This is a genomic window from Microbulbifer echini (genome assembly GCF_041447225.1).
In the GTDB taxonomy this organism is placed as follows: Bacteria; Pseudomonadota; Gammaproteobacteria; order Pseudomonadales; family Cellvibrionaceae; genus Microbulbifer; species Microbulbifer echini.
The window spans coordinates 57,672-115,342 of sequence record NZ_JBGMEL010000003.1; the positions used below are offsets into that span (position 1 = coordinate 57,672).

The 57,671-nt window shown below is 50.6% G+C and carries 51 protein-coding genes and 1 other RNA gene (2 of these 52 cut by a window edge); 18 read left to right on the top strand and 34 right to left on the bottom strand.

All coding sequences use genetic code 11. The features are described 5' to 3' along the window. The 4 genes from ACCI51_RS04035 to ACCI51_RS04050 form a co-directional block, all read right to left on the bottom strand. Positions 1–203, bottom strand: the 5' portion of a protein-coding gene (locus tag ACCI51_RS04035; RefSeq protein WP_299583604.1) for a hypothetical protein. The gene continues 103 nt to the left of window position 1, outside the view; 203 of the gene's 306 nt are visible here — the first part of the coding sequence; it begins with the start codon at positions 201–203; its stop codon lies beyond the left edge, outside the window. 138 nt (positions 204–341) lie between these two features. Beyond that, entirely contained in the window at positions 342–1,787 is a 1,446-nt protein-coding gene (locus ACCI51_RS04040) for a coniferyl aldehyde dehydrogenase (RefSeq protein WP_371842686.1), read from the bottom strand. 209 nt (positions 1,788–1,996) lie between these two features. After that, positions 1,997–2,263 (bottom strand): PepSY domain-containing protein, encoded by a 267-nt coding sequence (locus ACCI51_RS04045; RefSeq protein WP_299583598.1) that lies wholly within the window; start codon positions 2,261–2,263, stop codon positions 1,997–1,999. Positions 2,264–2,365: 102 nt separating this feature from the next. Continuing rightward, on the bottom strand, positions 2,366–2,809 hold the full coding sequence (locus tag ACCI51_RS04050) for a hypothetical protein (protein ID WP_371842687.1): 444 nt from the start codon (positions 2,807–2,809) through the stop codon (positions 2,366–2,368). 149 nt (positions 2,810–2,958) lie between these two features. Between ACCI51_RS04050 and ACCI51_RS04055 the strand changes: the two genes are divergently transcribed. Both ACCI51_RS04055 and ACCI51_RS04060 read left to right on the top strand, forming a co-directional pair. Next, the gene (locus ACCI51_RS04055) at positions 2,959–3,990 is read left to right on the top strand and encodes a Fe(3+) ABC transporter substrate-binding protein (protein ID WP_371842688.1); all 1,032 of its coding nucleotides are present in this window, start codon (positions 2,959–2,961) and stop codon (positions 3,988–3,990) included. Between the two features lie 200 nt (positions 3,991–4,190). Next, the gene (locus ACCI51_RS04060) at positions 4,191–5,798 is read left to right on the top strand and encodes an ABC transporter permease (protein WP_371842689.1); all 1,608 of its coding nucleotides are present in this window, start codon (positions 4,191–4,193) and stop codon (positions 5,796–5,798) included. A gap of 6 nt (positions 5,799–5,804) precedes the next feature. On the opposite strand, the gene ACCI51_RS04065 is transcribed toward ACCI51_RS04060, so the two are convergent. From ACCI51_RS04065 to ACCI51_RS04105, 9 genes are all read right to left on the bottom strand, one after another. Next, on the bottom strand, positions 5,805–6,911 hold the full coding sequence (locus ACCI51_RS04065; protein WP_371842690.1) for an ABC transporter ATP-binding protein: 1,107 nt from the start codon (positions 6,909–6,911) through the stop codon (positions 5,805–5,807). Positions 6,912–7,223: 312 nt separating this feature from the next. Beyond that, positions 7,224–7,547 carry a hypothetical protein gene (locus ACCI51_RS04070; RefSeq protein WP_371842691.1) on the bottom strand — a complete coding sequence of 108 codons (324 nt, stop codon included), beginning with the start codon at positions 7,545–7,547 and terminating at the stop codon, positions 7,224–7,226. A gap of 186 nt (positions 7,548–7,733) precedes the next feature. Beyond that, positions 7,734–8,414: a DUF6629 family protein gene (locus tag ACCI51_RS04075; protein WP_371842692.1), complete on the bottom strand. Its 681-nt coding sequence runs from the start codon at positions 8,412–8,414 to the stop codon at positions 7,734–7,736. A gap of 1,303 nt (positions 8,415–9,717) precedes the next feature. Further along, a complete protein-coding gene (locus tag ACCI51_RS04080; protein ID WP_371842693.1) occupies positions 9,718–10,074 on the bottom strand; it encodes a hypothetical protein in 357 nt (118 codons plus the stop codon). A 797-nt stretch (positions 10,075–10,871) separates the two neighbouring features. Next, complete coding sequence (locus ACCI51_RS04085) at positions 10,872–11,378, bottom strand: hypothetical protein (RefSeq protein ID WP_371842694.1); 507 nt, start codon at positions 11,376–11,378, stop codon at positions 10,872–10,874. A 588-nt stretch (positions 11,379–11,966) separates the two neighbouring features. Further along, positions 11,967–12,260: a hypothetical protein gene (locus ACCI51_RS04090; RefSeq protein WP_371842695.1), complete on the bottom strand. Its 294-nt coding sequence runs from the start codon at positions 12,258–12,260 to the stop codon at positions 11,967–11,969. A 542-nt stretch (positions 12,261–12,802) separates the two neighbouring features. Continuing rightward, positions 12,803–12,985, bottom strand: coding sequence for a hypothetical protein (locus tag ACCI51_RS04095; protein ID WP_371842696.1), 183 nt, complete (start codon positions 12,983–12,985; stop codon positions 12,803–12,805). 65 nt (positions 12,986–13,050) lie between these two features. Then, positions 13,051–13,515 (bottom strand): Tse2 family ADP-ribosyltransferase toxin, encoded by a 465-nt coding sequence (locus tag ACCI51_RS04100; protein ID WP_371842697.1) that lies wholly within the window; start codon positions 13,513–13,515, stop codon positions 13,051–13,053. A 280-nt stretch (positions 13,516–13,795) separates the two neighbouring features. Further along, complete coding sequence (locus ACCI51_RS04105; RefSeq protein WP_371842698.1) at positions 13,796–14,062, bottom strand: hypothetical protein; 267 nt, start codon at positions 14,060–14,062, stop codon at positions 13,796–13,798. Positions 14,063–14,192: 130 nt separating this feature from the next. Here ACCI51_RS04105 and ACCI51_RS04110 point away from each other — a divergent pair, with 130 nt between their 5' ends. Next, complete coding sequence (locus tag ACCI51_RS04110) at positions 14,193–14,621, top strand: hypothetical protein (RefSeq protein ID WP_371842699.1); 429 nt, start codon at positions 14,193–14,195, stop codon at positions 14,619–14,621. Between the two features lie 406 nt (positions 14,622–15,027). Here ACCI51_RS04110 and ACCI51_RS04115 read toward each other — a convergent pair whose 3' ends face one another. The 4 genes from ACCI51_RS04115 to ACCI51_RS04130 form a co-directional block, all read right to left on the bottom strand. After that, the gene (locus ACCI51_RS04115) at positions 15,028–16,068 is read right to left on the bottom strand and encodes a DUF5677 domain-containing protein (RefSeq protein WP_371842700.1); all 1,041 of its coding nucleotides are present in this window, start codon (positions 16,066–16,068) and stop codon (positions 15,028–15,030) included. 822 nt (positions 16,069–16,890) lie between these two features. Then, positions 16,891–17,745, bottom strand: a complete 855-nt coding sequence (locus ACCI51_RS04120) for an HNH endonuclease (RefSeq protein WP_371842701.1) — start codon at positions 17,743–17,745, stop codon at positions 16,891–16,893. Next, positions 17,742–19,310 carry an AAA family ATPase gene (locus tag ACCI51_RS04125; RefSeq protein WP_371842702.1) on the bottom strand — a complete coding sequence of 523 codons (1,569 nt, stop codon included), beginning with the start codon at positions 19,308–19,310 and terminating at the stop codon, positions 17,742–17,744. The genes ACCI51_RS04120 and ACCI51_RS04125 overlap by 4 nt, the downstream gene beginning before the upstream one ends. Positions 19,311–19,432: 122 nt before the next feature. Further along, positions 19,433–20,077 (bottom strand): hypothetical protein, encoded by a 645-nt coding sequence (locus ACCI51_RS04130; RefSeq protein ID WP_371842703.1) that lies wholly within the window; start codon positions 20,075–20,077, stop codon positions 19,433–19,435. A 1,297-nt stretch (positions 20,078–21,374) separates the two neighbouring features. On the opposite strand from ACCI51_RS04130, the gene csrA reads away from it, so the two are divergent. Then, positions 21,375–21,563, top strand: a complete 189-nt coding sequence (gene csrA / locus ACCI51_RS04135; protein ID WP_299583554.1) for a carbon storage regulator CsrA — start codon at positions 21,375–21,377, stop codon at positions 21,561–21,563. A gap of 137 nt (positions 21,564–21,700) precedes the next feature. On the opposite strand, the gene ACCI51_RS04140 is transcribed toward csrA, so the two are convergent. The 4 genes from ACCI51_RS04140 to ACCI51_RS04155 form a co-directional block, all read right to left on the bottom strand. Then, positions 21,701–22,117: a DUF6746 family protein gene (locus ACCI51_RS04140; protein ID WP_108732203.1), complete on the bottom strand. Its 417-nt coding sequence runs from the start codon at positions 22,115–22,117 to the stop codon at positions 21,701–21,703. Positions 22,118–22,522: 405 nt separating this feature from the next. Further along, positions 22,523–23,827 (bottom strand): adenosylmethionine--8-amino-7-oxononanoate transaminase, encoded by a 1,305-nt coding sequence (gene bioA, locus ACCI51_RS04145; protein ID WP_371842704.1) that lies wholly within the window; start codon positions 23,825–23,827, stop codon positions 22,523–22,525. Between the two features lie 7 nt (positions 23,828–23,834). Next, the gene (locus ACCI51_RS04150; RefSeq protein WP_371842705.1) at positions 23,835–26,285 is read right to left on the bottom strand and encodes an ABC transporter permease; all 2,451 of its coding nucleotides are present in this window, start codon (positions 26,283–26,285) and stop codon (positions 23,835–23,837) included. After that, positions 26,285–27,007 carry an ABC transporter ATP-binding protein gene (locus tag ACCI51_RS04155; protein ID WP_371842707.1) on the bottom strand — a complete coding sequence of 241 codons (723 nt, stop codon included), beginning with the start codon at positions 27,005–27,007 and terminating at the stop codon, positions 26,285–26,287. Before ACCI51_RS04155 ends, ACCI51_RS04150 begins: the two co-directional genes overlap by 1 nt. 45 nt (positions 27,008–27,052) lie before the next feature. On the opposite strand from ACCI51_RS04155, the gene ACCI51_RS04160 reads away from it, so the two are divergent. Next, complete coding sequence (locus ACCI51_RS04160) at positions 27,053–27,721, top strand: arylesterase (protein WP_371842708.1); 669 nt, start codon at positions 27,053–27,055, stop codon at positions 27,719–27,721. Between the two features lie 121 nt (positions 27,722–27,842). Then, entirely contained in the window at positions 27,843–28,760 is a 918-nt protein-coding gene (gene ttcA, locus ACCI51_RS04165) for a tRNA 2-thiocytidine(32) synthetase TtcA (protein WP_371842709.1), read from the top strand. Here ttcA and ACCI51_RS04170 read toward each other — a convergent pair. Then, positions 28,645–29,334, bottom strand: coding sequence for a hypothetical protein (locus tag ACCI51_RS04170; protein ID WP_299583535.1), 690 nt, complete (start codon positions 29,332–29,334; stop codon positions 28,645–28,647). The genes ttcA and ACCI51_RS04170 overlap by 116 nt on opposite strands. Before the next feature lie 121 nt (positions 29,335–29,455). On the opposite strand from ACCI51_RS04170, the gene putP reads away from it, so the two are divergent. From putP to ACCI51_RS04185, 3 genes are all read left to right on the top strand, one after another. Next, the gene (gene putP, locus ACCI51_RS04175) at positions 29,456–30,922 is read left to right on the top strand and encodes a sodium/proline symporter PutP (protein WP_371842710.1); all 1,467 of its coding nucleotides are present in this window, start codon (positions 29,456–29,458) and stop codon (positions 30,920–30,922) included. A 144-nt stretch (positions 30,923–31,066) separates the two neighbouring features. Then, positions 31,067–31,579: a macro domain-containing protein gene (locus ACCI51_RS04180; RefSeq protein ID WP_299583529.1), complete on the top strand. Its 513-nt coding sequence runs from the start codon at positions 31,067–31,069 to the stop codon at positions 31,577–31,579. A 105-nt stretch (positions 31,580–31,684) separates the two neighbouring features. After that, entirely contained in the window at positions 31,685–32,149 is a 465-nt protein-coding gene (locus ACCI51_RS04185) for an Mpo1 family 2-hydroxy fatty acid dioxygenase (protein ID WP_299583526.1), read from the top strand. Between the two features lie 66 nt (positions 32,150–32,215). Here ACCI51_RS04185 and ACCI51_RS04190 read toward each other — a convergent pair whose 3' ends face one another. Beyond that, entirely contained in the window at positions 32,216–32,701 is a 486-nt protein-coding gene (locus ACCI51_RS04190) for an Lrp/AsnC ligand binding domain-containing protein (protein WP_020411656.1), read from the bottom strand. A 199-nt stretch (positions 32,702–32,900) separates the two neighbouring features. On the opposite strand from ACCI51_RS04190, the gene ald reads away from it, so the two are divergent. After that, positions 32,901–34,046: an alanine dehydrogenase gene (gene ald / locus ACCI51_RS04195; RefSeq protein WP_299583523.1), complete on the top strand. Its 1,146-nt coding sequence runs from the start codon at positions 32,901–32,903 to the stop codon at positions 34,044–34,046. A gap of 357 nt (positions 34,047–34,403) precedes the next feature. Here ald and ACCI51_RS04200 read toward each other — a convergent pair whose 3' ends face one another. The 3 genes from ACCI51_RS04200 to ACCI51_RS04210 all read right to left on the bottom strand — a co-directional run bounded on the left by ACCI51_RS04200 (position 34,404) and on the right by ACCI51_RS04210 (position 37,593). Then, complete coding sequence (locus ACCI51_RS04200; RefSeq protein ID WP_299583520.1) at positions 34,404–35,756, bottom strand: phosphate ABC transporter substrate-binding/OmpA family protein; 1,353 nt, start codon at positions 35,754–35,756, stop codon at positions 34,404–34,406. 212 nt (positions 35,757–35,968) lie between these two features. Beyond that, complete coding sequence (locus ACCI51_RS04205) at positions 35,969–36,685, bottom strand: 16S rRNA (uracil(1498)-N(3))-methyltransferase (RefSeq protein ID WP_299583517.1); 717 nt, start codon at positions 36,683–36,685, stop codon at positions 35,969–35,971. 56 nt (positions 36,686–36,741) lie between these two features. Beyond that, positions 36,742–37,593 carry a 6-carboxytetrahydropterin synthase gene (locus ACCI51_RS04210; RefSeq protein WP_299583514.1) on the bottom strand — a complete coding sequence of 284 codons (852 nt, stop codon included), beginning with the start codon at positions 37,591–37,593 and terminating at the stop codon, positions 36,742–36,744. Positions 37,594–37,722: 129 nt separating this feature from the next. Here ACCI51_RS04210 and ffs point away from each other — a divergent pair. Together ffs and ACCI51_RS04220 are read left to right on the top strand one after the other, a co-directional pair. After that, an RNA gene (gene ffs, locus ACCI51_RS04215) (signal recognition particle sRNA small type) lies at positions 37,723–37,819 on the top strand. Between the two features lie 256 nt (positions 37,820–38,075). Beyond that, positions 38,076–39,938 (top strand): M2 family metallopeptidase, encoded by a 1,863-nt coding sequence (locus tag ACCI51_RS04220; protein ID WP_371842711.1) that lies wholly within the window; start codon positions 38,076–38,078, stop codon positions 39,936–39,938. A gap of 87 nt (positions 39,939–40,025) precedes the next feature. Here ACCI51_RS04220 and ACCI51_RS04225 read toward each other — a convergent pair whose 3' ends face one another. The 6 genes from ACCI51_RS04225 to purM all read right to left on the bottom strand — a co-directional run bounded on the left by ACCI51_RS04225 (position 40,026) and on the right by purM (position 46,804). Then, entirely contained in the window at positions 40,026–41,348 is a 1,323-nt protein-coding gene (locus ACCI51_RS04225) for a YlbE family protein (protein WP_371842712.1), read from the bottom strand. Further along, on the bottom strand, positions 41,345–42,124 hold the full coding sequence (locus tag ACCI51_RS04230) for a type IV pili methyl-accepting chemotaxis transducer N-terminal domain-containing protein (protein ID WP_371842713.1): 780 nt from the start codon (positions 42,122–42,124) through the stop codon (positions 41,345–41,347). The genes ACCI51_RS04225 and ACCI51_RS04230 overlap by 4 nt, the downstream gene beginning before the upstream one ends. Before the next feature lie 538 nt (positions 42,125–42,662). Next, on the bottom strand, positions 42,663–44,042 hold the full coding sequence (locus ACCI51_RS04235) for an OmpP1/FadL family transporter (RefSeq protein WP_371842714.1): 1,380 nt from the start codon (positions 44,040–44,042) through the stop codon (positions 42,663–42,665). Between the two features lie 246 nt (positions 44,043–44,288). Further along, a complete protein-coding gene (locus ACCI51_RS04240) occupies positions 44,289–44,993 on the bottom strand; it encodes a DUF3108 domain-containing protein (RefSeq protein ID WP_371842715.1) in 705 nt (234 codons plus the stop codon). Positions 44,994–45,089: 96 nt separating this feature from the next. Further along, positions 45,090–45,743, bottom strand: coding sequence for a phosphoribosylglycinamide formyltransferase (gene purN, locus ACCI51_RS04245; RefSeq protein WP_371842716.1), 654 nt, complete (start codon positions 45,741–45,743; stop codon positions 45,090–45,092). Continuing rightward, complete coding sequence (gene purM / locus ACCI51_RS04250) at positions 45,743–46,804, bottom strand: phosphoribosylformylglycinamidine cyclo-ligase (protein ID WP_299583494.1); 1,062 nt, start codon at positions 46,802–46,804, stop codon at positions 45,743–45,745. Before purM ends, purN begins: the two co-directional genes overlap by 1 nt. A 276-nt stretch (positions 46,805–47,080) precedes the next feature. On the opposite strand from purM, the gene ACCI51_RS04255 reads away from it, so the two are divergent. The 4 genes from ACCI51_RS04255 (at position 47,081) to ACCI51_RS04270 (ending at position 52,147) form a co-directional block, all read left to right on the top strand. Next, a complete protein-coding gene (locus ACCI51_RS04255) occupies positions 47,081–48,178 on the top strand; it encodes a DUF2066 domain-containing protein (protein ID WP_371842717.1) in 1,098 nt (365 codons plus the stop codon). A gap of 1 nt (position 48,179) precedes the next feature. Beyond that, the gene (hda, locus tag ACCI51_RS04260; RefSeq protein ID WP_299583488.1) at positions 48,180–48,893 is read left to right on the top strand and encodes a DnaA regulatory inactivator Hda; all 714 of its coding nucleotides are present in this window, start codon (positions 48,180–48,182) and stop codon (positions 48,891–48,893) included. Positions 48,894–49,262: 369 nt separating this feature from the next. Further along, entirely contained in the window at positions 49,263–50,198 is a 936-nt protein-coding gene (locus tag ACCI51_RS04265; protein ID WP_299583485.1) for a universal stress protein, read from the top strand. Positions 50,199–50,329: 131 nt separating this feature from the next. Next, positions 50,330–52,147: a DUF885 domain-containing protein gene (locus ACCI51_RS04270; protein ID WP_371842718.1), complete on the top strand. Its 1,818-nt coding sequence runs from the start codon at positions 50,330–50,332 to the stop codon at positions 52,145–52,147. Between the two features lie 74 nt (positions 52,148–52,221). Here ACCI51_RS04270 and ACCI51_RS04275 read toward each other — a convergent pair whose 3' ends face one another. Both ACCI51_RS04275 and ACCI51_RS04280 read right to left on the bottom strand, forming a co-directional pair. Next, positions 52,222–54,096, bottom strand: coding sequence for a DUF885 domain-containing protein (locus tag ACCI51_RS04275; RefSeq protein ID WP_371842720.1), 1,875 nt, complete (start codon positions 54,094–54,096; stop codon positions 52,222–52,224). 242 nt (positions 54,097–54,338) lie between these two features. Continuing rightward, positions 54,339–54,920 carry a superoxide dismutase gene (locus ACCI51_RS04280; protein WP_371842721.1) on the bottom strand — a complete coding sequence of 194 codons (582 nt, stop codon included), beginning with the start codon at positions 54,918–54,920 and terminating at the stop codon, positions 54,339–54,341. A 329-nt stretch (positions 54,921–55,249) separates the two neighbouring features. On the opposite strand from ACCI51_RS04280, the gene ACCI51_RS04285 reads away from it, so the two are divergent. Together ACCI51_RS04285 and ACCI51_RS04290 are read left to right on the top strand one after the other, a co-directional pair. After that, positions 55,250–56,005 carry a hypothetical protein gene (locus ACCI51_RS04285; protein WP_371842722.1) on the top strand — a complete coding sequence of 252 codons (756 nt, stop codon included), beginning with the start codon at positions 55,250–55,252 and terminating at the stop codon, positions 56,003–56,005. Between the two features lie 161 nt (positions 56,006–56,166). After that, a protein-coding gene (locus tag ACCI51_RS04290) for a fumarate hydratase (RefSeq protein WP_371842723.1) crosses the window boundary here: on the top strand, positions 56,167–57,671 show its 5' portion. The gene runs 4 nt beyond the window's last position; the window shows 1,505 of its 1,509 coding nt (coding positions 1–1,505); the start codon lies at positions 56,167–56,169; its stop codon lies beyond the right edge, outside the window.

Consider the following 57,671-nt stretch of genomic DNA (forward strand, 5'->3'; position numbering starts at 1 on the left):
ACAAATCGCATACTGGTAATTGGTTTGAATCCCAGGCTATAAAGTTTGGATCGAATAGTAGATGGCTCAAGAGCGATTACAGATGGAGTAGCTCCATACAGGTCAGGGCTATCATAGATGGGTGCTGGTTTATTGGGGTCCAGCCCTGGGGGGATTGGATTTGTCAAATTGCTGACGAGCATGACCGTTACGATAAAACTCATGCGTGGTTCCACACAACAACTAAGCCATAGCTTTAGTGTGGACAGGGGATGATGATTACGCCAGTTTTTTATTCAAATACAGAGAAATTGAATCTCGGATAAAAATAACCCGGCGGAATTGGTCCGCCGGGTTATTTTTTAGCGGGTCATCTTGAGCATATAGTTCAGTAATTTACTGGAGACCTTTCCATAGGGGGGGCGCATTAATTTCAGCAGGTCGATGGGGCCCTGCTGATAAATTGGGCGCAGCTTGGAGAAAGTAATAAACCCTTCATAGCCGTGATAGTGACCCATACCACTCTCACCAACACCGCCAAATGGAATATCGTGCTGGCCAACGTGTAGTACACAGTTATTAATCGAAACACCGCCAGACATTACCTGCTCAATGTAGCGATTTTGCAGGTCTTTATCGTGGGTGTAAGGGTAAATAGCCAGGGGCCGGGGGTGCGCATTGATATAGTCGATTACTTCTTCAGGTTTTGAGTAGGTCTTAATTGGCAGGAGAGGACCAAAAATTTCCCGCTGCATTGCCAACATATCGTTACTGACATTGACGAGTAGATGTGGTGGGAACTTTCGTAGGTTGTCTTCCCGTTTGAGCTCTCCGCCGCTCAGGTCATAGACCTTTGCCCCTTTATTGATCGCGTCTTCCAGTGTATCCCACAGGCGCAGGTAGGAGGCTCGGTCAATAATGGAGGTATAGTCAGAGCTTTGCCAGTTCGGAAAATATTTTTTGGCTAGTCGGCTCGCATGCTCAATAAAACTTTCCAGCTGATCCTCCGGTAAGAAGAGATAATCCACATTGACGCAAATCTGCCCTGCGTTGACCATTTTCCAGTGGATCAGGCGTTCTGCTGCTTTTTCGATCGGAAAATCGGGGGCGACGATAGCTGGTGATTTACCACCCAATTCCAAAGTAACCGGGGTGAGATTTTCCGCGGCTGAGCGCATCACGGCGCGACCGGTGGTACTAGAGCCAGTGAAAATCAGATGGTCTAGCTTGAGGCTGGAAAAGAGTGGGCCTATATCGCCGTAATCGGCAATAAAAGAGAGTTTCTCTTCGGGAAAGTAATTGGGGCTGATCTGCTTTAATAGCTCAGCCAGCCGGCACGAGTTGGTGGACATCTTGACCATCGCGTGGTTGCCCGCGGCGAAGATGTTGGTCAGGGGGGAAATACTCAGATTAATGGGGAAGTTCCAGGGGACTATCACCCCAATCACCCCCAAAGGTTGCGGTATAACCCTATTTTTCGATAACGGGTAGGCTTTGAGATCGATATGACGCCGGTGCGGCTTCATCCATTTTTTGACGTTGCGGATAGCATCCTTGATACCGGCAAGAGCGGGATAGATTTCCAGGAGCAAGGTTTCTTCCCGTGAGCGATTGCCGTAGTCGGAGCATATTGCCTCAACGATCGCCTCCTGTTGCTCGCGCAGCATACGTGCCAGGGTTTTTAGGTCTTGCACTCGTTGCTGATAACTGGGAACGGGATTGGCAAGGTGGGCTCGGCGCTGACGGTCTAGTTGATTCTGAAGTAGCGCCCTGTCTGCATCCTGCCGGGTAAGGGTCTGGATGGTCATTTTATTATCCTCTGGCGTTAGTATTTAACCAGACTACCCCATTCATCCTACTGGTGATTGACCAATTGCGTCAGTAGATAGACATAATCTCCACGGTTACGTGAGTTGCAACCACTCTTGTAAAAACTGTGATGTGTTTGGGCCTGCCCTGGTGTTTCCCTACTCCAGGGCAATAATGGCCACGGGGTAGTAATCGCGAGTTGCGCAATTTAGCTGTTGTCGGGTTTGTTGGAGAGGATTTCAGCTGAGTTTGGGTCTACTTCCAGATCGTACTTCTGGTCGCCTTTGTAGGCCTCTACCTTCCAGCGGCCCCTCTCAAGGTCCACCTCCACAATGGGGGTAAAGCCCTGCTGTTCAAGCTTGGTGAGTACCATAGACAAGGCCATAGCACCGGGAGGGGGTTTTTCAGAGGCGATTGCGGTTTGTAGTGTGGTTGCGGCGATTGCGGCCAGCAACAGGCTGTTGATGGACTTCATGGTGAGCTACCTCAATGAAAGGCCCGATTTCCACATTGATCGGGCAATACATGGTTCATTTCGCGCAAGTGATTTTCAAAGATACCGTTATTCCAGCTGCTGTTATTGACCCTGGCTGTCAGGTTGGCTCAGGCGTTTCTGGATTGCCTGGCACCACTCCGGGCTACCGGGCTTTACATCATTTAAGTTGCCGCCAGTTAGCTTGGTGACGGCGGCAAACCATTCCTCACTACCCACAGGAGGAAGACCGGATGGATACATCTTCTTCAGGTCACCATCTTGTTGAGTAATCACCTGCTGCTGAACCCAGGCAAACCACTCCGGTGTACATAAGGTTGCACTGCCAGCACTGGGGGCCTGGGTTTGATCGGGAGGATTCGCCGTAGGGTTGTCTGGGCCGGGTTCAGTCGGCTGTTTCATGGCATCGCTGGCGACTTGACCGGCGGCGGGCGCGGTTTCTGCACCTGGGGTTTTGGAGGGATCTCCCTGGCGGCCGCAGCCGGAGAGAGCAAGAGCCAGCGTGAGTGATAGAACAAGGTAATACATGGGGCCTCTGTAGGATGACCGGTTTGAGTGTAAGCATAGGTGGGATTTTGCGACTTTGCCGCCTCACCCGAATGTGTCAGGGAAGTTGACATTCCCGCTAACTCTAATGAGAATGCTTCTCAAATCAATTCGCGGGTGATATGACTCCTATGTTTAGCAAGTCCCTATTCCAGAAAATCGCTGTGGCTGTTGGCCTGGCCGGAGCAATTGGTGCCAATGCCGAGGAGCAAGTGAATATTTACTCCTACCGCCAGCCCTTTCTGATTGAGCCGATACTGGAGGAATTTACTGAGAAAACCGGTATTGAGACAAAGGTGGTGTATGCCAGCAAGGGGCTCAACGAGCGCCTGCAGCGCGAGGGGCGTAACAGTCCGGCAGATTTGGTACTCACCTCCAACACCAGCAGCCTGATGGACCTGCTGAACAAGCAGTTGACCCAGCCGGTGAAGAGCGAGGTGTTGGAGCAAAATATCCCGACACAATTCCGTGATGAGGCTGGCAACTGGTTCGGCCTGACAACCCGAGCGCGTTTAATCTACGCCTCCAAAGACCGCGTTAAGCCCGGTGAAATCACTCGCTACGAAGAAATGGTTGATCCCAAGTGGAAGGGCCGAATCTGTACCCGCAGCGGCAAGCATCCTTACACCCTATCCTTGATCGCCTCCATGATCGCCCACCACGGTGAAGCAGAAACCAAAGAGTGGCTGCAGGGCGTGAAAGCGAATCTGGCGCGTAAGCCGCAGGGCAATGACCGCGCCCAGGTTAAAGCCATTAGCGAAGGTGTCTGTGACCTTTCCCTGGGTAACAGCTACTACTTCGGTAAAATGATCACCAATAAGGAGCAGCCGGAGCAGGTGGATTGGGCCAAATCAGTAAATCTGATCTTCCCTAACCAGAAGGATCGCGGTACCCATATGTTTATTTCCGGCGCGGCGCTGACCAAGCATGCCCCCAACCGTGAAAATGCCGTTAAGCTGCTGGAGTTCCTCAGTGGCGCCGATGCTCAGTACTCTTATGCTGAGAAAAACTTTGAATTCCCGGTGCGCCCCGGCACGGCCCGCTCTGAGTTGATTAAGGAATATATGGGGGAATTCAAGGAAGACGATCTGAGTCTCACGGAAATTGGTTCCTACGTTCCGGCGGCTTCCCGTATGGTTGATGAAGTGCGCTTTGACTTTTAGAATGGTTAACTGAGTGGAAATTGCTGCCCAGCATATTGGCAGTACTATCTCAGTCTTATTCGAACGGCCCTGTCGAGAGACCAGGGCCGTTCTTTTATAATGGGCTTTTGATTGCTTAATTCATGCTAAACCGAGCGAATTTATCAGCTTCCCGCTGGCTGCTTCTGGTAGCTACTATTTCCCTTCTAGTAGCTTTGCCAGTGCTCTCTATCTTTTGGTTGGCATTTTTTCCTGAAGAGAATATCTGGCCGCACCTGTTAGACACGGTGCTGTTCCACTATGTGTCCTCCACATTACTTCTGGCTGGTGGTGTCGGTTTAGTAACACTGATAGCAGGCGTGGGCAGCGCTTGGCTGGTGAGCATGTGCCAGTTTCCCGGGCGCCGTTTGTTTGAGTGGGCATTGCTACTGCCGTTTGCCGTTCCCGCCTATGTGATTGCCTACGTCTATACAGATTTGCTGGAGTACGCGGGCCCCGTGCAAAAGTCCTTGCGGGCCTGGTTTGGTTGGCAGACGGCCAGGGATTACTGGTTCCCTGAGATCCGCAGTATGGGGGGGGCTATTGCCATGCTGTCACTGGTGCTCTTCCCCTATGTGTATATGCTCGCGCGCGCAGCGTTTATCGAACAGTGTGGCAGTATACGGGCCGCGAGCCGGTCATTGGGCTGTACGCCCTGGCAGAGCTTCTTGCGCGTATCCCTGCCAATGGCACGCCCGGCAATTGCGGTGGGCTTATCACTGGTGTTGATGGAAACCCTGAATGACTTCGGCACTGTCGACTTCTTTGCGGTGCGCACCTTGAGTGTCGGGATTTACGATACCTGGCTGAGCCGCGGTAATTTAGGGGGGGCGGCACAAATTGCCTGTAGCACCCTGATTTTTGTGGTTCTGCTAATTACGCTGGAGCGAATGGGGCGGGCGAGACAGAAGCACTTTGTACAATCGCCAAATTCCCAGCGTGAACGCTATGTGTTGCGTGGCTGGCGATCCGGTGTAGCCCTGTTGTTCTGCGGGTTACTGTTGGTGGCTGGTTTTATTATCCCCCTACTGGTTCTGGGGGGATACGCACTGAGTAACTTTTCCAGCTATTGGAGTGAGGATTTTATACAGATCGCCAGTAATAGCTTGTTGCTGTCTATCGCAGCGGCATTGGTCTCTGTATTGCTGGGCTTGCTGCTGGCTTACGGTAAGCGACTGCAACCCAAGAGGTCTGTGAAGCTTTTAGTCGGCTTTTCCAAGCTAGGTTATGCAATGCCAGGGGCGGTATTGGCGATTGGTGTCCTGATTCCCTTGGCCGCTTTTGATAATGCCGTCGATGCTTTTTTACGTGAACACTTCGATATCTCCATAGGGCTACTGTTAAGCGGCAGTATTTTTGCCATTATTTTTGCCTATACAGTGCGCTTCCTGGCGGTATCCACGGGGGCCATAGAATCCAGTCTGGAGAAGGTAACCCCATCTATGGATAGGGCTGCCCGCTCTCTGGGGCGTAATAGCTGGCAAACCTTGTGGGCTGTGCATCTCCCCTTGGTGCGTACAGGCCTTCTCACAGGCGGCCTGGTGGTCTTTGTAGACTGTATGAAAGAACTGCCGGCGACTTTGCTACTGCGCCCCTTCGGCTTTGATACCCTAGCGACTTATGTTTACCAGTTTGCTTCTGATGAGATGCTGGAACGCTCGGCCCTGGGGGCTTTATTGATTGTCTTGGTGGGATTAATCCCGGTGATTTTGCTGAGCCGTTCCATTGGGTCACGTAGAGGTGAGGAGCGCACAGCCCTGGCGAGCTCTGAAGCGCCCGCCCTATCTTGATAGTTACTATTGGGCCTGGTCAAACACTAGGGCAGAGGAGAGACGTAAGGGTAGTTTATCACCGGCAGCGGCTTGAATATTTGCCTTCAAAGCGGCCTCGACGGTTTCGCCTGCAGCTAACTGAAAGCGGTAGCTCACCTGATTGCCGAGAAAATTCTTTTCCACCACCTGTGCCATAACCGCGCGGGGATGTTCGCCTGCGGCAATATCCTCACTGCGCACAAACAGTTCAAGCTTATCCCCATTTTCGTATGCAGCTGTCGGTATATTTACTTCCCCTAATGGGGTGCTGATCAGGTCATTGCCCAAGACAGTACCGGAGATGATGTTCCCTTCACTAACGATTCTCGCAACCGCCAAATTCTTTGGTTTCTGATAAGTATTTTGTGGACTGTCCCACTGCTGTAATTGACCTTGGCTGAGCACTCCCAGCTTGTCTCCAGCAATAAAGGCCTCGTGGCGGTCGTGGGTAACAATAATCGCAGGGATCTTCTCTTCGCGCAGTATATGGCGGACTTCGGCGGCGAGACTGCGGCGCAGCTCGGTATCTAGGTTGGAAAAGGGTTCATCCAGCAGCAATAGCTTGGGGCGCGGTGCCAGTGCCCGAGCCAGAGCGACACGCTGCTGCTGACCCCCGGATAGTTGGTGCGGATACTGTTGCTCGAAGCCTTCCAGCCGTACTAGCTGTAGCAACGCCTGGGTGCGGGATTGCCGTTCGCCTTTTGGCGTTGACTGGATACCAAAGGCGATATTCTGCTCAACAGTGAGGTGTGGGAAGAGGGCATAATCCTGAAATACCACCCCAATTTTGCGCTGCTCCGCAGGAATCTTTACTTTGGGAGAAGAGATTACTTCTCCAGACAGTTGGATATTCCCTGCAGCGACTGGCTGAAATCCAGCGATGGCGTGTAGCAACGTTGTTTTGCCGCAGCCGCTGGGGCCCAACAAGCAGGCAATCTCCCCGGCCTGTAAAGCAAAGGAAACTGATTCTATAACCACCTGCTTGCCGTAGCGGCACTGAAGGTTTTCTATGGAGAGTATGGGGTGCACGGGTTTTCCGGTAGTTTGGCTTTTAAACACTTCGGGCAGTGTTCGGGTGTAGTTGCTGATCATAGTTATCACTAAGCTAACCGGCAACCAGTCCCGTCTGAAGCATACTATTAGCAGACCAGTGGGGACTTCTTCTGACTGGAACTGATTTGGGTGTTTTTTGAGCAGGTGGGTTATTTAAACACCCATTCTAAACCTCATATGCCAATGTCTCCTTTCTCGTGGAGAATAAGATCTGGTCTATCACAGAATCACAGTGACCAGCTAAATAGAACCGATATCTCACTGTAAAATAAGCCGGCCCAAATCAGATTATACCATCAGCCTCGGCATAGAGTTCTTGAACCGCCTAATGCTTGTTGGCAAAGGTTTGCTTTAGTGCTTCGCTTTACTGCCAACCATGCTGATCATTTTTAGAGTTTCCCCGAATAACCGTTTAAAAAACTCGGAAAAAAGACCTGCAACGATATCCTCTTTGTCGATAGAGTCCTTTTCTCGTAGCTGCTCTGCCTTCCTATCCAGCTGTGTGGCCATGGAATAATTATTGCTTATTCTGGCGTCTTCAGCCTGTGCTTCTAGTTCATTGGCTTTCGCATTTCTCTCATATATGTTAGCGGTGGAAACATATCCGGAAATAAATATAACTGACAGAGTGAAAAACAATATTTTCATGCTAGGCGAAACAAATTTGAGGTCCATAATATTTTAATGGCTGGTATTGGCTTGTGTAGTGTTGTCAGCACTATACCATAGCCGGATACAGTAACTCATTATGTAATATTGAAAGCAAGCATCAGGTCAAAAGCATTACTTCCTTAGCCTCTCAAAAAGGTCTTTGCTGGTATTTCCCTTTATGCTGTGGCCAAATTAGCTTTATCAGTTCAATCATAAAATCTGTTTTTTCATCTTTGCTTTATAATCATTTATTAATAGAAAATAAATCCATAAGGTCGATATTGCAGCAAAGAAACACCAGGTTGATATCCATGTTTCACGATGAGTAAAGTAGACGATAACACCGAGCAGCATGACAAGTGTCCAAAATTTTCTAAAAATCCGATTGCTTGATAATAAAAATAAAAAGCCAAGTAAAGAATAAATAATATGTCCTGCTGTAATGGCGAATAAGCTGTAGTCGGAAGTGATATAGCATAGGCTATGCCCGCATACGCTCGTTTTTATCAAGTGTCTTGATCCTGTTTCTAATAGGACAGGTATCCAAAGGTATAAACCAAAAACAAAACCTATGATGATTACTATAATAAAAAAAATCCTTTTCCATTTTTTTGTTTCAAGGCTAAAGGCTACGATTGGTATCCAGACAAGCCAAAAAAGCAGAGCAAAGAATAGAAAGAAAATGGAAGATACTGTTGTTAGTGATGTTAAGTTTCCGTTGTATCCAAGCCATACCATGCCTTCACTCGCTTGTTGTAACGCGAAAAGGATAGGGGTAATTGCGAGTAATAAATAGGTTTTATCATTTTTTATAGCGTGTCTTGTACACAAAGCACCGCCAACAAGAAGGACAGCTGCTGATCCGAATGATGCTGTGGCTGAAAAACACATAGTGGTTTTCTCTGTATGTAAAATATTGTCATTTAAGCCAGAGCCTTAAAGCTTAATGTACTATGTAACAATAGCCTTAACCTAAAGAATGTGTTGAAATTCACTAATTTGTACTAAGATTTTGAATTTATCTGGAAGGTCTATGCCGATTTCAACCCTTCATTTCACCTGTGGATAAAATCGAAAACACCATCAAAGAGCATTGAGTTTCCCTATGAAATTCGATGCTTATGCAGGTAAAGTCTATGTTGACTGGGGACAACAAGCCAGTTTGACGCCGCTGAGTCAGTTGCAGTGTTTTATTCACCTATCAACGTTGGCCACTGTTTTGGTCCTTGCGTCGGGGGGTACCTATTGCATGTTAAAGTAATAATGCTCCTACAAACATTAAATGTATTAGGGGTATTATTCTTATCGGTACTATATGGTCATTTTAGCTTGCTGCTGTGAAGCTGTCAGCGTGGCCGCTGACTCATAAGTAGGCCCAACCCGCTAGCCACCATCGTGGGGTAAACAAAAATGGTGGGACACAGCGGTGCCTCGGTCAGTAATGATCAAGGTCATTAAACAGAAGTCAGCCGACGGCATAGTAGCCAAATACCAAGATTAATACCTTGGACAGGGTGAAGGCCTGCACCAAACTCCACGAGTTAAAAGACAAGGCTAGCCTACTGATATGTTTTCAGTTGGATAAAGTTGAGGTGGCGCACTGCCATGATATTCAGCTCAATTGAAGAGCTGCTCGATACTATCGCTGGGTAGAAATTCATTAGGGATAGGGTGCTGCGCATTGCAGGTTCGCATGATGGGTGGTGTGGGGGCCGGTAGCTAAAAACTACCGGCTACCCGATTTAGATTTAGTCGGAGCAAATAGCATGGTTGACTAAACCTAGCTCGACATTTGCCCAGCAGCCACAAGGATTATTGGACTCAGAGCATTGGCCCACGGCAAAAACGTTGTCAGCCTTGCTCTCCGAAACCCTACATTCACCCTGGCACTGTGAGCTACTCAGACACGATTTTCCGGCATCTGAATAGATGACGATGCACATTTCAGTACCAGACATGCAGACAGGACGAAGCTCCCCACCAACCGCGAGGCACTGCTCTGCTGTTTCAATTGCATTGAATCTCGCAAGTTGTTCTTGCTTATATTTAGAAAGCACCCACTGCTTCATAGCAAACAACATCAAGATTACTAAAACAACGACTGATATTGACTTGGCCATAGAAATCTAACGCCTTTGGAAGGGGCAGCTTTGCTGCGAAGCAGCGCTTAAAGCTGTCCCGCTTGTCAAACTTGTTACATGCTCAACCTTGCTATCAGCTCTGAACATTGCATGCCTTTGTAGTTTGCTGAAACACGTATATTTACCCACTTACTAGACATATAAAAATGACTGCCAGTGACCCCACCTTTAGATTTTATTGATAGCGGCATGGATATTTCATTGCTTCCATCACTAGCCGACAATATCAGAAACTCAATTGGAGCCCCCTTGTACTCTCCTGGCACTCGTACGTGATGCATACCTGAACTTACATCTTCATCAGGAACGATACTAACACTACCATCTTCGATGATTTTTGGTACGGCACAGCTATACGCTAAACCGGGAAGAAAGGTAGCCAATATAAGAGCGATAACTTTCAATTTCATAGGTATGTAACGCCGTGATATGCGGCGGACTGCGCGAAGCGTAGGCCGTCCGGTGGAGCCCCATAGGGGCGGAACGAACATCATCACCTTGGTACGCCCAGCATGGGCGTGAACTAATGGGGTGAAAGTCCCCTGTAGGAAGATCACCATTTAATGGGTTCCATTAAATGCTAACTACTAGTGAATGGCAACTGCAACACCGCGAGGTCTTGAGGGGAGGAAGCCGCTAGCAAAACTACGAGCTGGCGAACAGAAACATCCTATTAGGCTTAAGCTGGAGGCGAGGTGGCCAAGGGCACCAAAGCCATGTGATCTAACGGGTAGGGTAAATGATGCAGTTGTGTAGTGAAAGTTCACGTTCTTATCTGGGGAGATCTGTTTGGCTCGCTGCTGTGAAGCTGTCAGCGTGGCCGCTGACTCATAAGTAGGCCCAACCCACTAGCCACCATCGTGGGGTAAACAAAAATGGTGGGACACAGCAGCGCCTCGGTCAGTAATGATCAAGGTGATTAAACAGAAGTAAGCCGATAGCATAGTAGCCTAATGCCAAGATTAATACCTTGGATAAGGTGAAGGCCTGAACCTAAAATCCATGGGTTAAAAGACAGGGTTAGCCTACCGATATGTTTCCAGTAGGATAAGTTGAGGTAGCGCACTGCCATGACGCTCAACTCAAATGAAGATTTGCTCGACACTATCGTTGGGCAGAGATTCATTACGGATAGGGAACCGCCCATTGCGGACCCGCACGATGGGTGGTGTGGGGGCCGGTAGCTAAAAACTACCGGCTACCCGATTTATGCATTTTCAAGTGTTGACTCTCGCCATTCTGCATTTGTGAAATGGACATTCACCCCTTCAAGGTTATTACACACTTTGGTGAAATTATGCAGCGAACAGTTGAATTCACAATGTATGGAAATAGATGAACGGTTATCTTTGTAGTGGCGAGCCATTTGAATTGCCTTAGGTGTCTCTATTTCTCCTTTTACATAGATGCCACCTACTTCACCAGCTTTAAAAATTGACTTCTTAATATATTGCTTAGATACAGAAGTTCCTGCACACAAAAAATCTATCTCAGCTCGATCAAGTTCGATATCAAATGGCGACATGTTGATTATTTGAAAATGTAATGAATATGAGGCGATATCACCAAGATTTGCCCGAACAGCCTCATGCCTAGCTTGAACATCAATCAGAACTAGGTCAGCCAATCGGTCTTTGCTGAATAGCTTGCGCAATATAAATTTTGGTAGCCATTTTAGATACTTCCAAATTTCAATTATGGATAATACTTCCACTTATACTCCTGATGCATAACGCCTGGCGCAACGGCGAAGCACATAGTGCTGAGTCCGGTAGCCTATGACTGCGTATTGCCGCCATTTGGTACGCCCAGCATGGGCGTGAACTAATGGGGTGAAAGTCCCTTGTAGGAGGATCACCATTTAATGGTTTCCATTAAATGCTAACTACTAGCGAATGGCAACTGCAACACTGTGAGGTCTTGTGGGGAGGAAGCCGCTAGCAAAGCTACGAGCTGACGAACAGAAACATCCTATAAGGCTTAGCCTGGAGGCGAGGTGGCCAAGTACACCGAAGCCATGTGATCTAAAGGGTAGGGTAAATGATACAGTTGTGTAGTGAAAGTTCAGGCCCTTATCTGGGGAGGTATGTTTAACTTGCTGCTATGAAGCTTTCAGCGTGGCCGCAGACTCATAAGTAGGCCCAACCCGCTAGCCACTATCGTGGGTTAAAAAATGTGGTTGAACACAGTAGTGATGTTGAGTAGAAATTCATTACAGATAGGGAGCTGACCATTGTGGACCTGCACGATGGGTGCTGTGGGGGCCGGTAGCTAGATACTACAGGCTACCCGATTCAGAGGCTTACTCTTGATCCCACTCTTCTTCATAGCCATTACTCACCAAGTAGCCATTCAGAGAGTGAAAAATATACTCCATCCACTGCTCGATTCCTTCTTTCTCCAGCAACGGGAATCCAGAACCTTGATCATCAGCAGCAACGTCTATCATTCCCCAATAGAGTTGAGAAAGAGCTAATGCCTGCTCTCGATTAGAAACTACACCTTTCTGAAGAATATCTAGTGCAGCTTCATTCTCCATCTTTTCAGCGTAGTGAATAAGAATCTCGCGTTCTTTTGGGTATTTATATTCAATCATAGTGCGTCTTGAGCCTCTTTAATTACTGGCATTCGATCAGCAGCCCAAGTTAACTTACTTACCAAGTCTTCAACCCTCATTCTTTTGGTTGCACAATCAGATAGTGCTTCTTATCTGGAGAGGCCTGTTTAACTCGCTGCTATGAAACTGTGTGTGGCCGCTGACTTTTAAGTAGGCCCAACCCGCGCGGGGATAGAAAAAAGTGGTGGAACATAGCAGCGCTTTTGCCAGTAATGACCAAGGTGACTAAGCGGAAGTCAGCCGATGGTATAGTAACCTAACGCTAGGAGTATTACCTTGGACATGGAGAAGGCCTGGAGCCAAACTCCATGAGTTAAAAGACAGGGCTAGCCTACCAATATGTTTCCAGTCGGGTAAAGTTTCGGTAGCGTACTGCCATAACACTCAGTTCAACTGAAGATCTGCTCAAGACTATCATTGAATAGAAAATCAGTACGGATAGGGAGCTGTCCATTACGGGCCTACACGATGGGTGGTGTAGGGGCCGGTAGCTAGAAATTACCGGCTACCCGATTTAGAGTTCAATTCTCCAGTTGGACTGAAGAAACTAAATCTTCATAACTAGGATAATTACAGTTATCGCTCCACTTATGTTTATACAACTCCGCAAGTGCTGTCGAAAGAGATAATAGTTGCATGGAATGCTCTCCACTGGCATCCACTTCCTCTTCTGTTGAAGAGGGATTATCTATTATCAACTTCATTCGATATATTTCTGACTCAGTTAGCTCGATCATGAGTGACAAGTGTGAAAGACTTAGTTCCATAATTAATTCTCGAATATTATTTCTTTGGTAAGTTCATCTAAGAGTATACAAAACTTAGCGACTGGCATATCCCAATGAGGACGGATTGAGTAATGTGTAGCCTCATAACTTCGATTATATGAATCCTTCGTTATAACTAGGCCATGAGGGATTACAATGTTTGGTGATAGCCTATAATAATCCCAACGAGAAACCGGTACCCCCAGCACATCAAATAATGAAACACCCCCTGAAGTACAGTCTACCCACCACTCACCATTGCTCCAGTATGTGTCTATATCAGGATTTCTAATTTTTCCGTTAGAAAGCCTAAAAGACTTTAGTATAGGATACAAAACGGGCGATCCTCGATCAGCTTTACGCTGCCCTCTCCACAAATTTACGTCTAAATTAAATTCGGAGTCAAAAAGTTCACCAAGTTCCCTCTTTTTAATAAAGAACTCTTCTTCCTTCTTGCTTTTTTTCATAAATTCACTCCATTGAATATTTGAAATTGGTTTATTCTAACGCGGTAAGTATGGGCACGCAGCGTGGGCACAAAGTGCTGAGACGGAGAACCAGCCGAAGCTGAACATGCCTTAACTTGGTACGCCCAGCATGAGTGTGAACTCATGAGGTGAAAGTCTCCTGCAGGAAGATCACCATTTAATGGACCCTATTAAATGCTAACTATTAGCGAATGGCAACTAAGACACCATGAGGTTTTGTGGAGGGCGGTAGCTAGGAGCTACTTGCTATCTGATTTAGCTATACTTCTTCAAACTCGGACTCCCCGCCAGGTGTCGGTTTAAAGTCTATATTCACATTGTCAGCAAAAGGCCATTTAATTAAAATTTGTTGTATAAAGCTGCCGGTGTCACAAAAAGCGATTACATTTCCCTTAATACTCTTTTCCCAAAACACGCCGTTCCAGTTTGCGAAATCATAACATCCCGCTGCCGGTCCCATTTTAACCGCTACAAAATATAAACCTTCTAGTGAAGGGTTTCCGTCCTTCCATTCGATTTCTTGCATGAAACCCTCCTAAAATCTTGATCTAAACCTTTCTGCTAAAAATGTAGCTCGGCGCTTCATTCAGGCCTAACTGGATCGCTGTGAATAGAATAATCTTAAAGAGCTGATCGAGCTATGGCGGGAGCGATTAATGGATATCAGTTGGTTTGTGCGCTGCCTAAATGAATCTATTACTCGCCAAGCGAACGAAGAAAACCGCTGTACTGGCTGCTTCTGGGACGGCTGTTTCAAGTCTCAGGCGCTATTGGATGAAAGAGCCTTGGCTGCCTGCACGGCCTATGTCGATCTCAATCCTATCAGTGCCGATATTGCAAAAACTTCGGAGGGCTCCGATCACACATCCATCCAGCAGCGTCTTCGCGCTACGATCTCAGGTGAGCAGCCTAAAGAGCTACTACCGTTTGTGGGCGGCGAGCGCCTTAATATGCCGAAAGGGTTGCCCTTTCAATTGGATCACTATTTGGCGTTAGTAGACTGGAGTGGCCGGCATTTAGACCCCAAAAAGCGCGGTGCCATTTCTCAAAACGCGCCCCCTATCCTTGAGCGGCTGGGTATCTAAGCAAAACACTGGCTCTATCTCAATCGGAACTTTGAAAGCCGCTTTAAAGGCCTGGTGGGATCAGCAGAGGCTGTACGGCAAGCCTGTATTCAGCTCAATAAACGCTGGGTACATGGGATAGGCGACTGCCAACGTTTCCTATCTGCAATGCCCCACTAACTCCCTCCCAACCTTTCGATACTATTCCTTCCGGTTTGGCCAAAATCACGCAATCTTCAAACCTTAAGCATAATTTTTCAGTATTTCACCTTGCCCTATACCTGATCAGGAGAAATGGCCGTCAAGGTGGAAGGCCTGCACTATTTCCGATGTCATCTTTCAATTTGTGGGTGTCCTAGTATTTGATTGCGGACCCGCACGATGGGTGGTGTGGGGGCCGGTAGCTAAAAACTACCGGCTACCCGATTTATGAGCGCTCTTCGCATTCAGCCTCCCAAAATAGTGTACCGACATCTTGAGATAATTTTCTAATAACATGCTGCATGACTAATGAATCAATGTTGGGGTATATTTCAAGCAAACCTACTGAAATCTGGGTTAGAGATAAAGCTGTTAGGTCAGCAGGATCGGTCATACCAGAATTGCTTGGCCCTGCTAATAACATTTCTTCCTTTGCCTCAACCAAGCCAAGCTTATTTTTAATACCATGTACATTTGCATGTATATTTTGGCTCGCCCACTTATAGTATGGGCGAAGGTGATCAAGCTTGACAGCTTCTTCAAGATTAGAAAAATTAGGCTTTTTATTGTTCAATGCTTCCGCTGCCCACCCATAACTCTCTTTAAATTCATTCCCGTACTTATTGATTGCTTCGTCACGAGCTATTTTACACTCGCTTAACTCTCCTTCAGAAAACCTTTCTACATTTAGTCTTGGCTCATATTTATTGTACTGAACCATGGCTTTATAAGATTCGACTACTTCATGTTCATAGTAGCGAATAGAAAGTTCGTTCCCATGGTCAAGTAAAAACAGAGCCGTAACCACCACTTCATGCAATGCACGCCATCTTGCCTGAGCGGCATCAGCAAAACCTCCTTTTAGGAGCCATAGTATTTCAGATGAAATATGACAAGCCCTGGCATGCAAGCGAACCACTAGATCGAACTGTACATTCTGTTCTTGCACTGCAAGTTCTCTGTTGGTGCTATTGAATTCACTACCGGCTTCAAGACATACAGAAATCAATACTTCAATAGCATCAAAACCGTTTTTCCACCTTTCAATATTTCTATCTACGAAACCATCTGCATCTTCACGGTTTAACTTTAGCGTCTCTTGAGCATTTTCTTTTAATGAAGCAACAATATCGTCAGCAATTTTTGGAATAGTTTCGCAAATCACATTTGAAACGGAAGACTCCAATTCCTCTTCTGACAAATCTTTTTTTGCATCTTTAAGTGCCTCATCCAATATTTTTTCAAAGATACTTTGGAGGCTATCCATACGTCATCCTTCCTCATAACGCCTTTAGCAACGGCAAATTGCGGAGCCGAAGGCGTAGTAATTTGTCCGCTTGCCTAAATTTGGTACGCCCAGCATGGGCGTGAACTAATGGGTTGAAAGTCCCCTGTAGGAGGATCACCATTTAATGGGTTCCATTAAATGCTAACTACTAGCGAATGGCAACTGCAATACCGTGAGGTCTTGTGGGGAGGAAGCCGCTAGCAAAACTACGAACTGACGGACAGAAATATCCTATAAGGCTTAGCCTGGAGGCGAGGTGGCCAAGGACACCGAAGTTATGTGATCTAACGGGTAGAGTAAATGATGCAGTTGCGTAGTGAAAGTTCACGTTCTTATCTGGGGAGATCTGTTTAGCTTGCTGCTGTGAGGCTGTCAGCATGTCGCTGACTCATAAGTAGGCCCAACCCACTAGCCTCCATCGTGGGGTAAACAAAAATGGTGGGGCACAGCGGCGCCTCGGTCAGCAATGGTCAAGGTGATTAAACAGAAGTCAGCCGACGGCATAGTAGCCAAATGCCAAGATTAATACCTTGGACAGGGTGAAGGCCTGAACCTGAAATCCACGAGTTAAAAGACAGGGCTAGCCTACCGATATGTTTCCAGTCGGATAAGTTGAGGTAGCGCACTGCCATGACACTCAACTCAAATGAAGAGCTGCTCGACGCTATCGTTGGGTAGAGATTCATTACGGATAGGGAACCGCCCATTGCGGATCCGCACGATGGGTGGTATGGGGGCCGGTAGCTAAAAACTACCGGCTACCCGATTTAGCCTAAGTTTCATATTTAAGAACAACCTCTTTTAACTACTTTTAAACTCTTTAAACCCACCATCACAGAACCAATCATTATTCATCATTGCCTGGTAAGCAGCTGTGTTCCATGAATTAACATGATTATTTCGCCGCGATTCTTCCTCTTCTTCGAGGTAGGCCTTCACAGAATTTTTTCCACCTTTTTCATGGAGTCTGTTTAATCGGAACTGAATTTCCGTCACGGTTGAATTTGCATTCGACATATACAAACTTCCAAGATCTAGCTCTCTAAAGTGAAATTTTATTCTTTCGTTGAGTGCTTCATCATAAACATCAACATCTGATGAATAGAATCGAATAGATCCAGGGCTTTCTTCTTTCACTTCGGCAAAGAGCCACTGTTCACATGTAACATCATCGTAATAAGGATGGAGTGTTTGTTCGCTTTCGCTGCCAGGAACTTTATCTAATTTTGCTTTGTTACAATCTGAGCAGGCTGGTATCAAATTCAGTGGGACAACGACCAATGAGGGAAAATCAGCTTTTGGTAGAAAATGGTCTAAGGTTGAGACTGCTCGCTGGCCACATAACGGGCAGATTCCATTTGGCGCAGCGTTTTTAAGTTGATCATATAAAGCTCTTCCTGGAGCTTTTTTCCCAACCATTCTTTGCGTATAAATTTTCTCCATCTCGGCCTTACTTACTACGCCGTCAACACCATCACTACTCTCAATCAAGAACCATTGTTGCTCCTCAGACTTTTCTTGATATTCCTTGTCAGCTACCTCTATAGAGCCTGAGATTTGATGAAATCTTTCTTTTAGAACTCTATTTTTAACCTTACTTATGCAAGTTTCATATACGTCTTTTGCAACCAGATCGGGCTTAGCAATTACCTTCATGCTTCACCTCTATCTGCTTCCTTGTCGAGAAATAGCCCCCGCAATACACCTCTAGCCTCTGCGCCAAGCTGGCCATTGAACTTTTTCAGTGCCTGCTTATAGGTGTCTGCAGACTCAGCTTCTTTTTTTAGCATCTGATGGAAACCTGAATCGGTTACTTCCAGCCCAAACACCTCTCGTGTTAATACGCCCACATTTTCACCAAATGTTTCATTTTCAGGCCTTTCAGCAACGGCATCAAATCCACTTCGTCTTAACTTCCATACACAACTTTTAGGTACTTCTTGGAGTATTACAGGGGAATGTGTTGCAATAATCGCCACCGCATTTCTATGAGAGAGCAATTCAGATAAAGTACGTATAAACGCCGAAAGTAGCGGAGGGTGTAGGTGGGATTCAGGCTCATCCAAAAGAACTAGGGTTTTCTCCTCAATTTTTTCAACTAGCTTAGCAGTAGTCAGTAACACAATTGCATGGCCTGAACTTAGCTTGGCAAAAATGTTTTTCGTATTTTTTTCCAAATCATCATTTGAAGACAGTACTACATCGGCAAGTGCAATATCTTTAAAAAGACTATCTGTTTCTAGATCTCGAATTGCCTCAACCAATCGATCTTGGTATCCAAATCGGCGAATATTGTTTAAACAATAGGAAAATTCTCTATTAAGCATTGGGCGGCTCATAGGAGTGTGTTCGCCATCCTTGGTTGTTGATACCTGTTTTAAACCGATATAAGCGTAATTAAGTCCCTCTGTTTTATCTTTCCGCTCAGGTATCGGCTCAAAAGGATCAAATGCGCTAAATGCTACAGACACGACACCAGCAAACATTTCTTGGAGATCTTCTCTTTTAGTTGACTCCTTGCGACCAGTTACAACAGAAAAACACCCATCACTCTCTTGAGTTGTGTCACTATCCACAAGAGCCTTAACCATTTTATGAAGAAGGTGGGTTTTACCAACACCATTTCGACCAATTAAGACATGAATGTTCGAAGGAGGGTTAGATTCTGGATCGACATAAAAATCCAAATCTAATCCAGCAGAATGTTTTCCTTGCGGAAGCGAATAAGAGAAATCAAACTCGGTACGCAGCTTTCCGCCATCAAGTAATCGCTTAAATTGCCCTTTTATTGAAGCAATACTAACTTCTCGCAGTAAAGATTCCTTCATTACCTGTTCATTGAAAGCAAGATCATAAACACTATGATCATGTACTACATCATTTAAGCTTTTTAAAATGCAGCCCCTTAGCTCTTGATCTAAAGCATATAGGTTCTGATAGTATTCATCGCTTTGCCCAAGCGCAAAGAAAGCTTTATCTAGTGCTAAGAATTCTTTGGGGAGTTTTTCTTGAGTCCATCCACTCTCTTGACCGACATAGCCAATTTTTACCCCCCCGATATCATGCTCCTCTCCATTTGCGTCATAGACAACCAGATGAAATGTAGATTTAAAACCAAAATCATCCCAGTTGTTCGCCTCCAGATAGGCAACACTTACAGTACGCTTTCGTTTAGAGTAGTAGCGCGAATAAGGGGGAACGTTGAATATCAACTCAACCATATCATCTGCCCATTATTTATAATTTTAGAAAATTAAGCCAGATTTAAACAGGCTAACGCCGCCAGCAGGGGCCGAAAAACCAGAGCGAAGCGGCGGTTTTTTGGTCCCTCTGGCTGGCTTTGTTAGAAGTTGCTGGTATCAACGTCGAATTTCCGGTTCAGGGCAGAGATAACTATTATGGTGAAATAGCCAATAAAGATCACGGCGACGATGGTGGCAACTACTTTAAAGAATGTTACAAACCCTGAGTCACCAGATTCAGCCTTTGGCTTAAATTGCTCAAATTCAAACAGGGTATTTGAGAACAGGTTTGGGCCACTTAATAAAATAGAATCAAATACAGGGTGGGAAGTTAAGCAGTATATATACAAGCTATCTTTTCGCTGAATATCACCAGCAGAAAAACTAATGATGCTACTAGTAAATGATTCTTGCTCGTTTATTTTGTTTTCTGGCAGGGTTTCGCATTTTGCAACGGAAGACTCCCCAAAGTTGAGCCTAACAACTACGTCTTTAGCGACATTCAAGGAGTTGTTCTGAATTTGAGCGAAAAATGCTGACTCTATAGACGTATTAATCGGAGGAACGTAAACATTTGATATCGTTAGGCTAGCAGTATCTTTAGATTGCTCCGCTGCTTTTTTCGCTTCGGCGATTTTCTTATCTTCAGCCTTTCCGTCGAGATGAATATAAAGTCCTATCACACCAGTAATTGCGGCTGCAATTACTGCTCCCCAGAAACCATATTTAGCAGATTTTGACTCCACTTTGTTTATTTCCCCTTTGACTTCTAACAGCTATATAGTAATTATTCTGACCACTATTATCCTGATTGTTATCTCAGAATCAATTTCTACGCCAAAGCCTATTTTTTTTAAAACCATAGGCTTAAAGCATCCTGATACGTCCGTGCAAACTGGAAAAACGATCACTTTGACTACTATCCCAATTTTAACGCTAGTCCGTAACCCATTGATTTCATGATTGTTTTTGGGTTTGTCTTCTTGTTCTCCAATATCACGGTCAATATGATCGTAAACCCCTAAGCTAGCACTCACCAACTTTTACAGGCTGGTATTGGTTGGGGAGTGGTTAAGGTATCCAGGGTGCCTCTGAATCACTCTGTAATATCTCTGTGGATCTTGAGGGCTAAAGATGTTAGGCGCAGTTCGCCGCGAATGGACGTAGCCCTTTGCAAGCGTTACAACGCAGCAGAGGTGGTCTTCAAGGATCGACCTGAGGGGCTTCCATAACGATTCATTTCTTCTTTGGTCTAGTCATTCCTGTGAAGCTACGCTCTTATTGAAACCACTCTGTAAGTTGAGGCATCACTGGGTTGTTCAGAGGCTCCTAAATCTCGCAGTAATATTCTTCAAGTGACTTTGGTCTATGGAGAGATCTTTTCTGTAGATATGTGGAGTACGTATTAAGTCGAAGCATTGATGAGCTATTGTTGTCTGAACTCCAGCGTGGGAGCGGTGGGTATATTAATCTAAACGGCCATTTTTATATGCAGCTGAAATTTTCAATGCGTGAGCAACAAAAAATATAGGCACAAAAATAATCTTATTAGATTTTATTAGGTTTGTTTTAGTGTCAAAGCCACGTAAGATCGATAGATATTTATTGGTATTTTGTCCGCGATTAAGACGCCATCTAAAGGCAACAATCAAAGCAGCTCGGTTCAAGAGTACCGAGAGAATCAAGAACCCAAGAATTCTCTAAAAACCACCCCTCAAAGGAGAACGGTAGCGTGAAGTAAGAATAAGTAAAAGGCGCTGACCCAAGGTGCTGGAACACCTGGGGCCAGCTAACCAAGTTGATAATCACAGTATCAAAGTGGCTATATGCATAGTACGCTAGAAACCCGCTCGTCTTCAATAAAGTGGAGCACAATCAGCGGCTTGGAGAGATTCCCCAAGCCCTGGGGGCGTTGCGTCTGCCTTTTTTTATTCTATGCCTACCGTTCTCGCGCACCTCCTCGTAGTTACTCAAAACATTTCTATTCAAGCTTTCCCATTGTGGAAGGTCTATCCATGGTTTGAGTATCAGTAGGAAACAAATATGTTGATCTTAAAGCGCCGGACAGGCGAGAACTTACGGATTGGAGCGAATGTCTCAATCACCGTATTGGAAGTTAAGGGCAATCAGGTAAAGGTGGGAATACTTGCTCCCAAATCCCTGCCTGTACACCGCGAGGAGATTTATAGGCGGATCAAAAGGGAAGGAAACATGGGCAGTGGAAATCGTTGAGAATCTGATTGGGATTGTGGCGTGTCGCCATGAACGGGTGGTGTTGCTATGAAAGCGCTAACTGCTGATAGTTAGCGCTTTCAGTCGAGCCTTTCGCTGCAAATACAGCTACAGGTTAAGCTCGGAAGTGATCTGTATTAGTGATGTTTATGCTTAAATCCAGCAGCAAATTTGTCTGCTAATTTAAAGTAGTGATTCAGATCCTTGCGGGTTTTTTCTGGGCGGTTGTTTTCGGAGTTAATGTGGATGTTTTCCACAACAACGGCGATGTCTTTTGCCAGCTTCTGTCTTTCACCCTTCAGGTTCTCAGCGAAATACTCAACACTTTTTTCGAGTCTGTAGGTGATGACATGAATCTCGTGAAGTTCAGCAGGGTTAAGCTTTTTCTTGCCCTTAATTTCTTCTGTTGTTTCAACAAAAATCTTTCTCGCATCCTTCAAAGAAGTAACTTTCGCTACTTTAAAGTGCTGGATGGGCTTTTCGCCTGATGCAGGGCTAGCTTGAGCAGTGGTGGCAAAAGTAACAGCAAAAAGTAATGCAATTAAAGTTCTCATCTTTCCTCTCTAACGCCCAAACTTTAAGGGTTGGTAAGGCATTGATCGGGCGAGGTGAATGCCTAACATTTATCAGTGATCATTTTGACCACTTTGATCGCTATCGTAAATGAGGATAACTATCATTAACATTCATGATACAGGAATTTTTAGGTGCTCAAAACATTTGTCGTAAAAATTGCGATCAAGCTGATCGAAATTTGTAAGGAATAAGAAAATTGAATCTGGAAAGGATGCGCAGGGGAGGGGGCAACAGAGGTTTTTAGCCAGGAAGAGGCGCCCCCGTGTTATGGAATTTGATCTGTTAACCCTCTCTTCGCGGTAACAAAGAGAGAGTTATTTACAGAAAGAGCCGGTTAGTTCGGGATTATTGAGACTGGCTTCACAAATTAATTGGTACGGAGGCTAGGAAATCTCTCCCAGTACATCAACCATCGCCGAAGTTAATTGGCTGAGGTCTTCTTTCGAAATCACATAGGGCGGCATGGCGTAGACCAGCTTGCCGAAGGGGCGCAGCCAAACTCCGCGTTCGATTAGAGCTTCCTGCACTTTGGCCGTATTTACCGGCTCGCGCATTTCCACCACGCCAATCGCTCCAAGGGCTCGAACATCGGCGACACCCGGTGCGGATTTTAATGGGGCTAGCTGTTCGCTCAGCTGTTGCTCGATTGCGGTTACTCGTTCCTGCCAGGGTCCGCTGAGTAGCAGTTGAATACTGGCATCGGCCACGGCACAAGCCAGGGGGTTACCCATAAATGTGGGGCCGTGCATAAAGACACCGGCTTCCCCTTGGCAAATACCTTCGGCCACTTTATCGGTACAAAGGGTGGCGGCCAGGGTCATGGTGCCGCCGGTGAGGGCTTTGCCCAGTGTGAGGATATCCGGGGTGATATCGGCGTGTTCACAGGCAAATAACTTGCCGCTGCGGCCAAAGCCGGTGGCGATTTCATCGGCGATTAATAGCAGGTCGTGCTCGTCACAGAGCTCGCGTACACGGCGCAAATAATCGGCAGAATAAAAACGCATGCCGCCAGCGCCCTGGACGATCGGCTCTAAAATAATCGCGGCCAGTTGATCGCGGTTTGCTTCCACTTGCTGGCGCAGTTCGGCGATATCACTGTCACTACAGGTGTTGCCAAAGGGAACCTGCGGAGCGGGGGCGAACAGATGCTGGCTCAGTTGCCCGGCAAACAGGTGATGCATTCCCGTGACCGGGTCACAGGTGGCCATGGCTCCGAATGTATCGCCGTGGTAACCATTGCGCAGGGCGAGCAGTTTGCTCTTCTGCGGTTTTCCCTGGGAGTGCCAGTATTGAATGGCCATTTTAATGGCCACTTCCACAGACACTGAACCGGAATCAGCGAGAAATACCCGGTGGAGGCCAGGTGGAGTGATTTCCACTAATTTCTTGCACAGCTCGATTGCGGGCTCGTGCGTTAAACCCCCGAACATCACATGGGACATTTTGTCCATCTGATCGCGCATGGCCTGGTTTAGCTCGGGCACATTGTAGCCGTGCAGGGCACTCCACCAGGAGGACATACCGTCGATCAGGCCGCGCCCGTCTTCCAGGTAAAGTCTTACCCCTTCGGCCCGCGCTACCGGATATACCGGGGGCGGGTCGATCAGGGAGGAGTAGGGATGCCAAATATGTTTGCGATCGAAATCCAGGTCCATAAAAACTACATCGTTATTCTCAAGAGCCGACATTCATCCGTTAGGCCAGTTCGCGCAGTACCCTGAGCGGGGGCTGGCTGATAGAGCTGTAACAGGCCAGGGTACCGGCGGTGCCAACCAGTACTGCACCGGTGAGTGGTCCGGTTAGCCAAAGGACTGGGTGCAATATCACCGGCAGTTCAAAGACCCAATAAGACAGCACAGCTAAAGTGGCTTCAGCACCGATAGCCGCGAGCAAACCGGCGGCAAAACCCAGTAGGCCAAATTCCAGTATCAGGCTTCTCAGTAACAAGCGCCTGCGGCCTCCCAGTGTGCGGATAATTGCCGCTTCCTGCAATCGCTCGGCGATACTGGCGCGGACCCCGGCAATTAATACCAGGACCCCGGCAACCAGCATCAGGGCCATAACCGATTCGATGGCAAAGGACACCTGGTTAATGGTGTCGCGGATACGCTGGATGATCTTATCCAGCTCTATCACACTGACGCTGGGGAAGGCGCGAACCAGATCGTTGACCAGTAGCTTGTCCTCCGGTGGGAGGTAAAAACTGGTGATATAGGTAGCCGGGAAATCATCGATAGTGCCCGGTGCAAATATCATATAGAAGTTGGGGCGCATGCTGTTCCAGTCCAGCGAGCGGAAGCTGGCTACCGGGGCTTCTACTTCGAGGCCACCGATGGAAAAGCGCAATTGATCTCCCAGTGACAGTTCCAGCTGGGCTGCCAGCTCCACTTCTACGGAAACACCTTCGCTGGCCTTGTCCCACCACTCGCCTTCCAAGATACGGTTATCCGGTGCCAGGGTATCGGTGTAGCTCAGGTTCAATTCCCGGCGAACGCCACCGGGACGATCTTTTTTCTCTTTAATCGAAACGCCGTTAATCGCTACCAAACGGCCGCGCACCATGGGGTAAAACTCGGTGCTGCTTACCTCGCCCTGCGCCAGCATGTTTTCCATGGTTGGCACATCGTGAGGGGCGATATTCAGGAGGAAGTGATTGGGGGCTTTTTCCGGCAATTGCATCCGCCATTCATCCACCAGGGCGGTGCGGGCAAAGACCATGGCCAGCATGGCCAATAATCCGGTGCCAAAAGCGGCAATCAATAAAGTGTTGAACGCGGCGCGGCGTTGCAGGCTGCCCAGGGCAATACGCCAGGCGCCGCCCAAGGATGCCAGTTTGCCGCGCACCAGGAGCCGGTTAACCAGGGCGCTTCCAGCTACCAGCAGGAGCATGCCGACAAACAAGGCGAGCGTCATGAGCAGACTGCCGGACAGCCACCAGATTAGGAGCAGCATAGCGCTGGGGCCGAGAATCAGCCCAAGCCATTCGCGTCTGTCCGGGTTACTCCAGTCGTGCCGCAGGGTTTGCATCGGGTCTGTACGCGCCAAACGGAAAAGTGGTGGCAGGGCGAAGCCCAGGGCGCAGGCGATGCCGGTGGCGAGTCCAATCAGCAGTGGGCTCCAGCTGGTGGCCGGGGGTTGTACCGGGAAGAACCCTTCCATCAGGTTGACCGCCTGGCTTTGGATAAAGGTGCCCAGTGCCAGTCCGATAGCAGTGGCAATCAGGGTGAGGGCGGCCAGCTGCCCCAGGTAGATACCGAGGATTTTGTTGCGCCCAGCGCCGAGGCTTTTCATTACGGCTACGTAGGCGCCGTGGCGCAATCCGTAGCGTCTGGCTGCCAGGCCAACGGCGACGCTGGCGAGCAGTACAGCCAGGCTGGCGGCGAGAAACAGGAAGGACTCGGCTCTATCCAAGGCTGAGGCAACGCGGGGCTGGCCTTCGCGCAGGTCCAGTATCCGCTGGTGTTCAGTCAATTGAGGTTTGAGCCAGTCAAAGTAATCCTTCAGGGCTTGGTCATCACCGGCAAACAGGTAGCGGTAGCGCACGCGGCTGCCGGGCTGGATCACACCTGCGGCGGGCAGGTCGGCGGTATTGGCTAGCAGGCGCGCGCCCATATCAAACAGGCTGGTGCCCCGGTCGGGCTCCCGCTCCAGTATGGCGGTCACTTTTAATTGGGTGTCGCCGAGGGCGATAGGATCGCCGAGCTGGAGTCCCATCAACGGCAGAAGGCGGGACTCCACCCAGGCTTCTCCCGGGGGAGGTCCCTGCGGTGCCACTTCTCCCGGGCCTCCTTGGGACTTGCTGATTTCCAGTTGCCCCACCAGCGGATAGCCTTTGTCGACGGCTTTGACCGAGACAAACTGGAACTGGTCGTTGGCGGAGATCATGGATGAAAACTGGACTATCTGGCCCTGTTCCAATCCCTTTTTGTCGGCTTCTTCCAGCCATGCACTATCCACAGGCTTACTGCTGCGCAGCACTCGCTCTGCGGCCAGGAAGGTGAGGGATTGCTGCTCCATGGCACGGGTAAGGCGGTCGGTGAAATGGGCGATCGCAGTGACACAGGTAACAGCCAAAACCAGGGCCGAGGCAATTAGCGCCAACTCGCCACCGCGCCAATCCCTCAACAGCAGTCTGAGTGGCAGCATCAGGCGGACACCTCCGACAGGTTGTCCCCGTCGATAAGCGGGGCGTAGGAATCTACGGCACCAGCCGACATATGCAGGTGGGAGGCACAGCGCTCTGCCAGTCGCTGTTCGTGAGTCACCAGCACCAGGGTGGTGTCAGACTCTTCGTTGAGTTTAAACAGCAGGTCGATAATTTTGGCGCCGTTACCGGCGTCGAGGCTGCCGGTAGGTTCGTCGGCAAAGAGGATGGCATCTTTGCTGCTAAAGCTGGCAAAAGCCCGGGCAATGGCCACCCGCTGTTGCTCACCGCCGGATAGCTGGCGGGGGTAGTGGCGCAGTCGCTGTTCCAGGCCCACCCGGGCGAGGAACTCTTCCGCTCGCTTGGCGGCGCCCCGTTCGCCGCGCAATTCGCTCGGTAGCATCACATTTTCCAGGGCGGTAAGGCCGGGCAGTAGTTGGAATGTCTGGAATACAAAGCCCACGCAGCGGGCTCTTACGGCTGCGCGCTGCTCTTCGTCCATGGCGGTGATCTCGTCTCCCGCCAGCCAGATCCGGCCTTCGCTGGGCCTGTCCAGCCCTGCCAGAAGGCCGAGTAGTGTGGTCTTACCGGAACCTGAGGCCCCTGTCACAGCGAGACTCTCGCCACGGGCGACTTGCAGGGAGATATTGTTTAATAGGATCAGTGGCCCTTCGCTGGTGGAGACCCTGTGATAGAGGTTTTCTGCCGTGAGAATGGCGGACATACTGTATTCCCTTTGCGGATACGCGAGATTTTTGGAGAGTATGACATGACAACAGCCTTTTTTCGGCAGTTACTGACTCGGTTCGGCTTGGTGCTGCTGCTGTCGATCCCAGGCGCAACATTTGCTGCCAGTGGCGCCGGTACACTGTTGGTTCTGGGGGACAGTATTAGTGCCGCCTATGGCATTGATGAGGAATTGGGTTGGGTCAACCTGTTGCAGGAGCGCCTGCAGAAAAAGGGCCGCCCGATAAAGGTGATCAATGCGAGCGTCAGTGGTGAGACTTCGGCGGGCGGGCTGACCCGGCTGCCGCGATTGATGAAAGAGCACAATCCCCAGTGGCTGATTGTTGAATTGGGCGGCAACGATGGCCTGCGTGGTTATCCGCCACAAAGCTTACAGCGCAATTTGCAGCAGATGGTTAAGCTGGCTAAGGATTCCGGCGCTGAGGTTCTGCTGCTGGGTATGCGCATCCCGCCCAACTATGGCCGTGCCTATACCGAGGCTTTTGCCGCTGTTTTCCCTAAAGTGGCTGAGACGGAAGAGGTTTCCCTGGTGCCCTTCCTGTTGGAGACCGTGGCCCTGGAGCAGGGCGCTATGCAATCCGATGGTATCCATCCCACCGCCAAGGCGCAGCCGGCCCTGCTGGAGCATATCTGGCCCTGTGTGAAATCCCTGTTGGGGGACAAGGCGGCTGGTGAGTCGTGTACTCCGTGATCGAAATGCGTACAATCGCGCCCCCAGGAACAGGAAAGCCTGGCTCTGGTCTCACTGGCTAAGGTTTTTGAACTGCTGTAGTGGGGCCGGTTACTGGTTGCGAAAGAGTTAGAGAGACACCATGCCCGAATTGGAAAACCGCCGCGAGCGACTCGAATTTAACAAGCTGCAAAAGCGTCTGCGCCGCCATGTGGGCCGCGCTATCGCCGACTTCAATATGATTGAAGAGGGTGACAAAATTATGGTCTGCCTGTCCGGCGGCAAGGATTCCTATGCCATGCTGGATATCCTGCTGAACTTGCAGAGAACGGCGCCGGTTAACTTTGAACTGGTGGCGGTCAATATGGACCAGAAGCAACCGGGTTTCCCCGAGCATATCCTGCCGGAGTATCTCCAGTCCCTGGGGGTTCCCCACCATATTGTGGAGAAGGATACCTACTCGGTCGTGAAGGAAGTGGTGCCTGAAGGCAAGACTACCTGTGGGCTCTGCTCGCGCCTGCGCCGGGGCACACTGTATGGCTTTGCTGAAGAAATCGGCGCCACCAAGGTGGCACTGGGCCATCACAAAGACGATATCGTAGAGACCCTGTTCCTGAATATGTTCTATGGCGGACGCCTCAAGGCGATGCCGCCCAAGCTGCGCGCCGATGATGGGCGCAATATCGTGATCCGCCCGATGGCCTACTGTCGCGAGGATGACATTGCCCAGTACGCCGAACACAAGCAGTTCCCGATTATTCCCTGCAACCTGTGCGGCAGCCAGGAAAACCTTCAGCGTCAGGCGATAAAGCAGATGTTGCGGGAGTGGGATAAGAAATTTCCAGGGCGCAGCGAAAATATCTTCGCCGCATTAACACGAGTATCCCCGTCGCAACTGGCCGACAGGGATCTGTATGACTTTGAAAGCTTGGAACTGGATCGCTCTACGCCGTCGGCTGCCGAGCGCCCTGACCATTTAATTCAGCGCCAGGTGAATTCGTGGGAGCCGGAAGATGCCCAGGAGGCTGTGCCCCAGTATATCGAGGCGCGGAATTTGTAGGGTCAGCACCGCTCACTAATTGGGCGTAACTGCACTCAAAGTCCTGCGTTGTGGCGCTGGGCCCGTGGTGGAAGTGCTGATGCCACAGTCGTGCCATTTTCGCCACATCATTGGTTTCCGGCTCGGGAATCTTGTGTACCTCCGCGGAGCGGTAGACCAGCCAGGCAATGGCCGTGGCGTAGCGCAGGTTGGTGGTCAGTTCGCTATGGGGGTGATCGAGGAAATCCCGCTGGCTGGCGAGCCCCCGAATTTTGGAGGCCAGTGCGGGGTGGTCAATCAGGTAGTTGTCCCAGATTTCCCGGTGGGTATGGGGCTGGATTTGATAGATCCCCAGCCCGTGGCGCCTTCCCTGCTTGAGGTGGAATCCCAGCTGTGATTCCTGTGCGGCAGTGCCCAGCAATAGGTTTTCCATACCCTGACTCCAGGCTCTCAAGTGCTTGAGGGTGGGACGGATAACCTGGAGGCGCAGTTCGTCCAGACAGATGCCCATAGTGTTGTCTTTTTTCTGTGGTTGTCCTGAATATTTAGTTTGCGGATTGAGTTGGCGCCAGCCGTTAAGTAGATTTACGCGCAATAAACATAACTATTTTTCAAGTGGCTCCGGTTCGGTAGCGCATTTCGCTCAAAAAGCGAGCAAGGTGTCGCAAAAATTATCCTTTCCCGGCACCGCTCCGTTTTGAGCAGAAGGAATTCCCATGCCCGCACAGTGGCTCATTGCCTTAACTTTTGTTGCCTATCTGGCTCTGATACTGGTGATTGGTGTTTACGCGTATATGCGTACTAAGAATGCCAGTGACTACTTCCTCGGCGGGCGCTCGCTGCCGCCAGCTGTTGCAGCATTGTCGGCCGGTGCTTCAGATATGAGCGGCTGGCTGCTGTTGGGCTTGCCCGGCGCCGCGTATGCAGCGGGCCTGTCCGCAGGCTGGATCGCCATAGGGCTTTTCTCCGGTATCGTATTGAGCTGGGTAACGATGGGCCGCCGCTTGCGGATTTATACCTATGAGTTGGATGACTCACTGACGGTGCCGGCCTACCTGGATCGCCGTTTCAAGATGGGGCACCCCTACCTGCGTACTTTGTGCGCGGTGTTTATCCTGCTGTTCTTTCTCTTCTATGTCGCATCGGGCTTGATTGCTGGCGGTAAGTTGTTCGAAACAGTTTTTGGTTGGGATTACCGCTGGGCAGTGATTGTCGGCGCCGTTGCCGTGATTTCTTACACGCTGTTTGGTGGCTTCCTGGCAGTGTCCTGGACCGATGTTTTTCAGGGGTTGCTGATGAGTGCGGCCCTTGTTGCTGTGCCGTTAGTCGTCATCACCGACCAGGGCGGTTTTTCCAACAGTTGGGCCCGGTTGCAGGCAGAAATGCCGCAGTTAACTCACTGGCTGAGGGACAGTAGTGGGCAGGCGCTCGGCCTGGTGGCCATTTTCAGTTCTCTGGCCTGGGGGCTCGGTTATTTTGGCCAGCCCCATATCCTGGCGCGTTTTATGGCGGTGCGCAGCCCGGACGATGTTCCGGCAGCGGCGGCCGTCGCAGCGGTATGGTCCTTGATCGGTTTTCTTGGTGCTATGGCCGTGGGCCTCTTTGCCCATTTGCAAATTCAGCAGGGCCTGGCCGACGGCGAAACCGTCTTTATGGAGCTGGTCCAGGTTCTGTTCCACCCAATTGTTGCCGGTGTGCTTCTGGCTGCGATCCTCTCCGCCATTATGAGTACGGCAGACTCCCAGCTGCTGGTGTCCTCCGCGGCATTGGCGGAAGACATTTATCACGTTTGGTTCGGACGCAAGACCAGCCCGGAGGCCATGGTCAAAGTAGGGCGCTGGGCGGTGGTGGCGCTGTCGCTGATCGCCGTATGGGTCGCTATGGATCAGGATTCTCAAGTACTGGATGTGGTGGGTTACGCCTGGGCGGGGCTGGGCGCGGCCTTCGGGCCGACGCTGCTGATAAGTCTCTACTGGTCCCGAATGACGGGTAGCGGTGCTATCGCAGGCGTGATTGTGGGCGGAGTCACCGTGGTCGTTTGGGAGCAGCTCTCCGGGGGCGTCTTTGATACCTATGAACTGCTGCCAGGCTTTATTTTCTCTGCAGCTGCTATCGTCATAGTTAGTGCGCTGACAAAATGCCCGGAAGCCGTGGCCTCGCAGCATAAAAAACTGCTGGGATGAGCCCGGGGGCAATAGGCTCCTAGATCGATGGGGCTGGTCGTTCGTCGGATGCGCGAAGGGCGCGCCTTACGTGGGTGCGACTGTTGTGAGGTGAAAAGGATTTCCATCCGCAGCGATTATTCCAATAGCGGTTGGAGATACTGAGTGATCAAAGTTCATCTCGGTGATATCACGCGATTAACCGTCGATGTTATCGTCAATGCCGCCAATGCACACCTACTGGGCGGCGGTGGTGTGGACAGAGCCATTCACCGTGCTGCGGGTCCGAGCCTTGAGGAGGTCTGCCGCGGTATTGGCAGTTGCCCTGTGGGCGAGGTCCGCGCAACCAGCGCCTTCTCAATACCGGTTAAACGTATTTACCATACGGTAGGCCCCGTCTGGCGAGGTGGTCGCCTGGGTGAGCCGGAATTGCTATCCAGCTGTTACCGCCAGTGCCTCGCCTTAGCGCGGCGTGAGAGTATGCACTCCATCGCTTTTCCAGCAATCAGCTGTGGCGTCTACGATTACCCGCCCGAATTGGCGGTAGAGATTGCCGTGGAACAGGTGCAGCAGCATCTGGAGAGAGAAGGTGAACCAAAAAGCATTGTATTTTGCTGCTCCGATGCGCATATGGCTGAACTCTATCACTCTCAATTGGGCGCTTATGTACGGCGTTAGCTGAGCACTTTGTGCCCCTGCCTGATACTTTCGGCCATTGATTGCGCGGCGGGTGTTGAGGATGATGAGCGCTCTGGCAATAAAAAATAAGAAAAGGAGATTGTCATGCGCAGTGCCGAGCAGTGGTTTGCTGAATACGGAGAGAGCCACCAAAACCCCGTCAATAAATCCATTCATTGGATTGCGGTGCCGGTGATATACGCCACCGTTGCCGGCCTCTTGTGGGCCATTCCGCAGCCACAGTTTATGGCTGAAATCCCCTGGTTAAATTGGGCCGTGATAATTACGGTGCCGGTGATGTTGTTCTATTTTGCCCTGTCTTTTCCCATTGGCCTTGGAATGACTGCCTTGACGGTGGTCTGCCTGTGGGCCTGGTCTGTGGTGGAGCGACTGGGGCTACCGGTGTGGCAGACTGCACTTGGGTTGTTCGTGGTGATGTGGATCTTCCAGTTTATCGGTCACCATATCGAAGGGAAGAAGCCCTCCTTCTTTAAGGATGTCCAATTCTTATTGATTGGTCCGGCGTGGGTAATAGGCTTTATTTATCGCAAGATGGGGATTCAGTACTGAGTGGGTTTGTTGGCTAGGTCCGCAAAGGGGCGGCAGGCTTGTCGCCCCGGCCTTGCCGGTCTGAGCTCAGCGGTTGTAGTGCACCGGTACCTCCAAGGTCTCCTTGACCTCTTCCATCACCACATAGCTGGTGCACTCCTGCACTTCCGGCAGGGTTAGTAAAGTTTCTCCGTAAAACTTTCTGTAGGCACTCATATCGGCTACCCGGGCTTTGATTAGATAATCGAAGTTACCGGAGACCAAATAGCATTCCTGTACCTCCGGCAGCGCCGCCACGGCATTGCGAAACTCTTCGAAGGCATCTTGGGCGGAGCGGTTCAGGCGGATCTGAACAAATACCACCAGCGCCGCATCGAGGAATTCCGGGTTGATGAGGGCGGTGTAGCCTTGGATAACGCCATCATTCTCCAGCCGCTTCACCCGCTCCACACAGGGCGTGGCCGTTAACCCTACTTGCCGGGCCAGCTCCGCATAGCTGGTGCGGCCATTTTTCTGCAGAACACGCAAGATATTGCGGTCTACCGTATTGAGTTCTTCGGCGCGTTTGCGCATGGCTCTGTTTCCTCCGTAGGCGATCAGCTCAAAAAATACACTTATCACTACAGTTAATAGTCGATTCCACTAGTTTGATAAAAAATCTTATAGAAATCCACTCTATAGCTGGCTCTATACTGGGGAAAACATAGAAATTAGGCGTAGCTTTAGCCGTATGGCAAAGACCGAGCCAGACACAGAGATTAAGGAGCAGAAAATGTTGATTGGCGTCCCGAAAGAGATCAAAAACCACGAGTATCGTATTGGCCTGACGCCGTCGAGTGTTCGCGAACTGGTTGGCTATGGTCATCAGGTGATCGTTCAAAAGGATGGCGGTACTGCTATCGGCTTTACCGATGACATGTACGAGCAGGCCGGGGCCAAGATTATCGATACGCCGGAAGAGATATTTGCCAGCGCTGACATGATCGTCAAGGTAAAAGAGCCGCAGCCCCACGAATGTGAAATGCTGCGTCCTGGCCAAGTGCTTTACACCTACCTGCATTTGGCTCCAGACCCCAAACAAACCGAATTGTTGGTTAAATCTGGGGCTACCTGTATTGCTTACGAAACAGTGACTGACCGTTTTGGCGGTCTGCCGCTGCTGGCGCCGATGTCTGAAGTTGCCGGCCGCATGTCTGTGCAGTGCGGTGCGCACCATCTGGAAAAAGCCCAGGGTGGACTCGGCGTGCTGTTAGGCGGCGTACCCGGAGTGGCGCCTGCCAAAGTGTTGATTATTGGCGGTGGTGTAGTTGGTACCAATGCGGCCAAGATGGCGTTGGGCATGGGAGCTGATGTGACCATCCTGGACCGCTCTCTGCCGCGTCTGCGTCAGCTGGATGATATCTTCGGCGGTGCTGTGCGCACTGAGTACTCCACTAACGATGCCATCGAAAAACACGCGCTGGAAGCCGATCTGGTTGTCGGTGCGGTACTGATTCCTGGTGCTGCAGCTCCGAAGCTGTTGTCGCGCGATATTATCAGCCGCATGAAGAAAGGTGCTGTGGTCGTAGATGTGGCGATTGACCAGGGAGGTTGTTTTGAAACCTCCAAGGCCACTACGCACCAGGAGCCCACTTACGTTGTTGATGGTGTCGTGCACTACTGTGTGGCGAACATGCCAGGCGGTGTTGCGCGCACTTCAACTATGGCACTGAACAATGCGACCTTGCCTTATGCTGTCGCTCTGGCAAACAAAGGCGCCAAGAAGGCGTTGCTGGATGATGCCAATTTGCTGGAAGGTCTGAACGTCCACGCGGGTATGGTGACTTATAAAGCTGTTGCCGATGTGTTGGGTTATGAGTTCATCGACCCCAAACTGGCTCTGCAAAAGATGGCAGAGGCTGAAGGCGCTATAGCGTAAGGATTTGCGGTTGCACGGCAGCCGCAGTTTGCATAAGACAGCGATAATGCGCTTGTTTTAATGGGAATTTTCCCCGGAACGCTCTGTGGCGTTCCTCTCTGTGAGACCTGATGGCTTTTGCCATCATTGTGGCCGCGTTTCTACGCGGCTTTTTTATTGTTGTATTTCCCTCTTTTTTCATTTTACGCACAGCTGAGATTAGCAAGAGGACTAAGAATTATTTTCTAGGTTTCCCTTCCCGTTATTACGAGCTTATCTGATGAAAAAAGAAGACCCCGATGGATCTCCTTGTAAAAGAAAACGTGGCGCCCTGCTAGGAGCGTCTCTACTTTCCTGAATGTGGTTAGTCCTTAAAGATCAAAGTAACCAGACCTCTACCCGGCGATTTCTTATTTTAGCGCTGGAGCTATTTGAGGCAATCGGCAGGTAGGCCCCAAAACCTTGAACGGGTGCGGTGTTAATTTTGTAATCGCGCAGGGCAGAACGCACGGTAGCCGCCCGAAGTTTGGAGAGAACTACCGAGCGCTCTGGGCTAACTTTTTCATCGCCAAATCCGATCAGTAATAATTTCCGCCCTTGCTGCAGGGGCTTTTTCATATAGCTTGCCAGCCGTTGGATATCCTGTTGGGCTTTATTGTCCAGAGAGGCGCTGCCCGCGGAAAAGCGAAAGTTGATGCTCAGGCGCTCGGCATTTCGAGTGAGCTCTAGATATTCACTCGGGCCCTCGCGCGTTCCTTCGGGTTTCGCACTGGTTGGTGTTTGTGCGACAAACCCAGTTGATTTCACCTGTTGTTGTCCTGCTTCGCTTTGTACAAAGCGCAAAAATTCTACTGCTATTGGTTGGTTGGAATACGCCGGGGTATATAAAAATAAGCGGCGGGACAGGGGATAATCTTCCGTTGCGATGGTTAAGTGTTCTGGTGCCTGCGGCAGTGTATTTTCATCGGAAACCGCGATCGCTTTTGCTTGACGAATAGAGGCTAGTCCGACAAAGCCAATACTGTTGGAATCCATGGCAACGATATCGGAGAGTTGATCGTTTGATTCAAAGCGCTTGGCGCTGCTGGTCAGTGAGTAGTGATTGCCAAGTACCAAGCTTTTAAAAGTATCCCAGGTGCCGGATTGGTTGTCACGGGCATAGACGTTTATACGACCATTGCCTTCTCCGAGCTCTGACCAATCGGTTATTTTTCCGGAAAAAACAGCACCGATCTGTTGCAGGGTCAGCTGACTTAAGGGGTTGCTTGGATGCACGATAATTGCCAATCCATCGATGGCGATAACATGCTCGGCATTTCTGCTACGCATATCACCCAGCTTTCCGAGGGCTGTAAATTCCTTGTTTCTAATGGGGCGGGAGGCCATGGCGATCTCTGCCTGTGCCTTTTCGAGCCCCTTAAACCCTGTACTGGAACCGTGTGCGGCAATATCGACAAATACAGCGCGCTTACCAATATTTCCATGTACGCGGATTTCATTGAGCGTGCTGAGTGGCTTAATACGGATGTTGGTGACACCTTTTGCGCTTAGGTAGTCACGAACCAGATTGGGGGCTAGCTGGGCTCCGATAGTATTGGAGCCGTGCAGGCTAAATAATTTACCGTTCGTGCTTGCGGGAAAAGCGGGGAGGCTTGCTAAGGCTACGGGGATCTGTACGCAAGCAAAAAGCAGAATTAGCGGACGGCACAATCGTTGAAAAAACAGGTACATAAAAGCTCGACCCTAGGAAAGTAAAACGAGGCCGCAAAATATGTCTTATTTATGACAGAATGATGAAATCTTGGTGAATAAAGTGTGCAAAAGTCTCATTATTGTGTGCGGCAAGACTTGGCTGTGGTAAAGAAAGCATGATTGCCCGACTTTTATGAAGGGGTGAGGTGATAGGTATTAATAGTTTGTAATACATGGCTCACCTCACTCGTCTAGTGGGCGGGGAAAAGCCGGCTTACCAACACAGGTAATGCTGTTTCGACCCTCAGAATACGAGGTCCCAAGTGTACAGAATTGAAACCGATCTCTTTGAGTTTTTCCACTTCGTAGGGAATAAAGCCGCCCTCGGGGCCGATGACCAGAGTGCAGCTCTCGCCGAGATCGACTGGACAGGCCTCGCCTCCAACTGGATGGGCAACCAATTTGAGTGAATTCTTGGCGAGCTCAGGCAGCTCATCTTCAACAAATGGTTTGAAGCGTTTACGCAAGATAATTTGCGGCATTTTTGTGTCAACGGCCTGTTCGAGCCCCAGTAAACACTGCTCGAGGAGTTTTCCCTCGTCCAGCCACGGCGTTTGCCAATAGGATTTTTCCACACGGTAGCTATTGATCAGTACCAGCCTTTTTACTCCGAGAGCGGTGACATGCTGGATGATGCGCTTGAGCATTTTAGGGCGTGGCAAGGCTAGGATTAAGGTAACCGGCGGGGGCGGGGGTGGGCTTTGGGTGAACTCTACTCGGAGTTCTACATACTGATCGCTAAGATCGGTAATTTCCCCAAGACCGATATCTCCGTCTATTAAGCCTACACGCAAGTGCTGACCGGGCTCGGCCCGGTGCACTTTACTAATATGTTCCAGTCTGCGCCCTGTGAGACGGACGATGCCGGGACGGATAAAGTCCGTTTCATGTAACACAATTAGGTTCACAGTCGGGGCTCTTGTAAAGAAGGAAAATTGTTATTGCGAGGGCAACGAGGCCGAGTTTACAGCTGGGCTGTGGCAATGGCGCCCTTTCCCACACCTTCATAGGCATGCACCCTAATCTCTTTACCCGGATGTCTCTCTGCGAGGGAGTGGGCGATATATTGGGCCAATTGTTCAACGGTGGTATCGCAATCGACAATTTCACAAGCGTTTGCGGGTAACTCCAGGGTGAACGCCCCCTGTTGAGCGCGATAGGCAAAGCGCAAGCGGTGTTCGCTTCCACCGGCGTCTTTGCACAGATCTTCACGGGTGCCCAGATAGATATCTTTCCAGCGTTGCGCCCAGTCTTGCTCTAAGTGTTTATTGCGCTCGCCGGCAACGAAAATTTGGATACGTGAGCGGTGGCCGTGGGCAATACGCTGGCAGTTGCCTTGGTGTTTCTTGAGGCCGTGGCTGTAGTGGTAAAAGGCATCCTCGATGTTCTCGTCTACAAAAGTCAGGCTTAACTGTTCAACACTGGTGGGAAATGAGTTGGCCAGTTGTTGCACGCTCCAGACCGCGACATTTTCGGCGGTAATCGCGTCACTCTCAACCAATGCGAAGGCCTGATCCGGGCCGGATACGGAAATTTGTTCTCCGCTGGAAAGCGTCCAGCTGAGAGAAATTTTTCCATCTTGGTGGGTTAATGTCAGCCCTGGTGCGAGGGTAGGCACCAATAGGCGGTGATCGAGCTGATCATCCAGCCAGTGGCGCAATGTTTTTTTAACGATGCCAAAGTCGCACACCATGCCCTGGCTATCGAGCGCGCCATCGAGTACGGCATTCGCCAGCCAGGTTTCGCCTACCAAGCCGCGTTGGTGGTCCAGGTAGCTGAAATCAACATTGGTCAAATTATCGACAAACAGGTGCATGGGTAACTCTTTAGATGGGGGTAAAGTAGTAGTCGTCTATTATAACCTGTTAATAGGGCTGGAACTCGCGCCTTTAACCCTCTATAATCGCGCCCTCTTCGGATGCACCGAAGATCGTTGTGGCGGCCCTTCCGGTCCCCTCGCAATGAGCAGCTGTGAACTCCGCCAGGCCCGGAAGGGAGCAACGGTAGCAGTGGTATCATGTGCCGAGGGTGTGCTGGTTGGGCTGCCTCCATTTACGCCTTTCCTCGACTACTTTTCCCTCTTTTTTACACTGTGTATTGCGCAGCGTCGGCTCGGCTTTAGTTGCCCCCGCTGAGTTGTATCTCCCGAGCACACCGTACTTTTCCCCATAAAAGTCCCAATACAGGGGATTTTGTGTCGATCTACGCTTAACTTCTTTGTCTGCCGTCGCTGGTAGCCGCTGGCTTATGCTATAAACGGCGACAGTTGAAGATCTAATAATGAAATCTGAGGGGAAGATGAAGAAAGTTGCTCTTGCCATTGCGGCTACGGTAGCCCTGTCTGCCTGTGACAGCGATCAGCAGTCGTCAAAATCTATCGGTGTGGCGCAGGCCAGCGCAGAAAGTGCTGCGGCCAAGCAGGGTCCGCTGACTGCTGAGGATGCTCAGGCATTTCTCGATAATGCTCAGATCCGCCTGGAAAAGATGGCTCAGGAAATGAGCCACGCAGCCTGGTTGGCATCCACCTATATCAATCTTGACTCACAGTATGTAGAGGCGCTGGCCTCTGAGCGCTATACGACTATGGCTGTGGAGCTCGCTTCGGAAGCCGCCAAGTTTAATGGCCTGGAATTGGACCCGGATACCCGCCGCAAGCTGACCCTGTTAAAACAGGGCTTGGTATTCCCCGCGCCGAAAGATCCCGCACTGACCACAGAGTTGGCACAGATCGGTTCGAAGATGCAGGGTATGTATGGGGCCGGCAAATACTGCCGTGAGGAAGAGGGTGCAGAGAAGTGCTACACCCTGACCGAAATGGGTCGGATGATGGCGACCAATCGCAACCCGGAACTGCTGAAGGATTTATGGGTGGGCTGGCGCAAAATCTCCCCCCCTATGAAGCCACTGTATGAGCGTCAGGTCGAGATCGGTAATGCGGGTACAGAAGAGCTGGGTTACGACAATCTAAGCGTTTTTTGGCGCTCTAAGTACGATATGGAGCCGGATGCCTTTGCTGCCGATATGGATGCTCAGTGGGGCAAGGTAAAGCCTCTGTATGAGGCTCTGCACTGCCATGTACGGGCTAAATTGAATGAGCACTACGGCGATGAAGTGGCACCCGCCCAGGGCAAAATCCCTGCGCACCTGCTCGGCAACATGTGGGCACAGGAATGGGGAAATGTGTATGACCTGGTTAAAGATAAGGATATGCAGGCGCCCTATGACCTGACTCAGCTGGTGGTTGATTCCGGCATGAGTGAGCAGGATATGGTCAAAGTGGGGGAAAAATTCTTTACCTCCCTGGGTTTTGAGTCACTGCCAAAAACCTTCTGGGAACGCTCCCAGTTTACCCAGCCTCGCGATCGCGATGTGGTCTGTCACGCCAGCGCATGGAATATGGATGGTCAGGATGACATTCGCATCAAGATGTGTATTAACAAAACGGGCGAAGACCTAGTCACCATTCACCATGAGTTGGGGCACAATTTTTACCAGCGCATCTACAAGGATCAGCCCTTCCTTTATAAGGAGGGTGCCAATGATGGCTTCCATGAAGCGGTAGGCGATACTATTGCGCTGTCTATTACGCCGAAATACCTCAAGGAAATCGGTTTGATGGATGAGGTACCCGATGAAAGTAAGGATATTGGCTATCTGATGCAGCAGGCGCTGGATAAGATCGCCTTCCTTCCTTTTGGTTTGTTGGTGGATAAGTGGCGCTGGCAGGTATTTAACGGTGAGGTACAGCCTGCCGATTACAACAAAGCCTGGTGGAAGTTGCGCGAGGAGTACCAGGGCATCGCGGCTCCAGTAGAGCGTACCGAGGCGGACTTTGATCCGGGCGCCAAGTACCATATTCCTGGCAATACTCCCTATGCCCGTTACTTCCTGGCGCGTATTCAGCAGTTCCAGTTCCACCGAGCGCTTTGCGAGGCCGCCGGTGAGACTGGACCCCTGCATCGCTGCTCTATCTACCAAAATGCTGAGGCGGGCAAGAAGCTGCGCACCATGTTAGCGATGGGGGCCAGCAAGCCCTGGCCGGATGCGATGAAAGCCTTGACGGGGCAGCGTGATCTGGATGCTTCGGCGATTATCGATTACTTCCAGCCTCTGATGGCCTATCTGGAAGAGCAAAACCAGGGGCGCCAGTGTGGCTGGTAGCCGGGTAAATTTTGGGCTCTGATTTAAGCTTGATTTAAAAAGGGGGGATTCATTTAATTCCCCTTTTTTATTGCCCATCAAAAGTCCTCAAGGTTGCTTTGACGGGGGTTGGTTCTTTTCTACTTCGAGGAAATGAACAGCCGCTTTTAGGAAGGCCTCCATGGGCGGATGCAGAGATCCAATGCCAGCTTGATAGCGGTTCATATGCTTTTGCGCTAGGCCGGAATTAATGGTTGGGGTTGTGTCTGCTTTAATAATTTTTAACAGATCATATCCTAGGGGTGATCCTCGATCATCGATTCCTGGAATGAGAAATAAATCGCTCTCCGAGTGAGTGATATTATAAGTCTTCAAGATATTGTTAATGGAGTCTTGGTAGGACCCTGAGATAGATTTGATGGTGCCACCAAGTCCCATTGTCTCGGTGATCGCACTGTCCCCCATATCCCGATTAACATCCGCCGGAGTAATTCCCGGCATTAAAATACCGCGGGCCACGCCAGCCAGGCCGGTGAACCAAGTATCACCCAGCCCCGATACCTTAATGCCGAATTCTGTGCCGTTGCGGGCCATTGCAGTAATAATACTGCTGTGGGGAATTCCGCTACCTGCATCGGCTACGGCTTTGCAGGTAGCCATAATAGGGTTTAATGGAAAGGATTCATCCTGATAGATTTGAGTCGCGATCTGTACGGTTTCTTTCTTTTGTTTGCTGTTCCTAATGATTCCCGGGAGTAAAATTCTGGAAAATATAAGGGTGGCCGCATTATTCATGACATGGCAGTCGTCCCCCATAAGTAAGCTTCTACCAATAATTGGCAGAAAATCAATTCCATTTTCATCGCGAATTGCTTGGTCAAGTGCTGGGGCGATAACATCCTCAATCCAGTGGAGGTAGTCGATCGCTTCTTGGTCATAGACGCCAAAGCGAATGGAGCTACCCCTGTAGTCGCCGCGATCATCGCTGAGGTTGGAGTAAGATCGGTGGCCTGAAAACTGGTCTTCAACAATGTAAACCGACATTGAAGAGGTGATAATGCCTGCCATTGGTCCTACCGCATTGTGGTCATGGCAGGGCGCTAAGACCACTTCCCCTTTTGCCATGACTTCTTCGGCTTCGCTCTTATTTTTTGCCAGGCCTTCATAAATCAGGCCGGCAATAATGGCGCCTTTTAAAGGACCCGATGCCCGCTGCCAAGTGATTGGTGGACCGGCGTGGAGAATCAGGTTTTTATGCATGCCGGGTATATGATCTTGTGCCTTGCCAATTCCGATCAATATCGGAACAGCTTGCTTCATACGCTTGATGGTTTCGTTGTTTGCTTGTTGGTTTAGTGCCTTAAAGTCAGGTGTTGACAGTCCTTCCAAAATGTCTTCTGTGCTGGGCCCAAATTCAACATCTGTTTTCATAAGTGTTCCCGTGAATTCAACAGGTCTGTGTACTGCTCGGTAATGATATGCATATTGCGTAGCATCAGATCAGTAGTGCCGGTGGTTACTTGTATCTGGCGTTTTTCGGATATATTCATCTTTCCTTCAAGGCCTCGGCGGGCGTATTTCAGATGATCTTTTGCCTTGCGTAGGTTGCGGGTGATTTCGACAGTGTTGAGTGGGCTGTCCAGTAGTTGGTTTAGGCGGCTGGAGTACTCGGAGAGATCTAGCTGCAGTTGGTTTTCAGCATCTTCGGGAGAAATCTTCCAGAGTTTAGCAGCGTAGTTCTTGGCGATGCGTTGAGAGAGCATACGCTGCCGGCCCGCGATATTGATTAACTCGGCAGAGCTATGTTTGGCAAGTTGCTGCAACTGAATGACGTAAGTGTGTGCCTCTAAGAGGAGTGTGTTACTGCGCTCAAATAGCTTGGTGGCATTTTCTTTGCTGGCAGGTTGCAGGCTTATCTCCCTAAATGGCCGCCATTCAGCTTGTGCTTTTTTTAGTTGGTGGCGGATTTTTTTTGCTTGGTGAAATGCACTCAGTTTTTTATTGTTTGACTCGAACTCTTGTACTGACCGCGTCAACACTCTCTTGTGTCGCGGTGCTTCGGGCTGCATGCCATTGAGAATATAGGCCTGTGTGATTCGTTGGGACAGCATACGTTGGCGCCCCGCGATATTGATCGCTTCTCCCATGGTTAATGCTATTGCATCCAGGCTTACTATAAGTAGGAGGAGTACTACTGATAATTTCATGGCGGTGCTCATGTGGCTGGGCTTGTTGTTAATTGGAACTGTTGTTTTGGGGTGTTGGCCGATTTTATCGTATGGCTTAATTGATATTACCAATTACCAACAAAGATCGGAGCTTGATTATTTGGGTTACCCCTCTGTTTTTTGGGGGTAGGTTTCTCAGGGCGAAGCTTGTCTGGTTTATCTTAATCGTGTTGGTGTGGTGTGGTGTGGTGTAGCGAGGGGTAATTAATGATCCAGTCTCTCCTCTATTGTTTCTTAAGGTCGGCTCGGTTTTTAATTTTAAATTGCAGCCCAGTTAAATAATGAGAATATTGATAATAAATCGATTTTATAAGCGCTAGTTTTATTGGTCCTTACTAAGCGGGCCTAAGGGTGGGGTTCGCTTGATATATTGTTTGTTTTTTATGGTTAACACTCTGGAGATGGTGTGCGGAAGGAGATGGTGTGACTAGGTTGGCATATTGGGGGGGGTAGGGAGGGCAAATAAAAAAGGCTCTACTATAGTAGAGCCTTTCGTTCCCAGGAAATGCGAATGCTATTAGAAGCTGTAGTTTACGCCAGCACTGAATAGCCAAGCAGTGGTCTTGGTGGTGCCGCCATCATAGAAGGCAACAAGTGTACCAAGGTTAGAGACTTCCTGGATAAGCTCATCATCACCCCAGATATAGGCGAGTCCGGCATCAACACTCAGTCGGTCATCGTGCTTATAGGTGCCGCCCAGGGTTAGCCACTGGCGATCGGTGTCGGGAATGGAGAGAGTGCGCCAGGTGACAGGCAGATCCAGGCCGGTCTCTTCTTTAATTGTCTCTTCCTCGTGGAGGTTAAAGCCGTCACGGGCCGCACCTTCGTCATAGGCATAGCCGAATCGTACGGTAACTCTATCGTTATAGAAGTATTCGCCGGCTAAGCTATAGCGTGAACCGTCCTGAAAGTTCTCCTCTTTAATTGGAAGGGGGTTGAACCCTTCCCCACCAGAAGGAATAAAGGCTTCGAGACGCTCAAAGCGGCTCCAGTGAGTCCACATATAGCCGAAGGCGATGGCCCAGTTATTTTCGAAGCGGTGGTAGAGGCCCAGCTCAAGGGTATCGGGCAAATTCAGAGTCAGGTTGCCGCTGGCATCGTCAAATGGAGCTCCAGTAGGGATGACATCCGAATTTATGTCACCCTTCAGCTTGGGGTCGTAGATGGCATGATAGGAAATGCCTGCGCGGGTATTGTCATCAATCTCCCATATGGCACCAACGCTCCAACTCACATCCCAGCCATCCCCTTTTACGTCAAGTATGGTGGCATCTGCCAAGGCTGGATTTAAGGTGAAGTCATTTGGAAAGCTTGTTTTTAGTGTGGCGTCTGCATACAAGAAGTTAATAGACGCGCCAATGCTAAAGGCGTCATTGATGCTGTAGGCGACGGACGGCTGGATATTTAGAGTTAACAAGTCCGTTTGGTTGGCAATAACGCTGCCGGGGAAACTGTCGGGGAAATCGGTTTCCAGGCCAAAGTCGGTGTACATGGCCAGGCCCAAGGACCAATCATCATTGATCGGGGCGGCCAAATAACCGTTAGGGATAAAGGCGCTAGTGGCGTAATCGTCCGCATTGGCAGGTACTGTGCCCGCGGGAAAGTAAGTGCCAGTAGCTGGGTTTAGGGCGAAATAGGTAACTTCACCAGATACATCAATGCCTGGGTCAACGTAAGTAATACCACCGGTCAAAGTGTAGGTATCGAACAGTGCAGAGCCCGCCGGATTGCGGGCGAGGATGGAGGCGTTGTCACCGATGGTATTTTCGGCAGCGAAGGCGCGGCCGAGGCCGGATGCGCTGGTTTCCTGTAGGTAAAAACCCGCGGCCATGGCGCCTTGGGAAACGGAGCCGATTGCTGCGGCTAAAACTGCGTGTCGCAGGTATTTTTTATTCATGAGAGCCCATCTCTAAGTCTGCTGATTACTGAAAACCATAAGTAGCATTGAAAATGCTGAGATATGGAACGAAGGCCATTAGATTTATATAGATGCCTTCGATTTCCGTAGCACATCCCTTACTTTAAACAGGGTAGGCAATAAGGAATTGCCCGTGCAAGGGAAAGGAATCACTTTATAAAGAGAAAAAAGGCAAAAATCCATCAAATGTGGATATTTTTTTTTGCCTTCCTTGAATAGGGTAGGTTATTGGCCTGCACCGACACTTTTCCCGCTGATAGACAGCTTTTTCAAAGTGATTTGATATCTTTTGCCATTTTCCTCACGTTGAACCAGCTTGACTAAGGCGTAGTTCCACTGGGGAGCAATCCAGACGGTTGTCTCTCTTTCGGAGTTCGCATCTCTTACCCTGCGCACCTTTATTGTCTCTACCTTTCCCATTGGCGTTTGCAGGATTTCGCTTCCTTCCCGGGCAAAGGTGTACTTGCGTATCTTCTTGCCATCAGCAATTTCGTATTGGAGATTTTCTTTGCCTGCGGCGACATCGAGCGCCAGTTGCATTTGGTAACTGAGTTTATCCAGGATATGGGGTGGTACATCCTGCATGTCGCGCTCGGGCTTGGATATATTGAGCACCATACCCTTGTCGGGCTCGAAGTTGAGGACGGTGCCGCGATCGCGGCCGAGCCCTTTCCTGCGATACTCATAGTGGTAGGGGGTAATGTTGCCATCCCGATCGGTAAAGCGAGAGTATTCTTTAATGCTGGCAAAGAGGGCGTGGGTGCTGAAATCCAGACGCCAATTACCTTCCTGCCCAGTGAGCTGTCGGGTGGCTGTCACACTAATGCCGTTAAAGCGTGCAGTATAGGTTGCCTTGAAGGGTTCCAGTTGGCTGGCCAGGGATTGGCCGGAAAGAAGGAGGATAAAAAGGGAGGAAATAAAAATGCGCACAACAGAGCCTCGCAAAATCTGAACCTTATTGAATACTAGCTGGCGAGACTCGCAAAGTACATTGCAGGTGCTTTGTCCCGCCAGCTGGTTTCGGGGCTAGTTGCTTACTTGGGCGCCACAGGAGGGGAGTAGTTCACCGTCCAGTTGGGTGCGATCCTCCAGCATCTTTAGGCGCTTTTGTGCGAACCAGGTAACAGCCATGGGATAAATTACATGCTCTTGTACCTGAACCCGCTTTGCCAGGGACTCGGGTGTATCGCCTTCCTTTATAGGGACTATGGCCTGAACGATGGCTGGCCCACCATCCAGTTCTTCGGTGACAAAATGAACCGTTACGCCGTGCTTATTATCGCCAGCCTCTAGGGCTCGCTGGTGAGTATGTAGGCCCTGATATTTTGGCAGGAGAGAGGGGTGAATGTTGAGTAAGCGCCCGCGGTAGTGCCGTACAAATTCGGGAGTGAGGATGCGCATAAATCCAGCCAGGACAACCAAGTCCGGCTGCTGCTGATCGATTTCAGCGATTAACGCCTGATCAAAACTTTCCCTGCTGGAGAAGTTGCGGTGATTCACTACGGAAGTGGGCACGCCGGCTTCGGCAGCACGGATGAGGCCGAAAGCCTCGGGCTTGTTGCTTATTACTGTGCAGACTGAGAAGGATGCCCCAGCTTCCGCCGAAGCATCCAGGAGTGCCTGCAAGTTGCTGCCACTACCGGAAATCAGTACGACAACTTTGCATACACCTTGTGACATTACAGGCCCGCCAGTTCTACAGCTTCTGCGCCTTCGGCGGCGTCTTCGATACTGCCCACTACGAAGGCGTCTTCACCCAGCTGCTTGAGAGTTTCCAGAGCCTGCTCGGCCTGTGTTGCCGGTACACAAATAACCATACCGACCCCGCAGTTAAAGGTGCGGTACATTTCTCGCGCGTCGATGTTGCCCGCCTGTTGAAGCCAGTGGAATACCGGTGGCATTTTCCAGCTGCTGACGTCTACTCGCGCGCGGCAGCCCTCGGGTAATACCCGCGGTAAGTTCTCCAGTAGGCCGCCGCCAGTAATGTGGCTGAGGGCGTTCACCTGTGAACTCTTCATCAGTTTCAGCAGATTTTTTACATAGATGCGGGTAGGCGACATCAATGCTTTAGCCAGGGTTTCACCGCCCAGGTCTTGCTGCAGATCGGCACCACTAACTTCGAGTACTTTCCGAATTAGGGAGTAGCCGTTGGAGTGTGGGCCGCTGGAAGCGAGTCCGATCAAAACGTCGCCGCTTTTTACCTTTTGACCGTCGATGATTTCTGACTTTTCCACCACGCCAGTGCAGAAGCCGGCCAGATCGTAGTCGTCGCCCTCATACATCCCAGGCATTTCGGCAGTTTCGCCACCAACCAGGGCGCAGCCTGCGAGTTCGCAGCCTTTGCCAATGCCGGAGACAACTTCAGCGGCGATATCTACGTTGAGTTTGCCGGTGGCATAGTAGTCGAGGAAAAACAGGGGTTCCGCGCCCGCTACGACTAGGTCATTGACACACATGGCGACCAGATCGATACCGATGGTGTCGTGAATGCCCAGGTCCATGGCGAGGCGCAATTTGGTGCCCACGCCGTCGGTGCCAGAAACCAATACTGGCTCCTTGTAGCCGCTGGGGAGTTGGCAAAGGGCGCCAAATCCGCCCAGGCCGCCCATAACTTCCGGGCGAGAAGTTCGCTTGGCTACGTGCTTGATGCGCTCTACCAGGGCGTTACCCGCGTCGATATCGACACCGGCGTCCTTATAGGAGAGTGATGTTTCAGTGGATTGCGGCTTGGAATCGCTCATGATTCTTCCTGCGGTGGGTCTTCGAAGGGCGCGTATTCTAGCCGGGTCTTGGTCCGGTAGCCACGCCCAGGGAGCATCTGAGTGTAGGAATCTGCTATTTATCTTCAAGTTAATGGCTAGAAACCCTCGAATAGTGAGAACTCGGGGCTGAGAGAAGTCGCTGACGCTGATACAATAGCTGCAATTTTTAGCCTGTCCGTGGATTTTAGCGTCTTGCGCAACAACAATGATTTCGTGCAAGCTCACGGGCTGGAATGAGGTTTGGAGAGAAATCCTATGCACAAGCTGCTCCGGCAGGGATTGGTGTTGCAGTTTTTGGTCCTGTTGTTCGGCGCCCTGATTCTGCCAGTCCAGGCTCGAGTTATCTCGGATCTGTACGAAGTGGTCGAGGCCGTACCGAGTCGCGGGGCAACTGACCGTGCGAGTGCCGGCAGTCGGGGGCTCGAGCGAGTGTTTGTGCGTGTTACCGGGGACGCCGCAATTGGCAGCAACCCGAACCTACAACCCATCTTGCAGAAAGCTCGGCATTTCCTACAGGGCTATCGCTATACTAGCGAAGATAACCAGCTCTACCTCCATCTCTCTTTTGATCCCCAAGCCATTTCCAGGCAAATACACCAGCTGGGTTTGCCCATGTGGCCCAACAATCGCCCCGGCACTTTGGTGTGGTTGGCGGTGGATACCCTCAAAGGGGGGCGCAATATTCTCCGGGAGGACGATTCCCCCGAACTGTTCTCGGTGCTTGACGCTATGGCAATAGAGCGCGGGGTACCTTTGGATTTCCCAGTGATGGATCTCAATGACCAGCGCAATATGCCACTCGGCGCTCTTTGGGCTCAGGATGAGCAAGCCGCGGAGCGTGCCGGTCTGCGCTATCGCCCCGATGCCACCTTAATGGGGCGTCTGCTTCAAGCCTCGGGGCGTCGCTGGCAGGCGGACTGGCTATTGATACACGGCGGTCGCAGCTACGCTTTTGACAGTGCTGGTGGTTCATTGGAGGAGGTTGCGCTGCGCGGTGTCAATCAGATGGCTAACCTGCTCGCACAGCGCTATGCGGTGCGCCCAGGTGTTGAGGATACTCAACAGGGTGCGATTGTTGTGGAGTTATCGGGCGTGGATAGTTTTGCCGACTACGCGGAGGCTTCAGCCTATCTGCAGGGGCTGGCGCAGGTGAGCAGTGCCAATCTCCTCTCTGTGGAGGGGGATCGGATGCGTCTTGCGCTAGCAACCACAGCTGGGCTCCGCAGCTTGCGCGATGCCCTGGCGTTAAACCATAAATTGCGGGCGCATGGGGACGCGGATGCCATTGAGTTGAATGGACACCGTGCACCTCTGGGCGGCGCTGATAATCCGTTGCGCTATCGCTGGGACTGAAATGAGTATTCCGCAACAGCTGCCCCTGGGAGTATCCCTGAGGGATGATGCCACTTTCGATAACTTTTATCTGTCTGACTCGGACCCCAACCGTCAGGTTGTGGCTCTGCTGCAGGCTTTCGCCAGTGGGCAGAATCCTGAAGCGGTGATGTATGTCTGGGGCGATGCGGGCAGTGGAGTGAGCCATCTCCTGCAGTCCGCTTGCCAAGCGGCTGAGGCCAGTGGCCGCAGTTTCCAGTACATTCCCGTGGCCGAATTGATGACCATGGATCCGGTTGTACTCCTTGATGGCCTCGAGCAACTGGACCTGGTGTGTATCGACGACCTTCACTTGCTGGAGGGGCAGCCGGAATGGCAGACAGCCATGTTCCACTTGTATAACCGGGTCAGAGACAGTGGCAGACAGCTCCTATTAGGCGCACGTAAATCCCCACGAGGGATGGATATCTCTCTCGCGGATCTGTTGTCGCGTCTGCAGTGGTCCCTGGTGTTCCAGTTACAGCCGATGAATGATCGTGACAAGGTAGCGGCCCTGCGCAGGCGCAGTCGCCTGCGCGGTTTCGACCTGCCGGAAGATGTTGCGCAATATATTTTGCACCGCGTGCCCAGGGATACCCGTGCCTTGTTCCTGTTACTGGAGCAGCTGGACAGGGCCTCTCTGATGGCCCAGCGCAAAATCACTATCCCCTTTGTGAAGCAGGTACTGGATATCTAAGGAGTCCCTGAAGAGTCCCGTATTGTTTTTGCGGGACTTTCACCGGGGTTCACGCTTTGCGCGACAACTTTTCGAAAGGTCTAGGCATTCGTACTAGCCCGCGCCTTGATTGTGAGCCGCCCTGAAAGCCAAAATTATCACGCGATTTTCAGTACTTCTCGAGCTCTTGAGTACCTAGCCATTGCCCAGGAGTCGGCGGTCTTATCTTTGGCTCCTAACAGCCCCCTCTCTCGATTATCTGCCCGGCACTTCTATCCTTTAACTTTGAATTGACCATCCTACACAGTATCAAATGGTGGTGGTCAGAGGGTTCGCAAGGAAGTTTTCGCCTACCTTTATTTCCAAAGCTCGCAGTTCTAGGAAAGTGTTATGCCGAATATTCATAAAGTCCTTTATGTGAGCCATGCGGCTGAAGATGAATCCAGCGGTTTGTTGCAGGCATTTGCTCTCGCTCGTAATAACAGGGCAGAAATTAAGGTGCTTTTAGTCTGTCCGGCGGTGCCTGCAGGGTTTGAGGATTTTAGTAACCTCTGCGTTGAGGCAATGCTGAAGCGGGTAAAAAGTGAGATTGCCGCTACCCAGGAGCGGATGAAGGTGCCCAAAGAGCAAGTGAAAATGGAAATTGAATGGGACTGTGGCCCACGTCCAGCGGAGAGGGTTATCCGACGTGTACTCGAAGAGGGCTATGACCTAGTAATCAAGAATGTTGAAGGATTGAGCCAGCTCAAGGGTTTTAAAGCCATTGATATGGAGTTGTTGCGCAAGAGCCCCTGTCCAGTGTGGTTGTGCCGGCCTATAGAGCGCACTCATACAGAGATACGGGTAGCGGTGGCGATCGACCCAGAGTGTGATGAGGGTAGTACCTACGATCTGGCGATCCGCTTATTGCGCTGGGCACGCGTATTGGCAGACAACTGCAACGGTATCCTGCATGTGATTTCCTGCTGGGATTTCGATGTGGACGAGTACTTGCGCCGCCATTTTCCCTTAAGTGCCTCCGAAGAAGAATTGGATCAGGCCACAGAGGCCGCTCGGGCACAGCATCGCTCAAAGCTGGATGTGCTGATACGGGCTTCCGGTATCGGTGGCGATATGCAGGTACACCACGTAATTGCTCACCCCGATAACTTTATTCCGCTCTTAATTGATGATGAACAGCTCGATCTCCTGGTGATGGGTACCGTGGGCAGAGCGGGAATCCCCGGATTTATTATGGGGAATACAGCTGAAAATATTCTGCAGAAGGTGAGTTGTTCTCTACTTGCGTTAAAGCCCAGTGATTTTATTTCTCCCATTAAGTTGTAACGCTTAAGATGGGTGTGCGGTTTGCCTGCATTTTGGCTTATGTTGTTCAGAGCCTATCTAGGTTCACTTGGGGTCGGTGATATAGATAGGACGGCGGATACAAATCGCAGCATCAAAAAAAGGAGAAAATAATGATTAGGAAGTTAGCCAAATGGTTTGGTGGGATTTTGTTATTGGGGGTCGCGGCGGTCTCGGTATTTGCTGTTAATGCGGTCTATTTTAAACCCTGGTCTATTGATGTGTATTTTGAGCGAGCCTTTATCAAGCTCGGCAGCACCAGCCCAGAAATTCTTTCGCAGTTACGTATTCTTGAGCAGTTTGGTATTGATGGACACAATGCGCACCTCGATGACGTATCCGAGGCGGAGCAGCATCGCCAGATGCAAATAATTAAAGATGAGCTAGCGGTGCTTCATCAGTACAATCGTGCTGGTTTAGGGGGGCAGAAAGCGATTTCCTATGATGTCTTTTCGTACTTTCTAGGCAATATGGTGGAGGGTGAGCGGTGGAAATATCACGATTACCCGCTCAATCAAATGTTTGGTGTGCAAAATAGTCTGCCGGAGTTTCTCGCAGAAGTGCATCAAATAAACAATATTAAAGAAGCGGATTACTATCTTTCCCGTCTGGATGAAGTCGATCGCAAGTTTTCTCAGGTGCTCGATGGCCTGAAGATTCGTGAGGAAAGAAATATCTTGCCGCCACGATTTGTGATCGACAGTGTGCTGAAGGAAATGCAAAATTTCATTGCCCAGCCGGCGCACGAAAATATTCTCTATACCTCTCTAGAAGAGCGCCTGAACAAGATTGAAGGATTGGCCAATGAGGAGCGTGTGCGAATTCTTGGCCGGGGGGAATCCCTCATCGATGCAGAGATCTATCCCGCCTATAAGCATCTGATTGCCTACTATCGCCAATTACAGCAAGAAGTTTTTGAAAACAACGGGGTTTGGGCGCTACCTGACGGGGATGAATTTTATGCCTATCAGGTGCGCAGCCACACTACGACGAATTTGTCTCCCGAAGAGTTACATCGGACTGGTGTAGAGGAGGTGGCAAGAATAGAAGGGGAAATGAATCGTATTTTCTCTTCCATTGGGCAGGATAGCGGCAGTATCAGTGCGCGATTTGCCGCTATCAATAACGATCCCCAGTTTTTATACGAGGACTCGGATAAGGGCCGCGAGCAGATTATTGCAGATTATCAGGTCATGATTGATGCGATAAATACCGGGTTGGGAGAGTACTTCGATGTACAGCCGGCAATGGGAGTTGAGGTAAGGCGGGTTCCCGAATTCAAGGAGCAGGGCGCTCCAGGCGCTTACTACAACCCTCCGGCCATGGATGGTTCCCGCCCTGGCGTTTTTTATGCAAACTTGCGCGATGTACATGAGACCAAAAAATTTGGAATGCCGACATTGGCGTATCATGAAGCAGTTCCCGGCCACCACTTTCAGCTGGCAATAGCCCAGGAGCTTAAAGGCGTACCCACCTTCCGCAAGCTGGGCCTGTTTACAGCCTATGCGGAAGGCTGGGCGCTTTATGCTGAGCAAGTGGCCAAGGAGGCGGGTTTTCAGGAAAATCCCTATAACGACCTTGGCCGTCTTCAGGCAGAGATGTTCCGTGCAGTACGTTTGGTTGTGGATACGGGTTTGCACCATAAGCGTTGGAGCCGCGAAGAGGCCATTAACTATATGGTGGAAAAGACCGGGATGGCGGAAACAGAGGTCACTACAGAAATCGAACGTTATCTGGTGATGCCCGGACAGGCGCTCGCCTACAAAGCGGGAATGTTAAAAATACTAGAGTTGCGAGGAAGAGCGCAGGCCGCCCTGGGTAATGCATTCGATATCCGTCAATTCCATAATGTGATGCTTACCAATGGTGCCTTGCCGCTGGCAATTTTGGAGCGTCAGGTGGATGATTGGATTGCTGCAGAGAAAGGGTAAATAAGGTTTAAATATAAGCAAAAAGGCCACTCAGAGAGTGGCCTTTTTAGTGGACTTAATATCGCTAGGCGGGGTTAGCTTTTTGCTTTTACACCCTCAACCCATTGGTTTACCAGCTCTTCGAGAACATCCAGCGGTACAGCACCGTTAGCCAAAATCGTATCGTGGAAGCCGCGCACGTCGAACTTGCTACCCAGCTGGGTTTTGGCTTTCTCGCGCAGCTCGACAATTTTCAGCATACCGATTTTATAAGCCGTCGCTTGGCCGGGCATTACGATATAACGCTCAATGGCCTTAACCACGTCACCTTTCGGATTGGGGGTATTTTCCACCAGGTAGTTAATGGCCTCTTCACGGGTCCATTTTTTGGCGTGAAGGCCAGTATCGACGACCAGGCGACCCGCGCGCCACAGCTCCATAGCCAGGCGGCCGAAGTCGGAGTAGGGGTCTTCATAGAAACCCAGCTCTTTCGGCACCAGCTCGGAGTAGAGGCCCCAGCCCTCGGTATAAGCGGTGTAGCCGCCGTACTTACGGAATTTGGGAATGTCTTGCAACTCTTGGGCGATGGAGAGTTGCATATGATGGCCGGGAATGCCCTCGTGGTAAGCCAGCGCTTCCATTTGGTAAGAGGGCATATCTTCCATGTTGTAGAGGTTGGCGTAGTAGATGCCAGGGCGAGAGCCGTCTGGAGCTGGACGTTGATAGAAGGCCTTACCCGCGGATTTTTCGCGGAATGGCTCAACGGCTCGAACATCCAGGTCCGCCTTGGGTTTGGTAATAAATAGCTCGTCCAAGCGACCTTTCATGGTGTCAATGATCGCCGTGGCTTTTTCCAGATATTCCGTTTTGCCTTTCTCGGAAGTGGGGTAGTAAAACTGCTTGTCGGTACGCATGAATTCGAAGAATTCTTGCAGATTACCCTCAAAGCCTACCTTGCGCATGATCTCGCGCATTTCATCGTGGATACGCGCAACTTCTTTGAGGCCGGTTTGGTGGATTTCGTCGGCCGTCAGGTCTGTGGTGGTATACACGCCGAGGCGGAATTTATAGAAGTCATCACCGTTGGCCAATTTCCATGCGCCATCGTCGGTGGAGGCTTTTTGCTCCAGCGTTTGCAGGTAGCTGATCAGTTTCTTGTACGCTGGGCCGGCACTATTTTGCAGGGCGGTGCTGGCCTTGTCGATCAGCGCTTTTTTCTGCTCAGTGGTAATCTCCAGCTTCTCTACTTTGCCTTTGAAGTCGGCAAATAAGGGGCTGTCTTTCTCGCCGTCAAAAGGTGCGCCGCTGATCAGGTTTTTTGAATCGCTGATTACGTAGGGGAATACAAATTTCGGCACGATGGTGCCGGCCTTGGCATTGGCTTTCAGATTTTCTTCCAGCTGGGCGAAGTACTGCGGCATACCGTTCAAACGGGCGATGTAGGCCTCGGCATCGCTCACCCCATCAATGCGGTGTTGACTGATCAATAAGGAGGCTGCGCTGGTGTGGGTGGCATACATCTGGTTGACAGGGTAGTAGTGGTTGCGCCACTGATAACCCTCGATGTCCTGCTCCAGATTGCGTTTGGCCAGGCGCAGGCTCAGGCGAGTAGCTTCGTCCAAGGTGTTGGGAGCGATTTTGTTCAACTCAGCCAGCTGGCGTTTATTGATCTCCAGGGTTTCTTTGGAGAACTCTGAAGAGAGGTTGTCCCACTTGTCGTAGTCTTCTTTTTGGCCAAGGAAGGTTTTGAACTCGGGGCTGCGAGACAGGTGCTCTTGGAAGAAATCCTCGAACATCTGGTTTACCTGCTGGATGGCCTCCTGGTTCACTTTTGCGGTGCTGTCTTGAGCGGACTGCTCGGCAGTGACGGAGGACGCGCTCTGCTCTGAGGCTTCAGTGGCGCTGCGGTCACAGCCGCTGATAACCAGCGCGCTAATGGCGGCTGCGATCAGGGTTGGTTTCAACTTCATAAGCGTATTCCCAGTGTTCGGATAATCTTTGCAATTTTGTGCTGCTTAAGGCGGCATTCTTTAGATTCTCAATGCCGTTAAGCCGTATTTTGTACAGCGTTTGCGGCGCAGATCAGAAGGTATTGTGCGCACTTGTGCGGCTTTTGGCCAGGGGGCGGTCCCAGGGTGAGGGGCCGCTAATGATTCCGGCCTTCTGAAGGTAAAAAAGCGGGCAGAGCCCGCTTTTTTAGGTGATCCCGCGATTAGGCGAAGTTCTGGTTAACAAATTCCCAGTTCACCAGGGCCCAGAAGGCTTCCATGTACTTCGGACGCAGGTTGCGGTAGTCGATGTAGTAAGCGTGTTCCCATACATCGCACGTCAGCAGCGGAGTAACACCCTCTTCGGTCAGTGGGGTAGCCGCGTTGGAAGTGTTAACGATCGCTACGGAGCCGTCGGCCTTTTTTACCAGCCAGGTCCAACCGGAGCCGAAGTTGTTCACCGCGCTGGCAGTAAACTCTTCTTTGAACTTGTCGAAGCTACCGAAGGCTGCCGTAATGGCTTCTGCGATCGCACCGCTGGCTTCGCCGCCACCGTTGGGGCTCAGGCAGTTCCAGTAGAAGGTGTGGTTCCACACTTGCGCGGCGTTATTGAACACGCCACCGGAGGAGGATTTGATGACGTCTTCCAGGGATTTTTCGGCGTCAGCGGTGCCTTCTAGCAGGCCATTCAGCTTATCTACGTAAGTCTTGTGGTGTTTACCGTAGTGGTACTCCAGGGTTTCTTCGGAGATGTGCGGGGCCAGGGCATTCATCGCGTAGGGGAGTTCGGGCAATTCGAAAGCCATGGTGTCTTCCTTCCTTTGTTTAGGTTATTGGTGAGAGCATTCTACACGCGCCGTATGCCAGAATTAAGCCGGCGCTATGGAATAGGGAATTTTGGGACGTTTTCCTCGAACTCAAGGGGTGAAGTTTGATGTCACCATCACATTGATGTCGGCTATTCTTACTCGTGCCGCTTACTTTTTCGTCAATTTTTGGTATAAATGCCGCAGAATTCGACGAATCTGTCTCGGCTTGATTTCCAATGAAGTAGTGACTTTTACGATACTGGGCGGGACAATCCCGAACTGACCAGTACCGACCCCACCAGATTAGTTACCGGGTGTATTGATACATGCAACGCAGAGAGCCCACACTGGACGGCAGTGCCGCCATTGAACCCACATTGGAGCCCAGCGCTCCAGAGCACGGTGAGCAGACCACAGAGTCGCAAGTTATTGTCGAGGAGCGCCGCGGCGGATTTTCCTTCCTCGGTCTCTGTGCCCTGGTCCTGGCCATGGGTGGCCTTGCCGCTTCTGGTTTCCTCTATCAGCAGTGGCAGGAGAGCCGCACCCTGCTGGTCAATGCGGAGAATCGCATCACCGATGCAGAGGGCCGTATTGCCGAGCTGGAGAAGCGCTTTAGCCTTTCCGACGAGGAATCTACGGCTTCGGTTGAAGTCTTGAATGCCAAGGCCAAAGAGAATACTGCTGAGATCCGCAAGCTCTGGGGCGTGGCTTACGATACCAATCGCAAGGGTATTGCGGCCAATAAGGCCGCGGCCGCTGCGAACAAAAAGCAAGTGGCGTCCCTCAACAGCAAGCTCGGCAGCCTCGATACCAGCGTGAAAAAAATCGCCTCAGTGGAGTCTGCCCTGTCGGAACTGCGCAAAGGCAATACCGAGAGCAAGCGCGAGATGGGCGACAAAATTGCGCGTCTGGAGCGCCAGCTGGCCTCTGTGCGCAGCGATCTGACCATGCGTGTCGGTGCCAACGAGGAAGCGGTGGAATCTATTGATGCCTACCGTCGCTCGGTCAACAAGGACCTGGTGCAGTTGCGCGATGCCATCCGCTCCCTGCAATCCAGTGAGCCCACAGCTTCGTCGATGTAATTTTCGGTTAACACCTCGAAAGGGCGAACCCTGTGTTCGCCCTTTTTTATTTGTCGCACAAAACGCAATCGGGCCGCAGGGCCATATCAAATCAATCGCAGGCCAATAACCCTACTTTTCGTGTAGAATCGCCGGCCTTGAGACGTTAATCGGAGTTGGGCATGACCACTATCCGCCAGGATGATCTGATCGACAGCGTTGCCGACGCGCTGCAATTTATTTCTTACTACCACCCACAGGACTTCATTCAGGCCCTGAACAAGGCTTATGAGAAAGAGGTCAACCCGGCGGCCAAGGACGCCATGGCGCAGATACTGATCAACTCACGTATGTGCGCCGAAGGCCATCGCCCCATCTGCCAGGACACGGGTATTGTGACCGTTAAGCTGAAAGTGGGTATGAATGTGCGCTGGGACGCTGAAATGAGCGTTACAGACATGGTGAATGAAGGGGTGCGTCGCGCCTATCAAAATGCTAGCAACGTACTACGTGCTTCTATCCTTACAGACCCGGATGGCGCCCGCAAAAATACCGGTGACAACACTCCGGCGGTGATTCACTTTGAAATCGTACCCGGCGATACCCTAGAGGTCTACGTAGCAGCCAAAGGCGGCGGCAGCGAGGCCAAGACCAAGTTCGCGATGCTGAACCCCTCCGATTCTGTTGTGGATTGGGTCCTTAAGATGGTACCGCAGATGGGCGCCGGCTGGTGTCCGCCCGGCATGCTGGGTATCGGTATTGGTGGAACCGCTGAAAAAGCGATGCTGCTGGCCAAGGAATCCCTGCTCGACCCTATCGATATTCAGGATTTGCAGGAGCGTGGCGCTTCCAATCGTGCCGAAGAGCTTCGCCTGGAGCTTTACGATTCTGTAAATAAACTGGGTATTGGTGCTCAAGGTCTTGGTGGCCTGACGACCGTGCTGGACGTCAAAATTAAGGATTACCCGACCCACGCAGCCAACAAAGCCGTGGCGATTATTCCCAATTGTGCCGCCACCCGTCATACCCACTTTACTCTGGATGGCACGGGTCCCGCGCGTCAGACACCGCCAAAGTTGGAAGACTGGCCACAAATTACCCGTGAGGCCGGCAGTAATACCCGTCGCGTGAACCTGGATACCGTAACGGCAGAAGACGTGCGAAGCTGGCAGCCCGGTGAAACCCTGCTGCTCAACGGTAAGATGCTTACCGGCCGTGATGCCGCTCACAAGAAAATGGTTGATATCCTTGCGAAGGGCGAGAAACTACCGGTGGACCTCACTGGCCGCTTTATTTACTACGTGGGCCCAGTAGATCCAGTACGCGACGAAGTGGTTGGCCCTGCAGGCCCCACCACCGCCACTCGTATGGATAAATTCACTCGCACCATGCTCGAAGAAACCGGCCTGCAGGGAATGATCGGTAAAGCCGAACGCGGTCCCATGGCAATTGAGGCAATCCGCGATAATAAAGCGGTGTACCTGATGGCCGTCGGTGGTGCAGCCTACCTGGTAGCGCAAGCAATCAAAGGCTCCAAGGTTGTCGCCTTCCCAGAGCTGGGTATGGAAGCTATTTATGAGTTCGAAGTGGAAGACATGCCGGTCACTGTCGCAGTGGATAGCGAAGGTGAATCAGTGCACACGACTGGCCCGCTGATCTGGAAAGCTAAAATTGAAGAGGGTGTGGT

Excerpts from the sequence above, each read along its gene's own strand:
- ACCI51_RS04040 (WP_371842686.1), bottom strand. The coding sequence starts at position 1,787 with ATGACCATCCAGACCCTTACCCGGCAGGATGCAGACAGGGCGCTACTT.
- ACCI51_RS04045 (WP_299583598.1), bottom strand. The coding sequence starts at position 2,263 with ATGAAGTCCATCAACAGCCTGTTGCTGGCCGCAATCGCCGCAACCACA.
- ACCI51_RS04050 (WP_371842687.1), bottom strand. The coding sequence starts at position 2,809 with ATGTATTACCTTGTTCTATCACTCACGCTGGCTCTTGCTCTCTCCGGC.
- ACCI51_RS04055 (WP_371842688.1), top strand. The coding sequence starts at position 2,959 with ATGTTTAGCAAGTCCCTATTCCAGAAAATCGCTGTGGCTGTTGGCCTG.
- ACCI51_RS04065 (WP_371842690.1), bottom strand. The coding sequence starts at position 6,911 with ATGATCAGCAACTACACCCGAACACTGCCCGAAGTGTTTAAAAGCCAA.
- ACCI51_RS04070 (WP_371842691.1), bottom strand. The coding sequence starts at position 7,547 with ATGGACCTCAAATTTGTTTCGCCTAGCATGAAAATATTGTTTTTCACT.
- ACCI51_RS04075 (WP_371842692.1), bottom strand. The coding sequence starts at position 8,414 with ATGTGTTTTTCAGCCACAGCATCATTCGGATCAGCAGCTGTCCTTCTT.
- ACCI51_RS04080 (WP_371842693.1), bottom strand. The coding sequence starts at position 10,074 with ATGAAATTGAAAGTTATCGCTCTTATATTGGCTACCTTTCTTCCCGGT.
- ACCI51_RS04090 (WP_371842695.1), bottom strand. The coding sequence starts at position 12,260 with ATGATTGAATATAAATACCCAAAAGAACGCGAGATTCTTATTCACTAC.
- ACCI51_RS04095 (WP_371842696.1), bottom strand. The coding sequence starts at position 12,985 with ATGAAGTTGATAATAGATAATCCCTCTTCAACAGAAGAGGAAGTGGAT.
- ACCI51_RS04100 (WP_371842697.1), bottom strand. The coding sequence starts at position 13,515 with ATGAAAAAAAGCAAGAAGGAAGAAGAGTTCTTTATTAAAAAGAGGGAA.
- ACCI51_RS04105 (WP_371842698.1), bottom strand. The coding sequence starts at position 14,062 with ATGCAAGAAATCGAATGGAAGGACGGAAACCCTTCACTAGAAGGTTTA.
- ACCI51_RS04110 (WP_371842699.1), top strand. The coding sequence starts at position 14,193 with ATGGATATCAGTTGGTTTGTGCGCTGCCTAAATGAATCTATTACTCGC.
- ACCI51_RS04115 (WP_371842700.1), bottom strand. The coding sequence starts at position 16,068 with ATGGATAGCCTCCAAAGTATCTTTGAAAAAATATTGGATGAGGCACTT.
- ACCI51_RS04120 (WP_371842701.1), bottom strand. The coding sequence starts at position 17,745 with ATGAAGGTAATTGCTAAGCCCGATCTGGTTGCAAAAGACGTATATGAA.
- ACCI51_RS04125 (WP_371842702.1), bottom strand. The coding sequence starts at position 19,310 with ATGGTTGAGTTGATATTCAACGTTCCCCCTTATTCGCGCTACTACTCT.
- csrA (WP_299583554.1), top strand. The coding sequence starts at position 21,375 with ATGTTGATCTTAAAGCGCCGGACAGGCGAGAACTTACGGATTGGAGCG.
- ACCI51_RS04140 (WP_108732203.1), bottom strand. The coding sequence starts at position 22,117 with ATGAGAACTTTAATTGCATTACTTTTTGCTGTTACTTTTGCCACCACT.
- bioA (WP_371842704.1), bottom strand. The coding sequence starts at position 23,827 with ATGTCGGCTCTTGAGAATAACGATGTAGTTTTTATGGACCTGGATTTC.
- ACCI51_RS04150 (WP_371842705.1), bottom strand. The coding sequence starts at position 26,285 with ATGCTGCCACTCAGACTGCTGTTGAGGGATTGGCGCGGTGGCGAGTTG.
- ACCI51_RS04155 (WP_371842707.1), bottom strand. The coding sequence starts at position 27,007 with ATGTCCGCCATTCTCACGGCAGAAAACCTCTATCACAGGGTCTCCACC.
- ACCI51_RS04160 (WP_371842708.1), top strand. The coding sequence starts at position 27,053 with ATGACAACAGCCTTTTTTCGGCAGTTACTGACTCGGTTCGGCTTGGTG.
- ttcA (WP_371842709.1), top strand. The coding sequence starts at position 27,843 with ATGCCCGAATTGGAAAACCGCCGCGAGCGACTCGAATTTAACAAGCTG.
- putP (WP_371842710.1), top strand. The coding sequence starts at position 29,456 with ATGCCCGCACAGTGGCTCATTGCCTTAACTTTTGTTGCCTATCTGGCT.
- ACCI51_RS04185 (WP_299583526.1), top strand. The coding sequence starts at position 31,685 with ATGCGCAGTGCCGAGCAGTGGTTTGCTGAATACGGAGAGAGCCACCAA.
- ACCI51_RS04190 (WP_020411656.1), bottom strand. The coding sequence starts at position 32,701 with ATGCGCAAACGCGCCGAAGAACTCAATACGGTAGACCGCAATATCTTG.
- ald (WP_299583523.1), top strand. The coding sequence starts at position 32,901 with ATGTTGATTGGCGTCCCGAAAGAGATCAAAAACCACGAGTATCGTATT.
- ACCI51_RS04200 (WP_299583520.1), bottom strand. The coding sequence starts at position 35,756 with ATGTACCTGTTTTTTCAACGATTGTGCCGTCCGCTAATTCTGCTTTTT.
- ACCI51_RS04210 (WP_299583514.1), bottom strand. The coding sequence starts at position 37,593 with ATGCACCTGTTTGTCGATAATTTGACCAATGTTGATTTCAGCTACCTG.
- ACCI51_RS04220 (WP_371842711.1), top strand. The coding sequence starts at position 38,076 with ATGAAGAAAGTTGCTCTTGCCATTGCGGCTACGGTAGCCCTGTCTGCC.
- ACCI51_RS04225 (WP_371842712.1), bottom strand. The coding sequence starts at position 41,348 with ATGAAAACAGATGTTGAATTTGGGCCCAGCACAGAAGACATTTTGGAA.
- ACCI51_RS04230 (WP_371842713.1), bottom strand. The coding sequence starts at position 42,124 with ATGAAATTATCAGTAGTACTCCTCCTACTTATAGTAAGCCTGGATGCA.
- ACCI51_RS04235 (WP_371842714.1), bottom strand. The coding sequence starts at position 44,042 with ATGAATAAAAAATACCTGCGACACGCAGTTTTAGCCGCAGCAATCGGC.
- purN (WP_371842716.1), bottom strand. The coding sequence starts at position 45,743 with ATGTCACAAGGTGTATGCAAAGTTGTCGTACTGATTTCCGGTAGTGGC.
- purM (WP_299583494.1), bottom strand. The coding sequence starts at position 46,804 with ATGAGCGATTCCAAGCCGCAATCCACTGAAACATCACTCTCCTATAAG.
- ACCI51_RS04255 (WP_371842717.1), top strand. The coding sequence starts at position 47,081 with ATGCACAAGCTGCTCCGGCAGGGATTGGTGTTGCAGTTTTTGGTCCTG.
- hda (WP_299583488.1), top strand. The coding sequence starts at position 48,180 with ATGAGTATTCCGCAACAGCTGCCCCTGGGAGTATCCCTGAGGGATGAT.
- ACCI51_RS04265 (WP_299583485.1), top strand. The coding sequence starts at position 49,263 with ATGCCGAATATTCATAAAGTCCTTTATGTGAGCCATGCGGCTGAAGAT.
- ACCI51_RS04270 (WP_371842718.1), top strand. The coding sequence starts at position 50,330 with ATGATTAGGAAGTTAGCCAAATGGTTTGGTGGGATTTTGTTATTGGGG.
- ACCI51_RS04275 (WP_371842720.1), bottom strand. The coding sequence starts at position 54,096 with ATGAAGTTGAAACCAACCCTGATCGCAGCCGCCATTAGCGCGCTGGTT.
- ACCI51_RS04280 (WP_371842721.1), bottom strand. The coding sequence starts at position 54,920 with ATGGCTTTCGAATTGCCCGAACTCCCCTACGCGATGAATGCCCTGGCC.
- ACCI51_RS04285 (WP_371842722.1), top strand. The coding sequence starts at position 55,250 with ATGCAACGCAGAGAGCCCACACTGGACGGCAGTGCCGCCATTGAACCC.